Origin of the sequence: Pseudomonas cavernicola (assembly GCF_003596405.1) — a bacterium.
Classification (GTDB): domain Bacteria; phylum Pseudomonadota; class Gammaproteobacteria; order Pseudomonadales; family Pseudomonadaceae; genus Aquipseudomonas; species Aquipseudomonas cavernicola.
Genome location: NZ_QYUR01000008.1, coordinates 115,018 through 171,684, shown reverse-complemented (window position 1 = coordinate 171,684; position 56,667 = coordinate 115,018). Strand labels below are relative to the sequence as shown.

49 protein-coding genes, 1 tRNA gene and 5 pseudogenes (1 of these 55 only partly in view) are annotated in these 56,667 nt (G+C 62.0%); 12 read left to right on the top strand and 43 right to left on the bottom strand.

Annotated elements, in window-relative coordinates; genetic code table 11:
* The 21 genes and pseudogenes from D3879_RS22720 to D3879_RS22630 form a co-directional block, all read right to left on the bottom strand.
* A protein-coding gene (locus tag D3879_RS22720; RefSeq protein ID WP_119957064.1) for a YfjI family protein crosses the window boundary here: on the bottom strand, window positions 1-372 show its 5' end (the start). 1,389 nt of this gene lie to the left of the window's left edge; only the first 372 of its 1,761 coding nucleotides appear in the window; its start codon is at window positions 370-372; the stop codon falls past the left edge of the window.
* Window positions 373-573: 201 nt separating this feature from the next.
* Entirely contained in the window at window positions 574-744 is a 171-nt protein-coding gene (locus tag D3879_RS27245; RefSeq protein ID WP_238474305.1) for a helix-turn-helix domain-containing protein, read from the bottom strand.
* Between the two features lie 12 nt (window positions 745-756).
* Window positions 757-897 (bottom strand): hypothetical protein, encoded by a 141-nt coding sequence (locus D3879_RS27240; RefSeq protein WP_238474304.1) that lies wholly within the window; start codon window positions 895-897, stop codon window positions 757-759.
* A 1-nt stretch (window position 898) separates the two neighbouring features.
* On the bottom strand, window positions 899-1,132 hold the full coding sequence (locus D3879_RS22710) for a helix-turn-helix transcriptional regulator (RefSeq protein ID WP_119956503.1): 234 nt from the start codon (window positions 1,130-1,132) through the stop codon (window positions 899-901).
* Window positions 1,133-1,300: 168 nt separating this feature from the next.
* Window positions 1,301-2,263, bottom strand: coding sequence for a hypothetical protein (locus D3879_RS22705; RefSeq protein WP_119956502.1), 963 nt, complete (start codon window positions 2,261-2,263; stop codon window positions 1,301-1,303).
* A 37-nt stretch (window positions 2,264-2,300) separates the two neighbouring features.
* Window positions 2,301-3,587: a tyrosine-type recombinase/integrase gene (locus D3879_RS22700; protein WP_119956501.1), complete on the bottom strand. Its 1,287-nt coding sequence runs from the start codon at window positions 3,585-3,587 to the stop codon at window positions 2,301-2,303.
* Window positions 3,588-3,761: 174 nt separating this feature from the next.
* Window positions 3,762-3,865: transfer RNA gene (locus tag D3879_RS26605), tRNA-Leu, on the bottom strand.
* 283 nt (window positions 3,866-4,148) lie between these two features.
* A pseudogene (locus tag D3879_RS22695) lies at window positions 4,149-5,374 on the bottom strand (IS256 family transposase).
* 286 nt (window positions 5,375-5,660) lie between these two features.
* Window positions 5,661-7,361 (bottom strand): hybrid sensor histidine kinase/response regulator, encoded by a 1,701-nt coding sequence (locus D3879_RS22690; protein WP_119956500.1) that lies wholly within the window; start codon window positions 7,359-7,361, stop codon window positions 5,661-5,663.
* Window positions 7,345-8,508 carry an alcohol dehydrogenase-like regulatory protein ErcA gene (ercA, locus tag D3879_RS22685; protein ID WP_119956499.1) on the bottom strand — a complete coding sequence of 388 codons (1,164 nt, stop codon included), beginning with the start codon at window positions 8,506-8,508 and terminating at the stop codon, window positions 7,345-7,347. Before ercA ends, D3879_RS22690 begins: the two co-directional genes overlap by 17 nt.
* Before the next feature lie 92 nt (window positions 8,509-8,600).
* On the bottom strand, window positions 8,601-10,490 hold the full coding sequence (locus D3879_RS22680; RefSeq protein ID WP_119956498.1) for a S9 family peptidase: 1,890 nt from the start codon (window positions 10,488-10,490) through the stop codon (window positions 8,601-8,603).
* Window positions 10,456-11,631, bottom strand: coding sequence for a pyrroloquinoline quinone biosynthesis protein PqqE (gene pqqE / locus D3879_RS22675; RefSeq protein ID WP_119956497.1), 1,176 nt, complete (start codon window positions 11,629-11,631; stop codon window positions 10,456-10,458). The genes D3879_RS22680 and pqqE overlap by 35 nt, the downstream gene beginning before the upstream one ends.
* Complete coding sequence (pqqD, locus tag D3879_RS22670) at window positions 11,603-11,896, bottom strand: pyrroloquinoline quinone biosynthesis peptide chaperone PqqD (protein ID WP_119956496.1); 294 nt, start codon at window positions 11,894-11,896, stop codon at window positions 11,603-11,605. Before pqqD ends, pqqE begins: the two co-directional genes overlap by 29 nt.
* Window positions 11,893-12,645 carry a pyrroloquinoline-quinone synthase PqqC gene (gene pqqC / locus D3879_RS22665; protein WP_119956495.1) on the bottom strand — a complete coding sequence of 251 codons (753 nt, stop codon included), beginning with the start codon at window positions 12,643-12,645 and terminating at the stop codon, window positions 11,893-11,895. Before pqqC ends, pqqD begins: the two co-directional genes overlap by 4 nt.
* A gap of 10 nt (window positions 12,646-12,655) precedes the next feature.
* Window positions 12,656-13,570: a pyrroloquinoline quinone biosynthesis protein PqqB gene (pqqB, locus tag D3879_RS22660; RefSeq protein ID WP_119956494.1), complete on the bottom strand. Its 915-nt coding sequence runs from the start codon at window positions 13,568-13,570 to the stop codon at window positions 12,656-12,658.
* A 46-nt stretch (window positions 13,571-13,616) separates the two neighbouring features.
* The gene (pqqA, locus tag D3879_RS22655; RefSeq protein ID WP_003253598.1) at window positions 13,617-13,688 is read right to left on the bottom strand and encodes a pyrroloquinoline quinone precursor peptide PqqA; all 72 of its coding nucleotides are present in this window, start codon (window positions 13,686-13,688) and stop codon (window positions 13,617-13,619) included.
* Between the two features lie 432 nt (window positions 13,689-14,120).
* A complete protein-coding gene (exaC, locus tag D3879_RS22650) occupies window positions 14,121-15,641 on the bottom strand; it encodes an acetaldehyde dehydrogenase ExaC (protein ID WP_119956493.1) in 1,521 nt (506 codons plus the stop codon).
* Window positions 15,642-15,811: 170 nt separating this feature from the next.
* On the bottom strand, window positions 15,812-16,582 hold the full coding sequence (locus D3879_RS22645) for a thiosulfate oxidation carrier complex protein SoxZ (protein ID WP_119956492.1): 771 nt from the start codon (window positions 16,580-16,582) through the stop codon (window positions 15,812-15,814).
* Window positions 16,579-17,868: an NAD(P)/FAD-dependent oxidoreductase gene (locus tag D3879_RS22640; RefSeq protein ID WP_119956491.1), complete on the bottom strand. Its 1,290-nt coding sequence runs from the start codon at window positions 17,866-17,868 to the stop codon at window positions 16,579-16,581. Before D3879_RS22640 ends, D3879_RS22645 begins: the two co-directional genes overlap by 4 nt.
* Before the next feature lie 29 nt (window positions 17,869-17,897).
* A pseudogene (locus D3879_RS22635) lies at window positions 17,898-18,962 on the bottom strand (methyl-accepting chemotaxis protein); the annotation flags it as partial.
* A gap of 756 nt (window positions 18,963-19,718) precedes the next feature.
* Window positions 19,719-21,497, bottom strand: a complete 1,779-nt coding sequence (locus D3879_RS22630; protein ID WP_119956489.1) for a methanol/ethanol family PQQ-dependent dehydrogenase — start codon at window positions 21,495-21,497, stop codon at window positions 19,719-19,721.
* 291 nt (window positions 21,498-21,788) lie between these two features.
* On the opposite strand from D3879_RS22630, the gene D3879_RS22625 reads away from it, so the two are divergent.
* Window positions 21,789-23,030: an ABC transporter substrate-binding protein gene (locus tag D3879_RS22625; RefSeq protein WP_119956488.1), complete on the top strand. Its 1,242-nt coding sequence runs from the start codon at window positions 21,789-21,791 to the stop codon at window positions 23,028-23,030.
* Between the two features lie 45 nt (window positions 23,031-23,075).
* Here the strand turns inward: D3879_RS22625 and D3879_RS22620 are convergent, their stop codons facing one another.
* The 7 genes and pseudogenes from D3879_RS22620 to D3879_RS22590 form a co-directional block, all read right to left on the bottom strand.
* Window positions 23,076-24,008 carry a quinoprotein relay system zinc metallohydrolase 1 gene (locus D3879_RS22620; protein ID WP_119956487.1) on the bottom strand — a complete coding sequence of 311 codons (933 nt, stop codon included), beginning with the start codon at window positions 24,006-24,008 and terminating at the stop codon, window positions 23,076-23,078.
* A 95-nt stretch (window positions 24,009-24,103) separates the two neighbouring features.
* Entirely contained in the window at window positions 24,104-24,856 is a 753-nt protein-coding gene (locus D3879_RS22615) for a quinoprotein dehydrogenase-associated SoxYZ-like carrier (RefSeq protein WP_119956486.1), read from the bottom strand.
* A gap of 149 nt (window positions 24,857-25,005) precedes the next feature.
* Window positions 25,006-25,884, bottom strand: coding sequence for a substrate-binding periplasmic protein (locus tag D3879_RS22610; RefSeq protein ID WP_119957063.1), 879 nt, complete (start codon window positions 25,882-25,884; stop codon window positions 25,006-25,008).
* Between the two features lie 5 nt (window positions 25,885-25,889).
* A complete protein-coding gene (gene pedF / locus D3879_RS22605) occupies window positions 25,890-26,327 on the bottom strand; it encodes a cytochrome c-550 PedF (protein ID WP_119956485.1) in 438 nt (145 codons plus the stop codon).
* 328 nt (window positions 26,328-26,655) lie between these two features.
* A pseudogene (locus D3879_RS22600) lies at window positions 26,656-27,096 on the bottom strand (response regulator); the annotation flags it as partial.
* A complete protein-coding gene (locus D3879_RS22595) occupies window positions 27,096-28,355 on the bottom strand; it encodes a sensor histidine kinase (protein WP_119956484.1) in 1,260 nt (419 codons plus the stop codon). The gene D3879_RS22595 and the pseudogene D3879_RS22600, both read right to left, overlap by 1 nt.
* Window positions 28,356-28,369: 14 nt before the next feature.
* A complete protein-coding gene (locus D3879_RS22590; RefSeq protein WP_119956483.1) occupies window positions 28,370-28,810 on the bottom strand; it encodes a cupredoxin domain-containing protein in 441 nt (146 codons plus the stop codon).
* Window positions 28,811-28,968: 158 nt separating this feature from the next.
* Here D3879_RS22590 and D3879_RS22585 point away from each other — a divergent pair, with 158 nt between their 5' ends.
* The 7 genes from D3879_RS22585 (at window position 28,969) to D3879_RS22555 (ending at window position 35,052) form a co-directional block, all read left to right on the top strand.
* Window positions 28,969-30,180: an ABC transporter substrate-binding protein gene (locus D3879_RS22585; RefSeq protein WP_119956482.1), complete on the top strand. Its 1,212-nt coding sequence runs from the start codon at window positions 28,969-28,971 to the stop codon at window positions 30,178-30,180.
* Window positions 30,181-30,221: 41 nt separating this feature from the next.
* Window positions 30,222-31,190 (top strand): YVTN family beta-propeller repeat protein, encoded by a 969-nt coding sequence (locus D3879_RS22580; RefSeq protein ID WP_119956481.1) that lies wholly within the window; start codon window positions 30,222-30,224, stop codon window positions 31,188-31,190.
* Window positions 31,187-31,918: an ABC transporter ATP-binding protein gene (locus D3879_RS22575; protein WP_119956480.1), complete on the top strand. Its 732-nt coding sequence runs from the start codon at window positions 31,187-31,189 to the stop codon at window positions 31,916-31,918. Before D3879_RS22580 ends, D3879_RS22575 begins: the two co-directional genes overlap by 4 nt.
* Window positions 31,918-32,712 carry an ABC transporter permease gene (locus D3879_RS22570; protein ID WP_119956479.1) on the top strand — a complete coding sequence of 265 codons (795 nt, stop codon included), beginning with the start codon at window positions 31,918-31,920 and terminating at the stop codon, window positions 32,710-32,712. The genes D3879_RS22575 and D3879_RS22570 overlap by 1 nt, the downstream gene beginning before the upstream one ends.
* Window positions 32,713-32,839: 127 nt before the next feature.
* The gene (locus D3879_RS22565; RefSeq protein ID WP_119956478.1) at window positions 32,840-33,400 is read left to right on the top strand and encodes a PQQ-dependent catabolism-associated CXXCW motif protein; all 561 of its coding nucleotides are present in this window, start codon (window positions 32,840-32,842) and stop codon (window positions 33,398-33,400) included.
* Between the two features lie 57 nt (window positions 33,401-33,457).
* Window positions 33,458-34,123, top strand: coding sequence for a response regulator transcription factor (locus D3879_RS22560; RefSeq protein ID WP_119956477.1), 666 nt, complete (start codon window positions 33,458-33,460; stop codon window positions 34,121-34,123).
* Window positions 34,124-34,197: 74 nt separating this feature from the next.
* On the top strand, window positions 34,198-35,052 hold the full coding sequence (locus D3879_RS22555; RefSeq protein WP_177412480.1) for a DMT family transporter: 855 nt from the start codon (window positions 34,198-34,200) through the stop codon (window positions 35,050-35,052).
* Window positions 35,053-35,061: 9 nt separating this feature from the next.
* Here D3879_RS22555 and nahK read toward each other — a convergent pair whose 3' ends face one another.
* The 6 genes from nahK to D3879_RS26600 all read right to left on the bottom strand — a co-directional run bounded on the left by nahK (window position 35,062) and on the right by D3879_RS26600 (window position 44,307).
* The gene (gene nahK, locus D3879_RS22550; protein ID WP_119956476.1) at window positions 35,062-37,701 is read right to left on the bottom strand and encodes a hybrid sensor histidine kinase/response regulator NahK/ErcS'; all 2,640 of its coding nucleotides are present in this window, start codon (window positions 37,699-37,701) and stop codon (window positions 35,062-35,064) included.
* Window positions 37,598-38,806 carry a nitric oxide-sensing protein NosP gene (gene nosP / locus D3879_RS22545; RefSeq protein ID WP_119956475.1) on the bottom strand — a complete coding sequence of 403 codons (1,209 nt, stop codon included), beginning with the start codon at window positions 38,804-38,806 and terminating at the stop codon, window positions 37,598-37,600. The genes nahK and nosP overlap by 104 nt, the downstream gene beginning before the upstream one ends.
* 79 nt (window positions 38,807-38,885) lie before the next feature.
* The gene (locus D3879_RS22540; RefSeq protein WP_119956474.1) at window positions 38,886-39,314 is read right to left on the bottom strand and encodes a hypothetical protein; all 429 of its coding nucleotides are present in this window, start codon (window positions 39,312-39,314) and stop codon (window positions 38,886-38,888) included.
* A gap of 76 nt (window positions 39,315-39,390) precedes the next feature.
* Window positions 39,391-40,569: a porin gene (locus D3879_RS22535; RefSeq protein ID WP_119956473.1), complete on the bottom strand. Its 1,179-nt coding sequence runs from the start codon at window positions 40,567-40,569 to the stop codon at window positions 39,391-39,393.
* A 343-nt stretch (window positions 40,570-40,912) separates the two neighbouring features.
* A complete protein-coding gene (pqqF, locus tag D3879_RS22530) occupies window positions 40,913-43,480 on the bottom strand; it encodes a pyrroloquinoline quinone biosynthesis protein PqqF (protein WP_119956472.1) in 2,568 nt (855 codons plus the stop codon).
* 653 nt (window positions 43,481-44,133) lie between these two features.
* Window positions 44,134-44,307, bottom strand: coding sequence for a hypothetical protein (locus tag D3879_RS26600; protein WP_158592110.1), 174 nt, complete (start codon window positions 44,305-44,307; stop codon window positions 44,134-44,136).
* 21 nt (window positions 44,308-44,328) lie between these two features.
* On the opposite strand from D3879_RS26600, the gene D3879_RS26595 reads away from it, so the two are divergent.
* Window positions 44,329-44,562 carry a hypothetical protein gene (locus D3879_RS26595; protein WP_158592109.1) on the top strand — a complete coding sequence of 78 codons (234 nt, stop codon included), beginning with the start codon at window positions 44,329-44,331 and terminating at the stop codon, window positions 44,560-44,562.
* A gap of 186 nt (window positions 44,563-44,748) precedes the next feature.
* Window positions 44,749-44,961: pseudogene (locus tag D3879_RS27230) on the top strand (IS91 family transposase); the annotation flags it as partial.
* Between the two features lie 153 nt (window positions 44,962-45,114).
* On the opposite strand, the gene D3879_RS22510 reads toward D3879_RS27230, so the two are convergent.
* The 3 genes from D3879_RS22510 to D3879_RS22500 form a co-directional block, all read right to left on the bottom strand.
* Window positions 45,115-48,312, bottom strand: coding sequence for an EAL domain-containing protein (locus D3879_RS22510; protein WP_119956469.1), 3,198 nt, complete (start codon window positions 48,310-48,312; stop codon window positions 45,115-45,117).
* Window positions 48,313-48,365: 53 nt separating this feature from the next.
* Window positions 48,366-48,560 (bottom strand): hypothetical protein, encoded by a 195-nt coding sequence (locus D3879_RS22505; RefSeq protein ID WP_119956468.1) that lies wholly within the window; start codon window positions 48,558-48,560, stop codon window positions 48,366-48,368.
* 75 nt (window positions 48,561-48,635) lie between these two features.
* A complete protein-coding gene (locus tag D3879_RS22500) occupies window positions 48,636-48,815 on the bottom strand; it encodes a hypothetical protein (protein ID WP_119956467.1) in 180 nt (59 codons plus the stop codon).
* A 512-nt stretch (window positions 48,816-49,327) separates the two neighbouring features.
* Here D3879_RS22500 and D3879_RS22495 point away from each other — a divergent pair.
* A pseudogene (locus tag D3879_RS22495) lies at window positions 49,328-49,951 on the top strand (Vgb family protein); the annotation flags it as partial.
* Window positions 49,952-50,051: 100 nt separating this feature from the next.
* Here D3879_RS22495 and D3879_RS22490 read toward each other — a convergent pair.
* Together D3879_RS22490 and D3879_RS22485 are read right to left on the bottom strand one after the other, a co-directional pair.
* Window positions 50,052-50,783, bottom strand: a complete 732-nt coding sequence (locus D3879_RS22490; protein ID WP_147411214.1) for a hypothetical protein — start codon at window positions 50,781-50,783, stop codon at window positions 50,052-50,054.
* Between the two features lie 780 nt (window positions 50,784-51,563).
* On the bottom strand, window positions 51,564-52,175 hold the full coding sequence (locus tag D3879_RS22485) for a hypothetical protein (RefSeq protein ID WP_119956464.1): 612 nt from the start codon (window positions 52,173-52,175) through the stop codon (window positions 51,564-51,566).
* 185 nt (window positions 52,176-52,360) lie between these two features.
* Here D3879_RS22485 and D3879_RS22480 point away from each other — a divergent pair, with 185 nt between their 5' ends.
* Complete coding sequence (locus tag D3879_RS22480; RefSeq protein ID WP_119956463.1) at window positions 52,361-52,591, top strand: helix-turn-helix domain-containing protein; 231 nt, start codon at window positions 52,361-52,363, stop codon at window positions 52,589-52,591.
* 250 nt (window positions 52,592-52,841) lie between these two features.
* On the opposite strand, the gene D3879_RS22475 is transcribed toward D3879_RS22480, so the two are convergent.
* The 4 genes from D3879_RS22475 to D3879_RS22460 form a co-directional block, all read right to left on the bottom strand.
* Window positions 52,842-53,051, bottom strand: coding sequence for a hypothetical protein (locus tag D3879_RS22475; RefSeq protein ID WP_119956462.1), 210 nt, complete (start codon window positions 53,049-53,051; stop codon window positions 52,842-52,844).
* 13 nt (window positions 53,052-53,064) lie between these two features.
* Entirely contained in the window at window positions 53,065-53,280 is a 216-nt protein-coding gene (locus tag D3879_RS22470; RefSeq protein ID WP_119956461.1) for a hypothetical protein, read from the bottom strand.
* A 35-nt stretch (window positions 53,281-53,315) separates the two neighbouring features.
* Window positions 53,316-53,522, bottom strand: coding sequence for a hypothetical protein (locus D3879_RS22465; protein ID WP_119956460.1), 207 nt, complete (start codon window positions 53,520-53,522; stop codon window positions 53,316-53,318).
* A 591-nt stretch (window positions 53,523-54,113) separates the two neighbouring features.
* Entirely contained in the window at window positions 54,114-54,767 is a 654-nt protein-coding gene (locus D3879_RS22460; RefSeq protein ID WP_119956459.1) for a recombinase family protein, read from the bottom strand.
* Window positions 54,768-56,667 lie beyond the last annotated feature (1,900 nt).

The window sequence follows — 56,667 nt, the reverse complement described above, 5'->3', positions numbered from 1 at the left end:
GCCGAACAGCGCCAGCGGGATCAGTTGGCCGGCACGCTGGGTGTTGCCATGAGCTTGCGCCGCCATGGCCGCTGCCATAAGGACGGACTGTGCGGCCAGTGCGTCGGGCACCTGTACCGCTTCGACAATGGCGACAACCGCGCCACCCAACAACTTGCCCAGGGCTTGCAGCGGGTACGGGGTGGCAGTCTCCAGGTCGGGCAGCAACGGCAGTGGCAGTGGCAGTGGCAGTGGCAGTGGCAGTGGCAAGGGTGCGCGCAGGCTGGCGTCCAGCAACTGCCGGTGGGCTTCGCTCTCGGCAATCAACTCCTGTGCATGGCTGTCATCGCGGATCAGGTCGGCCAGGTCTGGATTGTGATCAAGAATACCCATCATGCGGCACTTTGTGGCAGCGTGCTCTTGAGGGAGGGACGGAGCGGATTGAATGGGATCTACGACCATATCAGCAGTACCTCGATGGCAATCAACAGCACCAGGTCGGCGCTCGCTGGTGCGAGGCTGAACAGGAGCTGCGGCCAAATTTTGGCAAGCCAATCTTGTCGGCACTTGTGCGCCGTTTTGAATTTGCATGGGTTAAACCTCGGCTTGGACGGAGGCGGTGCTGATGTTGGTGTTGGTGTTGGTGTTCAGGAAGTAGAACGCAATGCCGTGATGGCTGCGGCCGTGATCGTCAGTCAGGGTGATGAGGCAACGGCAGAAGTCGTGCCCACGGTCGCGCAACTCTTTTACACGGGCTGCGGGCATCATGATGTTCAGCTAACTGCGTGCAGTGATGGTGTCCACCGGCTGCAAGCGCAAGCGTTCAAGCAAGCGACAGCGTTGCGCGGTGCTACTGATATCATGGGTATGCGTTTTCTTGAGGCTGGCCGATTGGTCGGCCTTATTTTTGTCCGCCATTTTATTCTGCCCTCGCGTCCAGCTTGGCGCGCAGCCATGCCTCGACCTCGGCCCGCACAAAATAAACGCGGGCCTGCCGGCCAGTACCGTCCTTGAGAGGCTTGGGAAACGTTGGGTCTTTGGCGCGCAACTTGTCCACGCCAGAGCGTGACCGAAGCAAGATCGGGCCAAGCTCATTAATGGTGATTAGTTCTATTGGGCTAGCTGGTGTGACGATGGGTGCATCGGTATTCATGACTTCAGTCCTGGGTGAGTTCAGGAGCAAAGCTTATTGAACTGTAATGCTGTTTCCGCCGACAAAGCGCGGCTAATTCACTCTGGCTTTTGACGCAACAAGCTATGCGTTTTTGATCTAGTTAGTTGCGTCAGAAGACAGGGTTAAAATCGACATCTTCTGACGCAACTAAGGTTTCATGCTCGGCATGCGCTCGTATGCAGCTCTAAATCTTTCATTCTCTAGCCTTGCGAAGGCTTCGCGCTGAGTTCGCGCAGGCACCATAGCAGCAAGCCTTTCTTCTTCAATTCGGCCTTGCTCAAGATATATCTCTTCGCGCCGCTCAGCTTGCTTGTTTACTTGAGCGGCTAAACGTTGAAGCGTGCGCTTTTCTAATTGGTTTTCGTTTTCGAAAAATAGCCCCAACAGTTGGAATACTGCATCTATTAGCGGCTCTCCAAATTTCCTCTCATAATGCCAAATAAGCTCAGACGCCATAAGCCTTGCTGGAAGGTTCGCATCGTTCCTGCAGCTCACCGGAGTTATTAACGGGGCTTCACTATCTAAAATTCCTACTGCTCTCTCTATCTGCAGCGCATCAGAAATATGCGCACTCAAGCTCTTAGAGAGCATACAGGCGGCCAGTAGACTTTCAACCTCCAATAGTCGCGATTTTATCTCTTCAAGAGTGTTAGCGCCATTCAACGCCTCGCGAAGGCTTTGCCCTGACATATAGCCATATGCTGCACCACCAACCCCAGAAACAAAATCCAAATACTCGTGCGACACGGATAAATACGGACTGCGACTGGAATATTTACTGTCGTTCCAGTATCGAATAATACTCTCAAACTTAGTTGGCCAGCCCGGATCATCATCCTTGAAATTCGCTGCCTTTTTGGCCACACAAAAATGAGCCTGTTTCTCAAGCCACTTAAGCGCGCATACCCCCTCGACCCCAAGTGATGCTTCGTGCGCCATCTCATGAGCCTCTACCGACCGCTCAACAAGGTCAGTTATTTCAGCACCGGTAAGTTTCCCTTGCTGCACTTCGCGAAATACCACATTGAGACATTCACGAATCATGTAGTGATATCGGGAAGCAGCTTCCGAGAGTGAGAGAAACTCCTCGGCGGTTGGTTTCTGACTCATTAGCCACGTCCATGCCGGGATAGCCCAGCCAAAAAAATTAAGCGCGCTTGAGCGTTACCACGTTGGTGGCTATGGCATTCACTGCGCTGTCGAAGTCGGCACGCTTGGCAGGCGTCATGCCGGCCTCTAGCGCGTCCAAATAGTCGGCATACCACTGGAGCATCGAACGGCGCTGCTCCAAGTAGGCGGCTTGGTTGTACACGCCAGCCATGCCCTCCTCTTTGTGCGCTAACTGGGCTTCGACGTGATCCTTTGCCCATCCATGCTCGCGCAGCAAGGTGCTGGCCGTGTGGCGGCTACCGTGCCCCACTAGGCGGCCTTTGTAGCCGACCTTGTTTAAGGTCAGGTTTATAGTGTTCTCGCTGATAACCGGGTTCTTTGCCCCAATACCAGGAAACAGGTAACGCCCGCGCCCTGTCATGCGCTGCAGTTCGTGCAAAGCCTCAAGCGCCTGTCGGCTTAATGGTGTGACGTGATCCCGAGCGGCTTTCATCTTGGTGGCGGGAGTGCTCCAAGTGGCGCGCTCAAAGTCGATTTCAGACCATTCAGCCTTACGCACCATGCCTGGACGGCTGGCAGTCCAGATAACCAGCCAAGTGGCAGTAAGCGCGGGAATACGGCTGGTGCTACTGCGCATGGCCTGCAAAAAAGCCGGCAGTTCAGGCTCTAACAGGTGCGGGTAGGCCGTGGCCTCGGGTGTTGGAGTGGCAATCGACCCAAGCTCACTGGCTGGATTGTTCTCACACAGGCCGCGTGCAATGGATTGGCTGAATATCTGGCGCAGGGCTACGCGGATTTTGTCGCGCACGTTTGGCGCGCCCCGCCCCTCGATACGTTCTTGCAGTGCGGCGCAATCGCGGCGGGTGATTCCGTTTAGCGGCTTGTCGCCCAAGGTGGGCAATATATCGCTGTCCAGAAAACGGCGCATTTGCGCTAGCGTGCTTTCGGCACGCCCGTCTTGCAGCTTGCGCTGAAACCAATACTCGGCCGCAGCGGCAAAGGTATTCGTGCGGGCCACTTCCTTGGCGTCTCGCTGGGCGATCTTGTGTTGCACCGGGTCAGTACCACCAGCCATCAGCAACTTTGCAGCCCCGGCCTTTTCACGCGCCAGCGCACCGGACAGATCGGGATAACCGCCTAGACCGTGCCAACTCCACTTGCCGTCAGCTTTTTTATAGCGCAATTCCCAAGACTTGGTGCCGTTGGGCTTCACTCGAAAATACAGGCCGTTACCGTCAACCTCACGATAGGGAGCTGACTCAGGTTCAAGGGTGGCTAGAACGGTGTCAGCCAGTGGCCGACGCTTTATCTCTGCGCGCTTCATTCTTGTATGCCCAGCCTAAGACGAACTTAAGCATACACACAGGCATACACGGAGCCAAGGCATACACGGGAGCATTGAAAAGCATACAGGCATAAAAAAACCGGCTACGAAGGCCGGTTTCTCTAGGGTTACAGTTTTTTTAGGGGTATTCGGGAGCACCCAGAAAAACAGTAATGGTGCGGACGGAGAGACTCGAACTCTCACGCCTTGCGGCGCTGGAACCTAAATCATAAAGCGCAACAGATAAGCCACTAAAATCAACAGCTTGAGCCGCCCGCAATCGGTCACGCCGTACCAAGAAACGCCGCATAGTACACGCTGCAAACTGGCGTGACTCACGTTTAGTTCACGCTGGCTTTGACCACCGCTCTCCGCCCCTTCTGGGTATGCTTGCCGCCTTGGAGTCAATTACTCATCCAGACCTGGCGCACATGCTGGCGTTGCTCAAGCGGTTTGGAGCAGCGCTGTCACAAGTGGCGTTAATTGGCAAATATGTCGATGTCCTTGACTAGCCAGGACAGGGAGGAGGGTGTGCAGAATTTTGTGTAACCGGGGTTGGGGTTACTGCTGCGGCAGCCTGTCTTCGTAGCTGATCGTAAAGCGTGTCAGTGCCGCCATCCAGTCACGGATCGGCATCGTCCATTTCTTGCTGATGTTGCGCAGGGCCAAGTAGAAGAGTTTCAACAGCGCTTCGTCGCTCGGGAACGAGCCCCGGTTCTTGGTGATCTTGCGCAGGCTCATGTTCACCGACTCGATGGCATTAGTGGTGTAAATCACTTTCCGGATCTCCGACGGGAAGTCGAAGAACGGCGTGATCCGTGCCCAGTTGCGCCGCCAGGACTGGCCAATCGGCAGATACTCGTCATCCCATTTGGCCTCGAACTCACCAAGGCGCAGTTCGGCTTCGTCCGACGTGGTGGATTGGTAAATCCGTTTCAGATCAGCAGCCACCTCGGCGCGCCGCTTCCAGGATACGTAGTTCAGGCTGTGCCTGACCATGTGCACGATGCACAGCTGCACACTGGTGTGGGGGAATATTGCCTCGATGGCCTCGGGGAAGCCCTTCAGGCGATCTACGCAGGCGACGAAGATGTCCTGTACTCCCCGATTGCGCAGCTCGGTAACCACTTGCAACCAAAACTTGGCGCCCTCGTTCTGGGCGATCCACAGGCCGAGAATCTCCTTCTCTCCGGACAGGTTGATACCCAGTGCCAGGTATACCGCCTTTACCCGTACAGCCCCCTCGTGCACCTTGGTGTGGATGCAGTCGAGGTAGACGATGGGGTAGACCATATCCAGGGGGCGTGACTGTCAGGCCTTGACCTCGTCAGCCACGGCATCGGTCACCGACGAGATCAGACCGGGCGAGACCTCGGCACCGTACATCTCCTCCAGATGCGACTAGATTTCCCGCACCGCCATGCCCCGGGCATAAAGCGACAGGATCTTGACGTCGAAGCCAATCCAGCGGGTCTGGTGCTTGGCAATGATCTGCGGATCGAAGCTGCAATGCCAGTCACGCGGCACATCAATCGGCAAGGCGTCGAACTCGCCCGTGAGGGGCTTCTGGCTGTGGCCGTTGCAGGCATTGCCGACAGGATTGACCACAGGCTCTTTCTTACCATGACCAAGATGGAGGGCATCTCGGCATCGAGGGCACGCTCGACCAGCATCTTGGTCAGCTGCTTGAGGATGCCGCTCTCGCCGATCAGGTCATCGGGCTTCTGGTAGTTGGCCAGCAGTTGGTTCAACAACTCGTCAGGTATGGGGTGTTTCGGGGTACTCATGGTGTCTCCGGTCTGGTGCGACAGTGTCGCTCAAAGACCGGAGACACCATGAGTACACCCTCCACTTTGAGCTTCCAGCCCGGTTTCCACTCCTTCTCGGTCCAATATCAGCATCTGGGACTCCGACGTCGGATATTTCAGTCGATTCTTCCGCAAACACGCGCAAGCGGAACAGTAACCAGCGTCCTGGGCGGACGGTGAACCGGGCCGGGTGTTCGAGGCCTGGGCAGATTCAGCAGGCGCCCCTCCTGCGCAACCGCTCACAGTCCACCTCTAGCGGCCTCGCTCAGCCCGTCTCGACCCGCAGCAACTGGCTGAGCACCGCGCGCAGCTTGCCGGGTTTTACCGGTTTGTTTAGCAAGGGCGCACCCAAGGCCTGCATCTCGCGGCGGCACTGATCGCTGCGGTCGGCAGTGATCATCACCGCCGGTATCGGCTGAGCAAAATGCTCGCGCAGATGCTGCACAACCTGGCAACCAGTCACCCCGTGATCGAGATGGAAGTCGGCGAGGATCAGCTCCGGCGCTTGGCCCTGCAGCGCCGTCAAGGCCACCGCCTGGTCGGTGGCGGTGAGCACCTCGCAGCCCCATTGCCCGAGCAGCGAGGCCATGCTGTGGAGAATGCTCAGTTCGTTATCCAGCACCAGCAGGCGCCGCCCCGGCAGTGGATTGCCGGCTCCCGCCTGCAGAACCACCGCCGCGCTGCTGACCACGGGGGCTTGCCGGGACAGTGGTACGTCGATGCTGAACACCGAGCCGCGCCCGGGTTGCGAACGAACCCGCACCGCATAGCCGAGCATGGCGGCGATCCGCTCGACGATCGCCAGCCCCAGGCCGACGCCCTTGCGATCGGCGGCGCGACCGACATCCAGCTGATTGAATTCGAGGAAGATCGACTGCAACTGATCGGCGGCGATACCGCGACCGGTGTCCCAGACCTCCAGCGCCAGCACTTCGCCACGCCGGCGGGCGCCGAGCAGGATGCCGCCACGCTCGGTGTAGCGGCAGGCGTTGCTGAGGAAGTTACGCAAAATCCGCGTCAGCAGGCGGAAATCGGTGTTGACGCTGTAGGCCGGGATACGCACGCGCAGGTTCAGCCCAGCGGCAGCGGCCACCGGCTGGAACTCCGAGGCCAACGGCGCCAGCAGCTCGTCCAGGCGGTAGACATCGACATCCGGTTTGATCGCCGCTTGGTCCAGCTTGGAGATATCCAGCAGGTCGGTGAGCAGATCCTCCGCACCTTCCAGCGCCTGGTGCGTGCGTTCCACCAGCAGCTGCTCGGCCTCCGGCAGGCCACGCTCGCGCAGCGCCGAAATCAGCAGGCGCGCGGCATTCAACGGCTGCAGCAGGTCATGGCTGGCCGCCGCCAGGTACTTGTCCTTGCTCAGGTTGGCCGCCTGCGCCACATCGCGCGCCTCGCACAATTGCTGGTTGAGCGTCTGCAGTTCCTGGGTGCGAGTGGCGACGCGCTGCTCCAGCTCCTCATTCAGGGTCTGCAGCCGTTGCTGGGCCTGAATGCGCTCGGTGATGTCGGCGACAAAACCTTCTACCAAGCCATCTTCATCCGGTTTCAGCAGCAGGTTCATCAACACATCGACGTGGCTGCCGTCCTTGCGGCGCAGGCGGGTCACGTAACCGAACAGGCCGGGGCCCTCACGCAGCACTTCACGAATCCGCAGCAGCTCGGCTTCGCCGCCCACAAACAGGTGGCTGGCCATATCGGTCAGCGACCACAGCACGTCCTGCGGGTCGTCGTAGCCAAGCATGCGCGCCAGCGCCGGATTGGCGGCGCGCAGGCCCTCGTGCAGGCTGGCCTGGAAGATGCCGTGCACGGCATGTTCGAACAGCCACTTGTAGCGATTGCGCTCGGTTTCCAGTTCTTCCAGGCGGGTCAGCAGTTCCGGGTAATGGCTCTTGCGTGCCGAATGGCTACCGAGCCCAAGCAGCCCAGCCATGGCTTTTTGCTGTTCGTCAGAGGGCCTCGCCATAGACGACCTCGACATCGCGCTGACTCGACGCGCGGGGGTTGGTGAGGATGCAGGGGTCGTCCATGGCATGCTGCGACAGGAACGGAATGTCGGAATTACCGACACCGTGCAGGCCAAGGGTTTCATGGAAGCCGACGGCATGCTTGAGGGTGATCAGGTGCTCGACCAGCCGTTGGCGAATCTGGTTGTGATTGAGGCCGCGGCAGTCGATACCGAAGGTTTCGGCGATGATCTTGAAACGCTCCGGCGCGGCGCTGTAATTGAAGGCCACCACGTGCTCGATCAGCACCGCGTTGCACAAGCCGTGCGGCAGGTCGAGGAAACCGCCAAGGCTGTGGGACATGGCGTGCACCGCGCCGAGTATGGCGTTGGAGAACGCCAGCCCGGCCTGCATGCTGCCGAGCATGATCTTCTCGCGCAGGGCTATATCGTTGGGGCTGGCGATCATCTGCACCAGGTTGCCGTTGATCAGGCGCATCGCCTCAAGCGCATGGGGGTCGGTGAGTGGGCCGTGGCCGGTGGAAACGAAGGCCTCGATGGCATGCACCAGCGCATCGATACCGGTACAGGCGGACAGGAACGGGTCCATGCTGGCGGTGGTTTCCGGGTCGATCAGCGACACGTCGGGAACCACCGCCTTGCTGACGATGGAGAACTTCATCCGTTCCTGCTGGTTGGAGATGATCACGAACTGCGAGACGTCGGCCGAGGTGCCGGCGGTGGTGGGGATCATGATCAGCGGCGGGCTGGGCACGCGGAGGGTATCCACGCCCTCGAACTCGAGGATGCTGCGGCCGTGGGCGACCACGATGCCGATGCCCTTGGCGCAGTCCATCGGGCTGCCACCGCCGACCGCAACTATGACGTTGCAGTTATTGGCGCGGTAGATTTCCGCACCGAGCATCACCTCTTCCACCCGCGGGTTGGGAGACACCTGGGTATACAGGCAATAGTCGATGTCCTGCGACTGCAGGCTGGCCTCGATATCGCTGACCCAGCCGGCGGCGACGACCCCGGGGTCGGAGACCACCAGCACCTTGCGGGCGCCGAAGGTCTTAGCGTAGTTGGCAACGTTATGCCGGCAGCCGGCACCAAAGATGATTTCCGGGGAAACGAATTTGCGCAGCTGGCTTACATCGTGGCTCATGCAACGGCCTGATTTTCTTGTAATGAAGTAATACAGAGCAGCCTACTGCATTCGTCGGCTATTGCAATGCGACTAACGCAGTCAGCGGCCGGCTAGCCCAGCAGTCGTTGGTAGAAGCGCCATTCCAACTCAAGTGTTTCGGCCAGATGGGCGGACTGGCGAAAGCCGTGGCGCTCATCCGCATAGCAGTGATATTCGACCGGGACGCCACGCTGTTGCAGGGCGGCGACCATGGCTTCGGTCTGCTGCGGCAGCACCACGGCGTCCAGCCCGCCTTGGAAGAAGATCAACGGCGCACTGATGCGCTCGGCGTGGTACAGCGGTGTGCGGGCCCGGTAACGTTCGGCATCGCGCTCGGGGTCGCCGATCAGCCAGTCCAGGTAATCGGCCTCGAACTTGTGCGTCACCCGCCGCAGTGCCAGGGGATCGCTGACGCCGTACAGGCTGGCACCGCCACGAAAAACGTTATGGAACGCCAGGGCGCACATCGTGGTGTAACCACCGGCACTGGCGCCACGGATGAAGGCCCGAACAGGATCGATCAGCCCGCGCTCGGCCAGATGCGCGACCAGTGCCAGGGCATCCTCGACCTCGATCACCCCCCACTGGCCCTGGAGCCGCTGCCGGTAGGCGCGGCCAAACCCACTGCTGCCTCGATAGTTGAGATCCGCCACGGCGAAACCACGCTGGGTCCAGAACTGGATACGCGGGTCGAACGCCGGATAACAGGCCGAGGTCGGCCCACCATGGAGAAATATCAGCAAGGGCGGTTTGTCCCCTTCCGGTCCCCGATAGCCGGCATTCGTCGGCTTATAGAAGAAGGCGTGAGCCTGCTCGCCAGCGCTGGCGAAACTCAATGGCTGTGGCCGCGCCAGCTGTGCGTCGGGCAGCGCCTGTTCGCCGCCAGCTAGTACCTGCACCGAGCCGTCGAAGCGGTCGATGGCCAGAATTGCCGGCAAGCGCTCTGGCGCGGCGGTGATGCAGTAGAAGTTCTCGGCATCCGCCACCAAGGCACGGAAACGGCTAAAGGCCTCGGCCAACGGTCGTTCCGTACCATCCGCGCAGCGCTCCACTAGCTCACCCCAGCCCTGGACGAAACGGCTTAGCAACATCCCGTCGTCCACCAACGGTAGGTAGCTACAGGCGCCCAATTGCCAGGGCGCTGCAGCATGGTCGGCAGCAGCGACGCACCCTACCGGTAGCCATTGGCCCTGTTGTTCGGCCCAAGGCTGCCACCAGCCGTGGCGGTCGCTGAGGCAGAACAGGCGGCCATCGACGCCGAAACGCGGCTGTTGCAGAGACTCGGCGCCTGCGTTCCCGGCCACCACCTGTGCCGGCAACCAGCCGCCCTGCCCGTCCCGCTCCGCCAGGAACAAGCGGGTTGCGGTCCAGGGTTGTTCGGGGCGATTCCATTCGATCCAGGCCAGGCGCTCGCCATCTTCACTCAGGGTTGGCCCGGCATAGAAGTCGGCGCCCTCGACCATGACCCGACGGGACCCGTCATCCAGGCTGAAGCTGACCAAGCGATGCTCGACCCTGCCCTCTGCCTGACGCTCCTCCACCGCCAGCACGGCCTGCTGCCGGGCAGCGAAACACAGATCGCCGAACCGGCTATCGACGCGGTCTGTGAGGCGTTGCGGTTGTCCATCCAGGGCTTGCAGGTAGATCTGCTGGTCCGCCTCGTTGACGAAGGCTATGCCCTGATCGGTCAGGCAGAAGGCGCCGCCGCCGTATTCGTAGACCCGGCTGCGCAGGGAGAAATCCGCCGGGGTCAGGCACTGGGCCCGGCCGGCGCGCCAGTGCCAGAGCGTGCAGCGCGAGGTCTGCGGGCAGAACTCTATCCACAAAAGGCCCAAGGCGCCGACGCGCAACTCGGCGAAGTCGCGACTGGCAGCGGCAGCTTGCGCCGCACCGTATTCACTGTCCCAGAAGCCGAAAGATCGGACTTCAGGCTTTGCAGATGATTTTCGAGGCACGCTCATTACGCATGACCAGGTCGTCCAAACCATGCGGGGCCTGCTCCGCCTCGGCGCGGGCGGCGAGGATCAGCCCGTGGTGCGCCGACTTGCTGCACACCGGGTCGGCGTTGCTGGCATCGCCGGTGAGCATGAAGGCCTGGCAGCGACAGCCGCCGAAATCCTTGTGCTTCTCGTCGCAGGAGCGGCACGGTTCGGGCATCCAGGCATCGCCACGAAAACGATTGAAGCCGAAGGAGTCGTTCCAAATGTGCTGGATGCTGTGTTCGCGCACATTCGGGAACTGCACCGGTAACTGCCGGGCGCTGTGGCACGGCAGCGCGGTGCCGTCCGGGGTGATATCGAGGAACAGGTTGGCCCAACCGTTCATGCAAGCTTTTGGCCGTTCCTCGTAGTAGTCCGGAGTGACGAAGATCAGCTTGCACGGGTGCTTCTGCTCTTCCAGCCTGGCCCGGTATTCGTTGGTGATGCGCTCGGCGCGCTGCAACTGCGCCTTGGTCGGTAGCAGCCCGGCGCGGTTGAGTTCGGCCCAGCCGTAGAACTGGCAGGTGGCGAGCTCGACGAAGTCGGCTTCCAGCTCCAGGCACAGTTCGATGACGCGCTCGATGCGGTCGATGTTGTGCCGATGGATGACGAAGTTGAGCACCATCGGGTAACCATGGGCCTTGACCGCGCGGGCCATCGCCAGCTTGTGCGCGAAGGCCTTCTTCGAGCCGGCCAGCATATTGTTGACCTCCTCGTCGGCGGCCTGGAAGCTGATCTGGATATGGTCCAGCCCGGCCTCGCTGAACTCGGCGATGCGAGCTTCGTTGAGGCCGATGCCGGAGGTGATCAGGTTGGTGTAGTAGCCCATGTCCCGGGCGGCCTTGATCAGCTCGGCGAGGTCCTGGCGCACCAGCGGTTCGCCACCGGAGAAGCCCAGTTGCGCCGCACCCATCTCGCGCGACTGGCGAAACACCTCGATCCACTCGGCGGTCGTCAGCTCATCGCCCTGCTTGGCAAAGTCCAGCGGGTTGGAGCAGTACGGGCACTGCAAGGGGCAGCGGTAGGTCAGCTCGGCCAGCAGCCAGAGCGGCGGGCCGGGCTGCGCCTTGAGCGCTTCGGGCCCGGCTGCAGACTTAGTGCAACTCGATCCAGAACTGAGCATTGGCTACCTCCATGAAGGCAAGGATGTCTTCGTCGATGCCCGGCACATCCGGGAAACGCCCACTCAGTTCGTCGATGATGGCGGCGACGCTCTGCTGGCCGTTGACCAGCTTGAGGATTTCCCCGGCACTGTCGTTGAGCTTGATCATGCCTTCCGGGTAGAGCAGCACGTGGCAGTTCTGCACCGGCTCCCATTGCAAACGGAAACCGCGGCGCAGCTTCGGTACCTGCTGCTGGATAGCCGCGTGTTGGGCAAGGCTGCTCATAGCGCAATCCCCCGATGCCAGACCCGTTCGCGGGTGACGCTGTGATATGGCGGGCGTTCCAGTTCGTAGGCCATGCTCATGGCATCGAGCATGCTCCACAGCACGTCCAGCTTGAATTGCAGGATCTCCAGCATGCGCTGTTGCGCCTCGTAGCTGCGGTAATGCTCCAGGGTGATGCGCAGGCCGTGCTCGACATCGCGGCGCGCCTGCTTGAGGCGGTTGCGGAAGTAGTCGTAACCGGCCGGGTCGATCCAGCTGTAGTGCTGCGGCCAGCTGTCCAACCGCGACTGGTGGATCTGCGGGGCGAACAGTTCGGTCAACGAGCTGCTCGCCGCCTCCTGCCAACTGGCGCGGCGGGCGAAGTTGACGTAGGCGTCCACCGCGAAGCGCACGCCGGGCAGCACCAGCTCCTGCGACAGCACCTGTTCGCGATCCAGGCCCACGGCTTCGGCCAGGCGCAGCCAGGCTTCGATGCCGCCCTCCTCGCCCGGCGCGCCATCGTGATCGAGGATGCGCTGCACCCACTCGCGGCGGGTGTCGCGGTCCGGGCAGTTAGCCATGATCGCCGCGTCTTTCAGCGGGATGTTCAGCTGATAGTAGAAGCGATTGGCCACCCAGCCCTGAATCTGCGCGCGGCTGGCCTGGCCCTGGTACATGGCCGCGTGGAACGGGTGATGGATATGGTAATAGGCGCCCTTGGCGCGCAGTGCCTGCTCGAATTCGGCCGGGCTCATGGCGACGCTGCTCATATCTGGCCCCTCATAGCTGGATGCTCATGCCATCCCAGGCGACTTCGATGGCGTGCTCCGCCAGGATGGCGCGCTCCGCAGAATCGACGTCGAGAATCGGGTTGGTGTTGTTGATATGGATGAGGATCTTGCGCGGCCCCGACAAGCCATCGAGCACCTCGATCATGCCGCCCGGGCCGCTCTGGGCCAGATGGCCCATCTCGCTGCCGAGCTTGTCGCCGACTTCGCAGACGCGCATTTCGTCATCGCGCCACAGCGTGCCATCGACCAGCAGGCAGTCGGCGCGGCGCATCCAGGCCAGCAAGGCGTCGTCGACCTGACCGAGGCCGGGGGCGTAGAACAGTTTGCCGCCGCTCTGCAGATCCTCGACGAACAGGCCGATGTTGTCGCCCGGGTGCGGGTTGCCGCGGTGCGGCGAATACGGCGGCGCGCTGCTGCGCAAGACAATCGCGGTCAGGCGCAGGTTCGGGCAGGCCGGAATGCTGAACGGCGTGCCGTCCAGCTCGATCAGGTTATGCTGCAGGCCGCCATTCCAGTGGCCGAGCATGTTGAACAGCGGAAAGCCGCTGCTGAGGTCCTGGTGGACCATCTCGGTGCACCAGACCTGATGCGGGCAGCCCTCACGCAGGGTCAGCAACCCGGTGCAGTGGTCGATCTGGCTGTCGAGCAGGACGATGCCGGCGATCGCCGTGTCGCGCAATTTGCGCGCCGGTTGCAGCGCCGGAAAGGACTCGATCTGGGTACGAATATCGGGCGAGGCATTGCACAGAATCCAGTGCACGCCATCGTCACTCAGGGCGATTGACGATTGCGTGCGCGGTTGCGCACGCAGGCTGCCGTTACGCACGCCGCGGCAATTGCGGCAGTTGCAGTTCCACTGGGGAAAACCGCCGCCGGCGGCGGAGCCGAGAATCTGGATATGCATGCTGGTTCCCCGACGCAAATGCCCCGGCGAGCCGGGGCAAAGCGGATCAACGGTTGGCGAAGTACATGGTCACTTCGAAACCAATACGCAGATCGGTGAAGGCGGGTTTAGTCCACATGGCTCAATCCTCGTTTTTATGCGCCGGAAGATTCCGGCAAAGCCAGTTAACCACCGGGCCAGCAAGCACCGAATGGTACTTTCGGAGGAGTTTTCCTCGTGATTTGGTAGCGCATGCGCTGGACGGGTAAGAGGTTATCCAGCCTGCGCCCCAGCAGGCCTTGCTAGTGCGTTGACTCGGTGTCGCAGAGTGAACTTTAGCCCACCCAGATGCCTACGGTGCTGGGCTGAAGCCCAGCCTGCGGGGCTACGGGGCTAATGACCGCCCACCACCCAGGCCAAACAATAAAAAACGCGGCCGAGGCCGCGTTGCGATAGGGATTTGCCAACCCTTAGGAGTAGGCGTACAGCTTCGTTGGCAAACCGCACCTCGGGAGGTGCATCGGCAAAAAATACAGCCGGCACGCGGGAGCACGCGGCCGGCTGCGAGGGTTTAGAAGAAGCCCAGCGGGTTGATGTCGTAGCTGACCAGCAGGTTCTTGGTCTGCTGGTAATGGTCGAGCATCATCTTGTGGGTTTCGCGGCCGACGCCGGACTTCTTGTAACCACCGAAGGCGGCATGCGCCGGGTACAAGTGGTAGCAGTTGGTCCACACGCGCCCGGCCTTGATCGCCCGGCCCATGCGGTAGGCACGGTTGATGTCGCGGGTCCACAGGCCGGCGCCGAGGCCGAACTCGGTGTCGTTGGCAATCGCCAGGGCTTCGGCTTCGTCCTTGAAGGTGGTGATGCCGACCACCGGGCCGAAGATCTCTTCCTGGAACACGCGCATCTTGTTGTTGCCCTTGAGCAGGGTCGGCTGGATGTAGTAACCGCTGGCCAGGTCGCCTTCCAGACGCTCGGCGGCGCCGCCGGTGAGCAGTTCGGCACCTTCCTGCTGGGCGATTTCCAGGTAGCTGAGGATCTTGTCGTACTGCTGCTCGGACGCCTGAGCGCCGACCATGGTCTCGGTGTCCAGCGGGTTGCCACGCTTGATTACCTTGATCTTTTTCATCACCTCGACCATGAAGGCGTCGTAGATCGACTCCTGCACCAGGGCGCGGGATGGGCAGGTGCAGACTTCGCCCTGGTTGAAGAACGCCAGCACCAGGCCTTCGGCAGCTTTTTCGATGAAGGCCGGTTCGGCGCTCATGATGTCTTCGAAGAAGATGTTCGGCGACTTGCCGCCCAACTCGACGGTGCTCGGGATGATGTTCTCGGCGGCGCACTTGAGGATGTGCGAACCGACCGGAGTAGAGCCGGTGAAGGCGATCTTGGCGATACGCTTGCTGGTGGCCAGGGCCTCACCGGCTTCGCGGCCGAACCCCTGGACCACGTTGAGCACGCCCGGCGGCAACAGGTCGCCGATCAGCTCCATCAATACGCTGATCGACAGTGGGGTCTGCTCGGCCGGCTTGAGCACGATGCAGTTGCCCGCCGCCAGGGCCGGAGCCAGTTTCCAGGCGGCCATCAGCAGCGGGAAGTTCCACGGAATGATCTGCCCGACCACGCCCAAGGGCTCATGGAAGTGATAGGCGGCGGTGTGCTCGTCGATCTCGGCGGTGCCGCCTTCCTGGGCGCGGATGCAACCGGCGTAGTAGCGGAAGTGGTCGGCGGCCAGCGGCACGTCGGCATTCAGGGTTTCGCGCACGGCCTTGCCATTGTCCCAGGTTTCGGCCACGGCCAGCACTTCGAGGTTGGCTTCGATGCGCTCGGCGATTTTCAGCAGCACCAGCGAACGGTTCTGCACCGAGGTCTTGCCCCAGGCATCGGCGGCGGCATGGGCGGCATCCAGGGCGAGTTCGACGTCTTCAGCGCTGGAGCGCGGGAACTCGGCGATTACTTCGCCATTCACCGGCGAGGTATTGGTGAAATATTGACCGAGCACCGGCGGCACGAACTCACCGCCGATGAAATTGCCGTAACGGGGCTTGAAGGAAACGACGGCGCCAGCAGTGCCTGGTTGCGCGTAGATCATGGCGATGGCCTCTCTTGTCGGAGCCTGCCCTGGACATAGGACAGGTCATGTTTAAATTTTAATTATGTACCCTATGGCGTCGGTATGCGCCTATGGCACAGGAGAGCTACTCATTTGGTAGTAAAGCGCCTGGCAGGCTCTGCCATGGGCCTTACAGGCAAAGTGCCGTCTCAGTGAGCGGGACTGGCCGCTGCGGGCTGACTCAGCGAGGTCTGATACGACTGGCCGTCGGCATCGCGCCAACGCAGTTCGAGTGGCCCCGTGCCCAATGGCAGCATCAACCGCCAATACGGGTTGGCCGCCAGCCCCTCGAAGGGCTCGACTCGCAACAAGACGCCCTGCCCTGCGGCCACCTCGAAGCTTCGCAACAAGCGCCTGGGCAACCACTGCCCCTGAGCATTCTTGCGCCGGCCGGTTTCCATCGGGTGGCGCAGCATGCTACGCAGTTCCAGTGCCGCATCGCCGTCGGCCCAGGCCTTGATCTGCCCCAGCCCCGCCAGCGGGTCGCTCATCGGGGTGGACAGACAGCTGCTACCCAGCACCGCGACGCTATTCGCGGCCAGCCATACGCGACCGCGGCCATCACGGGCAACGGCGATCAGTTGCTGGCTCTGCGGTAGGCGCACGCGGGTGGAAAGCTCCAGCGGTTCGCGCCAGGCCATGAGTTGCAGGCGGGCGATGCGAGGCTCGTCCTCGCCGCTGCGCAGCAAGCTCAACTGCACGGGTGGCTGCGCGCCTTGCAGATGCAAGGTCAAGGGCACGAACGCGCCGTCCTCCTGCCAGTCCGGCAATTCCAGGGTCAAACCCTGGGTTTGCACGTTGGCACCGGCCAGCAGGCGGGTGACCTCGGCCTGCGCCGTGCCGTAATCGGCGTGGGCCAGACCGGAACAGACAGCGAGCGCCAGCAGCGCGGCCAGCGCCGGGCCCACAGCGATTTTCACGCCGGCAGTCCCCAGGCATCGGCGCAGATGGCGTTATACCAAGCCTCGGACTCAGCCGCTTCCTGGGCACGCAGGGCATCCGCTGCGGCCAGCGGGCTGAGCAGCAGGCTGCCCGGCTGCTCGATGATGACGCCATCGGCGACCTGGTAATTGGCCGCGATGGACACCGCAGCCCCCGGTGCCAACGCGCTGTAGCAGGTGTTGCGCCAGTGCGGCTCGGCCGGCGCGACACCGGCCAGGTCGGCGAGCAAGGCGGCCACCACGACCTTGGCCTGGGCGTGGGCGCAGTAGGCCGACTTGGGCATCGGTGCGGCGATGCTGGCGTCGCCGGCGACATAGATGTCCGGGTTGGCGCGAGCCTGGAAGGTTCGCGGATCGACCGGCACCCAGCCGCTGGCATCGGTGAGCCCGGCGCGTTCGGCGATCAGCCCGGCCTTCTGCGGCGGGATCAGGTTGATCACCGCGGCGCGATGACGGCTGCCGAACTCGGTTTCCACCTCGCGACGCCGCACATCGACACGCTGCACGCGGCCATCGCCGGCGCGCCCGACCCACTCGACCATCTCGCCATAGCGCTGTTTCCAGCCTTCCTGGAACAGCGCCTGCTTGGAGAAACTGTCCTTGCCGTCGAGGATCAGCAGCTTGGATTTCGGCTTGTGCGTTTGCAGGTAATGCGCCACCAGGCTGGCGCGTTCGTAGGGTCCTGGCGCGCAGCGATAGGGATTGTCCGGCACGCTGATGAGGAACAAGCCACCATCGTCCATGGCCGCCAGTTGGCGGCGCAGCAGTTCGGTCTGCGCGCCGGCCTGCCAGGCGTGGGCGATCTGTTGGCTGGCAACCTGGTCATAGCCCTCCACGGCATTCCAGCGCATGTCGATGCCCGGCGTCAGCACCAGGCGGTCGTAGTTCAGCTGGCGGCCATTGGCCAAGCGCACCTGGCGCGCTAGTGGGTCGATGTCCTCGACCCAGGCCTGCAGGTGGTTGATCTTCAGATCGCGCACCAGGGAGTGATAGGAGCGGCTAATCGAGGCCAGGCTGCGCAGGCCACCGATCACATAGTTGCTGAACGGACAGGTGTGAAACTGCTTGCGCGGCTCCAGCAGGATCACGTCCAAGCTCGGATCGGCCAGTTTCAAATGACGGGCGGCGGTCGCCCCGGCAAAACCGCCACCGACCACCAGCACCCGCGCCTGGCTGCCCCGCGCACGCGCCGGCAACCCGGCCAGCCAGGGCAGCATGGTCAGGGCACCCAGCAGGGTCCGGCGTTTGAGCCCGGCCTCAAACATCGCGCCATACTCCCCGCGTCGGTTCGCACTCAGGCCAGCGCGGCACGCTTGCTCGCCTGGCGACCGGCAGGCGCCGCGCCTTCCGGTTTGTAGCCCAGACGCAGGCCACCCCAATGCCGCCCCTTGATGAAGATCGGCACCGACAGATCGTGCATCAGTTCGCCGGTGTCACGGGTGTAGGTCTGCAACAGCAGCGGCTGCTGGTGGCTGCCGCAGCGGATGCCGGTGCGGTCGTTAAACAGGCGCTTGCTGCGACTGCGGGCGGTATCGAGCTTGCGGTTGCCGACCGGTTTCTGACTGAAGGACTGATTATGCGTGGGCACATAACCTTCCGGTGTGCAGGCGATGGCGAATACCAGGCCCTGGTGCTGCCTCAGCAGCGGTTCCTGAATCGCCGGCAGCACCTGATCGGTGTAGTGGTCGAAGCGCGAGCTGTACTTGGTCGGGAAGGTGTTGGCTTGGGCGCGGAACTGACGGTCGAACAGCTCGTCGAGGCCGATCCGGCCCTGGGCGATGTCCGCCTCGAACTGCGCGGCGATCTGCCCGGCACCCTCGCGGGCCAGATCGTAGATGCGCTGGTGGTAGTCGTCCAGGCCGACTTCGGCGAGCCGCTCGCTGATGCTCTCGGCCTGGCCTTCCAGCTCGGTGGCGGCCTTGGCCAGGCGCTGGGTCTGCTCCTCACTGACGACCAGATCACTGCGCATCTGCCCGACGGCGGCGAACAGGCTGGCCAGTTGATCGCGATTGATCTGCGCGCCGACGGCGATTTCACTGATCTGTCCTTCCACTGCCACTGCCAGGTTGGCGATGCTCTGCAGGTGCTCGCCGGTGCGCTCGACCTGGCCAACGCCAACGTCCAGGTCACTGGCCAACTGCTGGATCTGCTCGACCACGGCGGCGGTCTGGCGCTGGATATCGGCGACCATCTGGCCGACTTCCTCGGTGGCGGTAGCGGTGCGACCGGCCAGGCCGCGTACCTCGTCGGCCACCACGGCAAAACCGCGACCGTGCTCGCCAGCGCGCGCCGCCTCGATGGTGGCATTCAGCGCCAACAGATTGGTCTGGCTGGCGATCGACTGAATCACCTGGGTGACGCGCTGGATTTCCTCGCTGCGCTGGCTGAGCGCCTCGATGGTTTGCCGACTGGCACTCGCGCGGGCGCTGAGCTGATGCATGCAGGCAATCGCCTCACGCAGCAGGGCATGCCCGGCCGCACTGCTCTGCCGCGCCTCGATGGCCGCGCCCGCGGCCTGTTGACTGCGGCTTGAGGTGACTTCTTCGGTCTGAATCATCACGTCGGCACTGGCGACGATGCGCGCGGCGGCATCCAGTTGCGACTGTAGCCTCTCGCCCAGGCGCTGGACAGCGAAGGCCACGCCGGCGGCGGAGAGCGCATTATGGCTGGTGCGCCGGGACAGATCACGGGTCAGTTGGCCGATATCTGGCTCGGCGCCCTGAGCCGCAAGCTCAGATTTTGGCTGCGGCCACCATCGCGGCAGCCAGACCAGCAGGAGCAAGGCCGCCAGACACAGGCCCAGTGGCAACCAGGCGAGCAGCAGGCCACCGATCAACAGCAGCACAGCCACGCTGTGCAGCAGATAAGGCAGGAACGAACGAGAAGCGGCAGGCTGCATGAGATCCCTCCTAGCACCGACCCTTGCCTTGTCCCTGGGCGGGCATGGCACGGAGCCGTCTTATGATGGTTATGAGCATTAAGCGTCGACTGGCCCGGATCCTCTATGGTTCCTTAGTTGTAGAAGCCCTCATCCTGCCGATGGAGAGCCGTTGGCGGCTGGCTGACGCAAACGACAAGGCCGGCAATGCCGGCCTTGTCGTTGCTGCTTTGCGGGTTAACGCTTGGCGACCAGGTCCTTCGGCAGTTTGAAGGTCCAGATCATCCCACCCTGGTCGAGATCCTTGATGCGCTTGGCCACCTCGCCACCCCACAGTGGCACCGCACCGCCCCAGCCGGAGAGCACGGTGACGTATTGCTCGCCATCCATTTCCCAGGTGATAGGCGAGGCGATCACGCCTGAGCCGGTGTTGAACTCATAGAGTTTCTCGCCGGTCTTGGCGTCGAAGGCCATCAGGAAACCTTCCGGGTTGCCGGTGAATACCAGGTTGCCCTTGGTCGCCAGCACGCCGCCCCAGAGTGGCGCGTAGTTCTTGTAGCGCCAGGCTTCCTTACCGGTTTTCGGGTCGATGGCACGCAGCACGCCGATGTAATCCTCGTTCAGCGGCTTGATGGTGAAACCGGCGCCGAGGTAGGCCGCGCCTTTCTTGTAGGCGACGCCCTCGTTCCACATGTCCATGCCCCACTCGTTGGACGGCACGTAGAACAGCCCGGTGTCCTGGCTGTAGGCCATGGGCATCCAGTTCTTGCCACCGAGGAAGGACGGCACGACGAACACCGACGAGCCCTTCTTCACATCGCCCGGCGCTCCGGGGCGGTGGGCGTCGTCGTAGATCGGTCGGCCATTCTTGTCCAGGCCCTTGGCCCAGGTGATCTTGTCGACGAAGGGGAAGCCACGGATGAACTTGCCGTTGGTACGATCCAGCACGTAGAAGAAGCCGTTACGGTCGGCGGTGGCTGCGGCCTTGATGGTCTTGCCGCCGTCCTGGTAGTCGAAGGACACCAGCTCGTTGACGCCGTCGTAGTCCCAGCCGTCGTGCGGGGTGGTCTGGAAGTGCCACTTGATCGAGCCGTCTTTCGGGTCCAGGGCCAGACGCGAAGAGGAGTACAGGTTGTCGCCCGGACGCAGGTGCGAGTTCCACGGCGCCGGGTTACCGGTGCCGAAGAACAGCGAGTCGGTGGTCGGGTCGTAGAAGCCGCCCAGCCAAGGCGCCGCGCCGCCGGTCTTCCACAGGTCACCCGGCCAGGTCTTGCCCGGTGCGCCACCGGAGATGCCGTTCTCGACCGCCTTGCCGTCCTTGTAGACATAGCCCATGTGCCCTTCTACGGTCGGTCGGGTCCACACGAGCTCGCCATTGCTCGGATCGTAGGCTTCGATCTTGCCGACCACGCCGAACTCGCCACCGGCGACCCCGGTGATCAGCAAGCCCTTGGCGATCAGCGGCGCCGCGGAGATCGAGTAACCGGCCTTGTAGTCGGCCACGGTCTTCTTCCACACCACCTTGCCGGTGTCCTTGTTCAACGCCACCAGCTTGGCATCCAGGGTGCCGAAGATCACCAGGTCGCCATGCAGCGCCACCCCACGGTTGATCACGTCGCAACAGGGCATGATGCCGTCTGGCAGACGAGCGTCGTACTGCCAGAGTTTCTTGCCGGTGCGCGCGTCGGCGGCGAATACCCGCGAGTAGGACGCGGTGACGTACATCACGCCGTCCTTGATCAGCGGCTGCGCCTGCTGGCCACGCTGCTTCTCACCGCCGAAGGACAACGCCCAGACCGGCCGCAACTCTTTGACGTTGTCGGTGTTGAGGGTATCCAGGGTGCTGTAGCGCTGGCCTTGCTGGTTCAAACCGTTGACCACGATCTGGTCGTTGCGCTTGCCACTGGCGCTGATGTCCTCGTCGGTGACGCCGGCCAAGGCCGACAGGCTGGCGAGGGCCACGGCGGCGAACAGCGCCGTGCGGACGAAGGGCTGGGTGAGACCGTTGTGCTTCATTGCGGCTACCTCTGCGGGCTTGTTGTTGTACCCGGGGAAATTTCCCGGTCTGCTGCAAATTCTTGGTGTGCCCAGCCTTTGCAACAATTGCCCGCAGTGCGGAGTTTCATCCTCCCTTGGTAGCAATACTCGCTCGCTTCGCCGCCCGGCAGCCGTTCACGGCCAGGCCCATGTTCGCCCACTGCCGCGGCAGGTGTTCTTTAGTCTGAACCGCCTGCCCTGAAAAGAGCATATCCGCACGCCGCGCAGGCTTTTACAAAGTGCATCCCCTCACGCTAATGGAGAAAGCTTATGGGACGCCCGTTACTGCTCAGCTGCCTGCTCGTCATCCTGCCTCTCGGTACCGCCCAGGCGGTCGAACCGATCCCAATCGGTCTCACCTATCCACGCACCGGCAACTACAAGGCCGAAGGCCTAGAACTCAATCGCGGCGCGTTGCTGGCCGTCGACGTGATCAACAGTGGCGGCGGCGTGTTGGGCCGGCCGCTGGAACTGCTCGGGGAAAACTCTGCCTCGCGCAAGCAAGCAGCCGAACGCAACATCGAAAAGTTTGCCCAGCTTGGGGTGACGATGGCCTTCGGCGGCGCCACCAGCGATGAAGCCATCGCCGCCGGCAAGCGGGCCCGCGAGTTGGGCATGCTGTACTTCGCCACCCTCAGCTACGCCAACGACGTCACCGGCAGCCAGGGCCAGCGCTATCTGTTCCGTGAGTCGAACAGCGCCTGGATGAGCGCCAAGGTGCTCGGTGAATACCTGACTTGGCACATGCCGCGCCGGCGCTATCACTACATCGTGCTCGACGACACCTGGGGCCGCAGCACCGAAAGCGCGCTGCGCACCGCCACCAGCAGCCAGGATCGTGCCCGCAACGGTTACAGCGTAATTCCCGCCAAAGGCGCACACCGCGCCGACTACCTCAAAGCCCTGCAGAAAGCCGCGGCCAGCGAGGCCGATATGCTGGTTATCGTCTTGCTCGGCGACGACCTGATGCGCACCATGCGCCTCGCCAGCAACCTCGGCCTGAGCAAGAAGATGCAGATCATCGTGCCGAACCTGAGCAAGAGCATCGTCCAGGAAGCCGGCCCGTCTGTGATGGCAGGCGTGATCGGCACCGAGGCCTGGACCTGGAGGGTTCCCGAACAAGAGAAAAGCCCAGAAGGCCAGACCTTCGTCGACGCTTATATCGCCCAGCACCGCGAATACCCGGGCAGCTCGGCAGCCTCAGCCTACAGCATCGTGCGCCAGTGGGCCGACGCCGTGCAGCGTAGCGGCAGCCTGGACAGCGGGGCGGTGATCGCCAGCCTGGAGAACCATAGCTACCGGCTGCTCAAGGATGAACAGCAGTGGCGCGCCTTCGACCACCAGAACGTGCAGAGCATCTATGCGGTGAAGGTCAAATCGCGCAACGAGATCATGCGCAGCCCGCTCAAGCAGGACTACTTCGACATCATCCACCGCATGGACGGTGAAGCCGCGGCACCGAGCCTGGACGACTGGCAGCAAGAACGTGGCGACAACCTGACCTTGCAGTGAAGGAGTGCCCGCGCGCACCGCAATCATGCGGGGGCGCGCGGCGGATCAGGGTTGATCGACGCGTTTGAGTTGCTGTGCCTCGTAACGCGGATACAGATGGCTAACCGTGCGGATCAGCTCATAACGACTGAGGTTAACCTTGGCGAAACGCTCGGGAACCGGCGCACGGATCACCTCGTTCATCTCGGCGCCACGTGTGGCACTGTCGCTCAGCAGGCCGTCGAGCCAGCCCAGGTAGTCACGCATCTGCACAAACGGCGCAGGGTCACTGGCGACCGGGCCGTGGCCGGGCACGATGAGTTTCCAGGGCAACTGTTGCAGGGTGTCCAGATCGCCCAGCCAGACCTCCAGCCCCGGGCTGTTGGGGGTGGTCAGCGCGCGCTGGTAAAACAGCAGATCGCCACCGAACAGCACGCCGCTGGTTTCGTCGAGAATCGCCAGGTCGGCACCGGTATGCCCGCGCAAGGCCAACAACCGCAGACGATGGTTGCCGACCTGGCGCTCGCCCGCTTCGATGGTTTGCGTCGGCAGCAGCACTTCGGTGCCGCGCATCCAGTCGCCAACCAAGCGATACATATTCTCCGCCATGGCATCGCCCTGCTCGGCCAGCAGTTTTTTCGTCCCCGCCAGCGCGGCAATCGGCACATCGCCGAAGGCCTGATTGCCGAGGACATGGTCGGGGTGGTGATGGCTCAGCAGCACCAGCACCACCGGCTGGTCCGTCACCGTGGCGATGGCCTGGCGCAACGCCTCACCATAGCGCTTGGAGGGGCCGGTATCGATCACCACGACCCCGGCATCGGTGACGATGAACGCCGTATTGACGATATTGCCGCCATTGTTCTGGTCGAAGTTCTCCGTGCTGCCTTCAAGCAGCCAGGTGTCGGCGGCGATCTGTCGAGGTTGCAGGCGATAATCCGGCGCAGCCTGAACGTGCAGAGCCAAACCGGCGAGAAGGCAAAGGGCGAACAGGCGCATGGAGGTCTCCTTGGCGCACAGCGGATGTCGTGGATCGAGTCCGTGCGCAGCCGGCGCACGCCAGGATGGCTGCGCCGGGCGGCGGATGGGGCTGGCTAGAAGTCCGCCTCGAACTCGTTGCCGTTATTGTCGCGCAGCCACAGGCGCGCCTCGTCATGACCCTCGACCTCGAGGCTGATGGTCGGGTTCTCGCTGACCGCCGGGAACAACTCGAGGGTCGCCAGCGGCTTGCCCGCCGCATCGCGCAACTCGGCTTGGTTGAGGAAGAACTCGGGAATGCCACCGACCAGGCCGTTGTCCATCGGGTGATCGACGCGCAGGCGCAGGCGACTGGCGCCAGCGTGACGGAAGCGCCCAGCGTGGATCTGCCCGAGGCGATCTTCCCAGCCGACCTGGGCGCGCACCACGCTCGGCGCAGTGCAGCCGCCACCGGCGGCATCGACCCAGGCCGAGCCGACATGCCAGACACCATCCTTGGTCAGCACCGCGGCACGAATCGGCGTGGCCTGCTCGACGCGAATACGGATCGCCACCAGCGGTTGCACCCGCTCGCCAGGAACGAAGGTGAAGATCCGCGGGATAGGGTTGAGCTCGGCCCAGGCGACGATCTTCTGCACCTGCCCGGCATAGGCGCGGGCATCCACCTGGATCGGCACCTGGCGGGCATCTTCGGCGAACGGCGGCACCTCCAGCAGCACCTTGTCGTCGAACACGAAAGGGGCATCGCCAAGCATGCGTTGCTGGTAGAACTGCCACATCACCGAGGGCATAGGATCCTTCCCCGGCGGCACTGGCGCGGCCATGGCCGCCACGGACAAACCGAGCAACAGGGTAATTCGCCACAACATCGCACACCTCCTTGGTATCACTTGGCGTCGGGGCGGTCCAAGCGCTGAGTAGGGTGGGCTTCAGCCCACACGTCTCACCGAATATCCGTGGCTCACTGCCCCAGCCCACAGAGCTGTTACCCAACACCTAACGGCTACATCGCCATTCGCTACTGCACGTCCTGATACAGCCCTGGCAACTCGAAGCGCAGGCCATAATCGGCGTAAATTTTCTGCAGACGGCCGTCGCGCACCATCTCCTCGATTTGCAACTCGATGGCATTGGCCAACTGACGGTTGGCTTCATGCACCGCCATGCCTATATCCCAGGTCGGTTGACCGAGGTTCGGATAGGTGTTGTCGGCGGCTTTCAGCGCCGGGTCCTGGGCCTCGAACAGCAGCCAATCCAGCTCGCCGCGCAGGGCCATGACGGCATCGACCCGAGCGCCCTGCATGGCCTCGAAGGCGGCTTTCGAAGTGGGGAAATGCTGGGTATTGCCGCTCAGTTGGCCGCCAAACACCGAAGACAGGTAGAACGACGGCACGCTTTCCAGCTCGACCCCGATGGGATGGATGCGGAACACCCCGACGCTATCCACAGTCGGCAAGCGACGGGTGTCATGCACCACCTGCCAGCGTTCGCGCTGGTAGGGGCCGAACATCACCACCTGCTCGTTGACCAGTTCGCCCAGCTCATTGCGCTTATTGGCGTAGTCGCGGTCATAGGGCACCCGCAGCATCACATCGGCGAGCAGCGTGGGCCGCAGGTAATGGCCTTTCCAGATGTAGTTGCGCAGGTCGTCATCGAGTTTCTCACCCGGTGTGACCCACAGCAGCTCGAGCTTGAAGCCCAGGCCCTCGGCCAGGGCACCGGCCAGCTCGACATCGACGCCGCGCGGCTGGCCGTCCTGTTGGAAACTGTAAGGCGGGAAGTCTTCATACACGGCAGCTTTGAGCACGCCCGAATCGACGATGTCGTCAAACGGACGCACCTGTGCCTGCGCGAACGGCAGGCACAGCAGCCAGCACAGCAGTGTGAACAGGCGCATGCCCATCACTCCTCGACGGCCACGCTTTCCAGGTAGGCACGGATCGCCCACAGCCCTTCCTGACTGATGGACTCGGCCATCTTCGGCATGTAAACGGCGCCGTCGCGCACCGCACCGTTGATCACCCGCTCCTTGTACCACTCATCGCCTTCGATGCCCGCCTCCAGGTGACGCAGGTCCGGCGCGATACCCCCCGAAATGGCTTCCAGGCCATGGCAGCGGGCGCAGTTCTGGGTGTAGGCCGAGGCGCCGATTTCCACGGCCTTGGCGTTGTTCGCGTAGGGTTTGCGGTAGGGGTTCTCGTCGCGCCATTCCTTGCCCAACGGCTCCAGCCCATCGACATTCACCGCCTGCGGAGTGACATCGCCGTGGGCCAGAGCAAAGCCGGTCAGGCTCAGCCCGGCCAGAAACATCAGACCGCGCAATGCGTTGTGCTTTTTCATGACTTCCATCCTCTTCGAGATGCTGTGCAAGGCAAAACGCTCGGCAAGAGCGCAGTGGAGAGAATGGTAAGAACGGTCAGCCCAGGGCGGTATGCTGCTTTGTGGCCTTCCCCCTACTTCCTTGGTAGTAGAGCGCGCGGAGGTGTTGCCAGGCGTTTTCGCAGCAAGTCCAAGTGATAGCCCGAGGCTGGGGACTGAAAGTTGCAGCAAGTGCCGCTTTGATTGGGAAAGCTGAGCTTGTCGGCACAGCTCCCGCCTTGCCTGCCTTTTCGAGCAAGCAAGTTGTTTACGAATGTCCAAGGGCTCGTGCTTAGGTTCTGTGCGAACTGCGCAGGCGCGGGTCCTGCGTCCCGCCATGCTGCGGGTGGCAGGCTAACTGGGTGGCCAGCGGCTGCTCGATGTAGGCATGCCCGGCGAGGATGCGCCGTACCGCCTCCACCAGCACCTCGGGCGGCGAGTTCTTGGTGATGTAGCCCGCCGCGCCGGCATCCAGCGCCTGACGTACCAATGGCAGTTCGTCGTGCATGCTGAAGAACAGCACGCGCAACTGCGGTAAGCGCTGACGCAGGCGCCGGATGGTTTCCAGGCCGCTGATGCCCGGCAGGGAAACATCCATGATCACCAGGTTGGGGATCAGGTTCTGCACCTGTTGCAGGGCCTCTTCGCCACTGGCCGCCTCGCTCACCGCGACTTCGGGCAATAAGGCGCACAACAGGCTGGCATAACCCTGGCGCACGACGGAATGGTCATCGACCAGCAGAATCCTAATCAAGACTCCTCCAGTGGAATGCTCAGGCACAGCAGCCAGCCGCAACCAGGGCGCGTGCGCAGGCGCAGTTCGCCCCCCAGGCAGCGGGCACGTTCGAGCATCGAGCGCAGGCCGATGCCCGGCCTTGGCAAGCGCGCGGCCCCCTGGCCATTGTCATGCACCAGCAGGCTCAGGCGGCTCCCCTGAACCCGCAGGCGCACGCGCACCTCGCTGGCCTGGGCATGCCGCGCCACGTTGGTCAGCGCTTCCTGCAAGAGGCGGTAGAGATGGACCTGGTGGCTGACTGAAAGTACCGGGAGCCGCTCGCTCATGCGCAGGTGGCAGCGGATGCCCTGCGCCCCTTGCCATTGCTCGGTGAGGAGTTGAATCGCATCGCCCAACTGCAGACGTTCCAGCACCACCGGATAAAGATCGCGGATCAGCGCGCGGAAGCTCTCTTGCAGGTGCTGGCAGTTGTCCTCGAGCCCTCGTACGGTCAGGGCGACGGCCTGCGACTGCGCCGTCATGGAGCGCAGCAGCAGCAGTTGCGCGCGGATGCCACAGAGGTACTGGCCGAGGTCGTCGTGCAGCGCCAGGGCCAGATGCTTGCGCTCATGCTCCTGCAGGGCCAGCAGCGCCTGGGTCAGCTCGGCGTTGTCGGCCTGCACCTGTTCCAGCGTCGCCACCATGCCGTTGAAATGGCCGGCCAGCAGCTGCGACTCCTGTAGCGAATAGGCCGGAAGGCGAACCTGCAGCTGCCCCTGGGAAACCTGGTACAAGCCGCCGAGCAGTTCATCCAACACCCGCAACCCGCGCCGCACAGCCCAGCGGATCACCAGCAGACTGAGCAGCAAGGCCAGGCCGAACAACCCCAGCAGTTGCACCAGAGAGTCCCAGACCTCATCGACTTCATCGCGCGGGTCGACGCTGATCAGCACCTGCCTGTCGTCGGCCAGGCGCAAAGGCTCGGCGAGTTGTTCGGCAGGCGGATAGAGCCAAGCGCCCAACCAGGCATCCAGCGGGTCGGCTTGTGGGGCAGGCAGCGCAGTGCCATCCAGCCAGTGCACGCGTACGTGACGCAAGCCACGCGTTAGCTCGGATTCCAGGGTGCCGGGATCACGCAGAGCGGCTTCACGCAGGTAGTCGACCACCACCTGCGCGGCGCTCAGTTCGCGCCGTACGTCATAACTGGCCTGACGCATCAGCATCGCCATGCAGACCACCGCCAGCAGACTGAAGAACAGTATGACCAGCAGGTTGATACGCCAGAGAGCAGACATACCGGTCCTCATGCTTACTTGACGATAAACACGCCCTGCATGCCCTTGCCCTCGAGGCCCTTGGCGTAGAAGCGGTACTGGCCGGGTTTGATCGGCACGAAGAAGATTTCCGCCTCACCGGCGTCCTCGAATTCCAGTTCGGTGAGGGTCACCGCCTTGATCTCGACACCACCGGCCTCGACCTTGCGCAGGAAGATCGAAGTGGCGAACTCCGGCGCCTGGAAGGCGTATTCCTTCTGGCCGCTGGCGATGATCTTGAGTTGGTAGGCCTTGCCGGTCTCCAGCTGATATTCCTGCTGCGACATGCTGTAGTAGTCGCTCGCTTCGGAGCCCAACAGCAGATCCGGCAGCGCGGTAGTAAGGCGAGTCAGGTCACCGGCGGCATAAATGTTGTCGAAGCCGATCATGCTCATGATCAACAGGACGGGCAGAAACAGGGGCTTGAAGGTACGCATGCGGGGTTCCTCAGTGTTATTGCTTTTGTGCCTCCATGCTAGGGGCGCGTCGCCCAGTGCGACTTACTACCTTGGTACAGCCTGACTGATACTTTCTGCATATTTCCTCCGCCCCTGGCGCTTCCTATGCTGGCGACACCAGAAGAGGAGTCGCCCCCATGCGCCAGTTTGCGATTTACGGTCTGGCTTACCTGCTCGCCATTACCAGCTCGGCGCTGCTGGCGACCCACAGCGTCGCCGCTGAGGCCGGCGCGGACAAGGACGGCCTGCGAGTACGCATCGGCTACCTGGGTTACACCCCGGCGCTCGGCCCGCTGCTCTCCAACGTCATCCCCGAACCCGAAGACGCCGGCCTGCGCGGCGCCGAACTGGCGATCAACGACAGCAACAGCACCGGGCGCTTCCTCAAGCAGCGCTATGAACTGCAGGTCGTCAACGCCGCTAGCCCGGAACAATTGCTGAGCGCCGCGCAGAAACTGCATGCCGAGGGCTTGCGCCTATTCGTGGTCAACGCCCCCGCCGCCAGCTTGCGTCAGCTCAGCACCAGCCTGCCGGACAGCCTCCTGTTCAACGCCGGTAGCAGCGACGACGGACTGCGCCGTGACAATTGCCCGGTCAACGTCCTGCACAGCCTGCCCAGCCGCGCCATGCTTGCCGATGCTCTGGTGCAGTTTCTCGCCGTGCGCCAGTGGCGGCGCGGGCTGTTGATCGTCGGCCAGCAGCCCGAGGATCAGGCCTACGCCGACGCCCTGCGCCGCGCCGCCAAACGTTTCGGCCTGAAGATCGTCGCCGAGAAACCCTGGAGCTTCGACAACGACCAGCGCCGCAGCGCCCAGGCCGACATGCCGCTGTTCACCCAGACCGCGGAATACGATGTGGTGCTGGTGGCCGACGAGCGCGGCGACTTCGGCGAATACCTGCCCTACAACACTTGGTATCCGCGCCCGGTCGCCGGCACCCAGGGCCTGACCCCCACTGGTTGGCACAAGACCGTGGAAACCTACGGCGCCGCCCAGTTGCAGAAGCGCTTCGAGGCCTATGCCAAACGCTGGATGAACGACCGCGATTTCGCCGCCTGGATCGCCGTGCGCAGCATCGCCAGCGCAGTGACCCGCCTCAAGCAAGCGGACGCGATGGCCATCCGCGAGCTGGCATTGTCCGCCGGACTGCCCATCGACGGCTTCAAGGGCCGCAAGCTGAGCTACCGCGACTGGGACGGCCAGCTGCGCCAGCCGATTCCCCTGGTGCAACCCAAATCCCTGATCAGCACGTCGCCGCAGGAGGGCTTCCTGCATCCGTTCAGCGAGCTCGACAGCCTCGGCCTGGATGCCCCGGAAAGCCGCTGCCGGCTGGCCGAGGTAGCGCCATGACTGCGCACGCCAGATTGCTACTCAGAAGAAGGAAAGCCCCGATGCCCAAGCTACTCGCCCCCACCCTCGGCTGCGTCCTGCTGCTGGCCAGCGCCGGCTGCCTGGCCGCCACCGCCTATGTCTCCAACGAGAAGGACGACAACCTCAGCGTGATCGACCTGGATACTTTGGAGGTCACCGCCACCCTGGAGGTCGGCAAGCGCCCGCGCGGGCTGGCGCTGTCGCGCGACAACAAGCTGCTGTACATCTGCGCCAGCGACTCCGACACCGTGCAGGTGATGGACCTGGCCACCCGCAAGATTGTCAAGGAGCTGCCGTCCGGCGCCGACCCCGAGCAGTTCGCCCTGCACCCCAACGACCGCTGGCTGTACATCTCCAACGAGGACGATGCGCTGGTTACCGTGGTCGATACCGAGAACAGCCAGGTGCTGGGTCAGATCGACGTCGGCGTCGAGCCCGAGGGCATGGCCGTCAGCCCGGATGGCAAATGGGCGGTGAATACCAGCGAAACCACCAACATGCTGCACTGGATCGACACCAGTACCCAGACCCTGACCGACAACACCCTGGTCGACCAGCGCCCGCGACACGTCGGGTTCAACAAGGACGGCACACAGCTCTGGGCCTCGGCGGAAATCGGCGGCACCGTCAGCGTCATCGATGTGGCCAGCAAACAGATCGTCAAGGTACTCAAGTTCGCGATCAAAGGCGTGCACCCGGACAAGGTGCAGCCGGTCGGCGTCAAACTCAGCGGCGACGGCAAGTACGCCTTCGTCGCCCTCGGCCCAGCCAACCATGTGGCGGTGGTGGACGCTAAAACCTTCGAGATTCTCGACTACCTGCTGGTCGGTCGCCGCGTCTGGCACATGGCCTTTAATCCCGACGAAAGCCTACTGCTGACCACCAACGGCATCAGCGGCGACGTTTCGGTGATCGATGTGAACAGCCTGAAAGTCACCAAGTCAATCAAGGTCGGACGCTATCCCTGGGGCGTGGTGATCACGCCATGAATGCCCTGGAAGTGGCAGACGTCAGTTTCAGCTACGGCGCCCGCCGCGCCCTTGAGCAGGTCAGTTTCAGTCTGGCACCGGGGCGCTTCAGCGCCCTGCTCGGCCCCAACGGCGCCGGCAAGTCGACGCTGATCGCCCTGCTCACCCGCCTGTATGACCTGCAGCAGGGCGAGCTGCAGGTTTGCGGCCATTCCCTGCGCCAGCAACCACGCCAAGCCCTGCGCCAACTTGGTGTGGTGTTTCAGCAGAGCACCCTGGATCTCGACCTCAGCGTCGAGCAGAACCTGCGCTACCACGCTGCCCTGCATGGCATGCCTCGCAAACTGGCGGCGGAGCGAATCGATCAGGAACTGGCGCGCCAGCACCTCGGTGAGCGCCGCCGCGACAAGGTTCGCGAGCTCAATGGTGGCCACCGCCGACGGGTGGAGATCGCCCGAGCGTTGCTGCACCATCCGCGCCTGCTGCTGCTCGACGAGCCCAGCGTCGGCCTAGACCCGGCCAGCCGCCAGGCATTGATCCAACACGTTCGCCAACTGTGTCGTGATGAAGGCTTGAGCGTGCTGTGGGCCACCCACCTGCTCGACGAAGCGCAGGCCGAAGATGTCTTGCTGGTGCTCAACCACGGTCGCCTGATCGCCCAGGGCGACGCCGCAGCCATCAGCCAGCAGGACGACGGCGATCTGAACGCCGCCTTTCAGCGCCTGACCCAACTCAAGGATTGCGCCTGATGAGTGCCTATTGGCAATGCTTGCGCGGCATCGTCCTGCGTGAATGGCTGCGTTTCGTCCTGCAGCGCACGCGGTTTCTCAGCGCCTTGGTGCGGCCGCTGCTGTGGCTGCTGGTGTTCGCCGCCGGTTTCCGCGCCGCCCTGGGCATCGCCATCATCGCCCCGTACGACACCTACATCACCTACGAAACCTACATAGTTCCGGGCCTGGCCTGCATGATCCTGCTGTTCAACGGTATGCAAGGCTCGCTGTCGATGGTCTACGACCGCGAGATGGGCAGCATGCGCGTGCTGCTGACTAGCCCGCTACCCCGCGCCTTCCTGCTCGCCAGCAAGTTGCTGGCCACCGCGCTGATCTCGCTGTTGCAGGTCTATGCCTTTCTCGCCATCGCCTGGTTGTATGGCGTGCAGCCACCGGCCTGGGGCCTGCTCAGCGTGCTGCCGGCGCTGCTGCTGGCGGCGCTGCTGCTCAGCGCCCTGGGGCTGCTGTTGTCCAACGGCATCCGCCAGTTGGAGAACTTCGCCGGGGTGATGAATTTCGTCATCTTCCCGCTGTTCTTCCTCTCCTCGGCGCTCTACCCGCTGTGGAAGATGCGCGAGGCCAGCGAGTGGCTGTACTGGCTGTGCGCGCTCAACCCCTTCAGCCACGCCGTGGAGCTGGTGCGCTTCGCCCTGTACGAGCGCTTCAACCCGCTGGCGCTGGGCGTCTGCCTGGGCCTGACGCTATTGTTGAGCGTGCTCGCGGTGCTGACCTTCAACCCGCAGCATGCTGCGCTGCGACGGGCCGGTTCGTAGGAGCGCCAGGCTGGCAAAAAGGGGAAAACTACTACTTTGGTACTGGTTTTCCCCTCTCAACGTAGAATTTCCAAAGCACTGCGCCTGGCCTGTAATGCCTGCATAAAAAGAATCGAGACTGACTGCGATGCCGCGCCTGCTGCCCATGCTGCTCCGCTCCTCACTGCTCGGCCTGTTGGCTGGTTTGGCTCCGCCGCTATGGGCCGCCGACGATGCCGCCCTGTTCTCCGCCGAGGGCTACCGCCTCAGCCAGTACCGCAGCCCCACCCCGACCAGCGCCGAACACGCCACCACGCTCGATACCGCGGCGCTGCAGCAACTGCTGCAACGCCAGCCGCACGCTCGCCTGATCGACGTCTACCGCCGCCAGTGGCTGCATGGCCAGTTCATCGAGGATGAAGTGCACGCCAACTTGCCCGCTAGCCTGTGGCTGGCCAACACCGGCGATGGTCGCCTCGAGCCGATGTGGCAGGTCTATTTCGCCAGCAACTTGCAGCGCGTCAGCCAGGGCGACCCGCACTGGCCGCTGGTGTTCTACTGCCGCTCCGACTGCTGGCTGGGCTGGAATGCGGTCAAGCGCGCTCATGCGCTAGGCTACGACAACCTCTATTGGTACCGTGATGGCATCGACGCCTGGGAGCAGGCCGGCCTGCCCTTGCAGCGGGCGCAACCGCAGGAGTTTCCGTAAAAAACCACCTGCCGGACGTATTGCCGCACCATAATCAAAACAATGAGGTGAAAGGCCATGTACAAAATTCTAATTGCCGACGACCACCCGCTGTTTCGCGAGGCCATCCATAACGTCATCAGCGATGGCTTCCCAGGCAGCGAAGTGATGGAAACCGCCGACCTGGACAGCGCACTGCAACTGACTCAGGAAAACGATGACCTCGACCTGATCCTGCTCGACCTGAACATGCCGGGCATGCATGGCCTCAATGGTCTTATCAACCTGCGTAACGAAGCACCGACCATCCCGGTGGTGATCGTCTCCGCCGAGCAGGACAAGCAAATCGTCCTGCAGGCCATCACCTACGGCGCCGTCGGTTTCATCACCAAGTCCTCGCCACGGGCGCAGATGACCGAGGCCATCGAGCAGATCCTCAACGGCCACGTCTATCTGCCCTCGGACATCATCCGCACCCAGAAAAGCACCACCCGCCGCAGCCAGCATGAGGCGCCGAGCTTCCCGCCTGAGCTGCTGCAATCCCTGACCCGCAAACAATTGCTGGTATTGGAGCGGATGACCAAGGGCGAGTCGAACAAGCAGATCGCCTATCACTTGGAAATCGCCGAAACCACGGTGAAGGCTCATGTCTCGGCGATCCTGCACAAGCTCAACGTGCACAACCGCGTGCAGGCAATCCTGTCGGCCGGGGATATCGACTTCGCCGCCTACCTGCGGCGCTGACACCAGGCCTTGAGCGGGCGGCAGCCGGCGCCTGGCACTAACGTGCGGTTCCTTGCAATCACGATCAGAGCCCGATGTCCCACGTCCTGACAGTCCGTACCCTGTTTCTCACCGCCCTGGCCATGCTCGCCTTCGCCGGTAACTCGCTGCTCTGCCGGTTGGCCCTGAAGGCGACCCGCATCGATGCCGCCAGCTTCACCAGCCTGCGCCTATTGGCCGGGGCGTTGATGCTCTGGCTGCTCTTGCACCTGCGCCAGGGTGGCGGCCGGGTCAGCGGCAACTGGCGTTCGGCGGCGGCGCTGTTTGTCTACGCAGCGGCCTTCTCCTATGCCTATCTGCATCTGGATGCCGGCACCGGCGCCCTGCTGCTGTTCGGCGCGGTGCAGATCAGCATGCTGGTCTACGGTTTTATCCAGAGCGAACGCCCCAGCCAACAACAGAGCCTGGGCTTTGTCCTCGCGCTCGGCGGACTGATTGCCCTGTTGCTACCCGGTGCCAGCGCGCCGTCACTGACCGGTGGTTTGCTGATGCTGCTGTCCGGGCTGGCCTGGGGCATGTACTCGCTGCTCGGTCGCGGGGTCAGCGACCCACTGGCGGCGAGCGCTGGCAATTTTCTGCGGACCATTCCCTTCGCTCTGCTGCTGACCCTGGTGTACCTGCACCGGCAGAGCTGGGATGCGCCTGGGCTGACCTATGCCGTGCTGTCCGGAGCGCTGACCTCGGGCATCGGCTACGTCATCTGGTACAGCGCCCTCGGCGGACTGAGTGCCTTCCAGGCAGCATCGGTGCAGCTCAGCGTGCCGATTCTCGCCGCGCTGGCCGGCAGCCTGCTGTTGGGTGAAGCCATCAGCCTGCGCCTGGTGTTGGCGTCCATCGCCGTGCTCGGCGGCATCGCCCTACTGCTGCGCGCCAAGGCCATACGTCGCTGAGCGATGACGCTACAGGCCGCGCTCGAGCAGGTGGCTCATGGCGGTTTTCAGCTTCATCGGCCGCACCGGCTTGTGCATCAGGGTGTGGCCAAGCTCGCGCATCTGCTGCTTGAGTTCGTTGCTGTAGTTGGCGGTGATCATCAACGCTGGCAACGGCGTACCGCGACGAGCGTTGATCGCCGCCACCGCATCGACACCGTTGTGGCCATTGTCCAGGTGATAGTCGGCGATCAGCAGATCGACGTCGGCGTGGAAGTTGTCGACCTGGCGCGCCAAGTCCTCCTCGGACAGCGCGGTGACGACCTGGCAGCCCCAGCCCTCGAGCAAGGTGCGCATACCGGCACAGATAGCCGCATCGTTGTCCAACACCCATACCCGCGAGCCGTGCAGGCGTTCGAGCAGCCGCTCGGAGCGGTCCTGCGACTCCGCGCAGGCCTTGGGTGCACGCTTGGCCCGTGGCACTTCGATGGCGAACCGCGAGCCCTTGCCTAGGGTTGAGGTCACATGGATGCGATGACCGAGAATCTGCGCGATTTTGTCGACGATGGCCAGGCCCAGGCCCAGGCCGCGATCCTGGTTGGGACGCTGCAAGTCGCCACGTTTGAACTCCTGGAAGATTTCACCGAGTTTGTCCTCGGCGATGCCGATGCCGGTGTCCCAAACCTCGATCGACAGGCTCTGCCGATGGCGCCGGCAGCCGAGCAATATGTGCCCGGATGGTGTGTAGCGAATGGCATTACTGAGCAGGTTGCGCAATATCCGCGCGAGCAGTTGCACATCGCTGCGCACCAGTGCTGAACAAGGCACGAAATGCAGGCTCAGGCCCTCACTACCAGCAGCCTGGCGGAACTCGGTGGCCAGGTTGTCGAGCAGCTCGCTGACTGCGAAAGGCGCGATGTCTGGCCTGATCACCCCGGCGTCGAGCTTGGAAATATCCACCAGGGTGCCGAGCAGGTTCTCCACATCCTCCAGCGAGTTGCTGATATTGCGCACCAGGCCCTGGCTGCTGCTCGGCTCGCACCGTTCCAGCAGCGCGCTGGTGAACAGCCGTGCGGCATTCAGCGGTTGCAGCAGGTCATGGCTGACCGCGGCGAGAAACTTGGTCTTCGACAGGTTGGCCTGCTCCGCCTCGCGCTTGGCCTCGCGCAGACGCAGCTCGACCTGGCTACGCTCGTCGATCTCGCGGTGCAACTGGTTGTTCAAGCTGGTCAGTTCGGAGGTGCGTTCACGCACCCGCTGTTCGAGGTTCTGATAGGCCTGGTGCAAGGCCTCGGCGGTGCGCCGGCGCTCGCTGATGTCACGGATCAGCACGAAGATCCCCACCACCTCACCGTTGGCCTGGCGGTTCGGCACGTAGGAGCGCAGCATGTAGCGCTCCTGGCCGTTCATGTTGGTTTCCGCCACCTCGAAGGTCACGCTCTCGCCGGACAAGGCGCGTTCGGCATAGGGCGCCAGGCGCCGGCAATGCTCCTCGCTGTGCACCTCGCGCAGGTTCTGCCCGAGCATGCCGCTGCGCGGCCAGTGGTACCACTCCTCGTAGACCTTGTTGGTGAACTCGTAGACCAGATCGGCATTCAGATAGGCGATCAGCGCCGGCACATGGTCGGTGATCAGGCGAATCCAGCGCTCGCTCTCGCCGATCGCCTCAGCATGCCGATAGCGCTCGGTGATATCGGTGAAGGTGTTGACGAAGCCGCCCGCCGGCAGTGGGTGGGTGCGCACTTCGAGCATGCGACCATCGAACAGGCGCTGCTCCAGCTCTTGAATCTGCCGCCCGCGGGCGTCGCGGCTATCCGGGGTCAGCAGTTGCAGCTCGCTGTCCTCCATCACCTCGGCGAACGGCCGGTGCGCCTCGATCGGCGCCAGGCCACTGAGTTCGAGGAAGCGGTGGTTCCACAGCTCCAGCGCGCCCTCGGCATTGACCATCGCCACGCCCTGGGAGAGGTTGTCCACCGCTCGCTGCAGCAGGCGCGACTTCTGTGCCAGGGCCTGCTCGCGGCGCATGGTTTCGCTGATCTTCACCTCGGTGATGTCGGTGTACAGGATCACCAGCCCACCCTCACGGGTCGGCCGTTCGCTGACCTGCACCCAGCGGCCATTGTGCAGACGATACAGGGTGTGCTCATCACCGCGGCTGCGGTGCTCTTCGACGATCAGCCCGGTACTTTCCGCCAGGCGCTTGATCTCCGCCAAACGCGTGCCGCTGCCGATGCGCGCGCGGCTCTTGGCCCAGAAGGATTTGAAGCGGCTGTTGAACAAGACGATGCGCTGGTCCTTATCGAACAACACGAAGGCATCGGAGATACTTTCGATCGCATCGATCAGATGCTGGTGGGCGGTCTCGGCCCGCAGCCTGGCATCGCTGAGCAGCTGGTTGCTGGCCTTCAGCTCGGCCATCGCCTGGTTCAGCGCATCGGTACGCTCGCGCACCTGTTCGGCAAGCACCACCGAGTGCTGGAACGCCGCATAGGAATCGTCGCCTCGCGAGGCGCTGGACTCGACCCGTTCGATCAGTGCCGCGTTGATCCGTTGCAGCTTGTGGTTGTCACTCTGTAGCGCCGCCAACTGCACCTGCAGCTGCGCGATTTGCAGCGCCTGCGGAGCGTCCAATGGCGACTCCAGTGAAGGTCTGGTTGATGTGCATGCCATTGAACTGTTCTCCGTAGGAGTTGAAACCGATCACCCGCTGGCGCTGCAGAAAGGCCGAGGTCTCGGCCACCACGTCGGTACGTTCGACTTCCAGGCGGCGCAGAAAACAGTCGCAACCGATGGTCAACAAGGGTGGACCGAGACGCTCCTCTAACCGCTGGAACAGCGCCTCCAGGTTAGGTATCAGCGGGCCAGGGGTCATCGCCGTCAGCACGATGCCGTTCTCCACCGCGCAGTAGAAGGTCAGGCTGAGGTCCGGGTTGACCCGCTGGATCGAGCGCAGGTAGTAATTCTCGTTGATCCGCACCGCCAGCGGGTGGGCGGCGAACAGCCCGGTATTCAGGGCCGCCAACGGCACGCCGATCAACCGCGCATATTCCTCCGCCGCCGGCTCGGCATTCAGCTCCAGCACCCGTCGGCTGGCGCTGTCGGCCTGGGTCACGACCAGTTTCTCGTTGCTCGGCAACACGTGGTGGGTGCTGAACACCTCGAAGTCCAGCCAGGTGTTGACCAGTACCACCACCGCCGCACCGGCATGAAACGCGCCACCGTAATAGACGTGGGTCCGGTTCAGGTGGTTGTCATCGCCGGCCGAGCCGCCGAAGTGCGGGATGCTGCCGAACGCCGCACCGAGAGCCGCCAACACCACCTCCTCGCGGCTGGACAGGCCATCGAGCAGGGTCAGGGCGAAGCAATGATCCTTGATCGGCGCCAAGGCGTTGTTGCGGCAGTCGCTGACTAGCCGTTCGACCAGTTGCTGGGCGTCGATCAGGCTGAAACGCTCAAGCTCATCGATCAACACGCTGGCGATGGAAAAGCTGCGGTGGTCGAAGCCCACGGCAGTGACGCAATTGCGGCCATAGCCCAGCGGCGTGATTTCCCCGGCGCTGGTGCAGCCGACCAGGCCGACCCCGCCGAAATACTGCTCCAGGGTTGGGCCCAGCACTTCCAGGTCGTACTCGGCCGAACAAAAGAACAGCACGAACCCCAAGTGCGGATGAATTAGCTGCCGCGCCAAATCCTGGGCTACCGCCTCTGGCTCTCGAGCCGTCGACATGGCGGTCACCACGCCTTCGCTGTCTTCGCGCTGTAATTTGGACTTCATTTATACACCCAGTGGTTTCAGGGGCATTCTAGAAGTGCCGGCGCAGCCTCCCCATGCTACTTGGGTAGCGCCGACCTCGTTACAAGGTCGTAGACAGCTTTCCATTCAGGGTATTGCAGCATGCGGCCAGAACAGCAGGAGCAAGCACCAGCATGCCGGCGTAGAAGCCGGTTTCCAGGGTTTCGCTCAGGGGCTGGATACGGCGGATGGCGCCATACAGGTGGATGCCGATCATCAGCAGCGCGAACGCCGCGAGCTGTTCGAACACCAGTTGCAGATCCTCGCCGGTGAGTGCCGCACGCAACATTAGCGCCTCCAGGATGAGGATGAAGGCCCCCAGGCAACGTCCGAAGTACAGGGCAAGGTGGGTGTGCTGGGGAATCTCCCAACCGAACAGACGTGCCCAGTGCAGCGGCACGAGGAAGATCGGCAAGGCGAACATCAGGCTGGTGGCGGGCATCAGGACAAGTAGAAAGGTTTGGCTGTAGTGTGCCCAGAGACCGAACATGACCAACTCCTCACATGCACGACATGAGCGCGGCTGCCTGTACGGCAACCACGCTCATGTCGTGCATGTCGCCTGTTTACCAGGTCATCGATACGCCCAGCGCCAGGGTGTCGGTGTCTTCCAGGTTGCCGATACCCTGCTGGCCATCGATCTCGAACTGGTTGTACTCGGCGATCAGCCGCAGGTTGTCGTTGATGTCGCGAGTGTAGGCGATCGCCCGGGTCTCGAAATCGGCTTCGATCCCCAGGCCGTTGCCCTCGTCCTTGGTCTTGCCGTAGGACAGCGCCACGCGGTTCTTGCCGAAGCGGTAGGCGCCCTGCAGCAGATAGCCATCGCTGTCCATGTTGCGCAGCGTCGGCTCACCAGCGTTGTTGGTGAAGAACGGGTTGATGCCCTTGGCGCTGAAACCGGAGCCGACCAGGGTGAAGTCGCTGATCTTCGCCTGCACGCCATAGCCGACGCCCTTGGAGGTCACGGTATCCACGGTGTTGTCGGTGTTGTCCGAGGATTGATAGGCGCCGTTGAGCCAGGAGTAGATCTTCGCCCCGCCGAGTTCAAACTCGTAGGTGATCTCGCTCTCGAAGCGCGGACTATCCTGATAGGCCTTGCCGGTTGGGCTGCTGTCGTTGGTGTCCACCGGGTCCATGATGCCGGCGGCGATGCGCAGGCCCTCGGCCACTGGCGTGCGGTAGGTGATCTGCGAAGTCGGGAACGGATAAGGATAACCGCTGCCGATGTTGCCGAAGGACACACCACCACCATCGACCAGGCCTAAGGTGTCGCTGACCTGGCCATAACCGCCAAGCAGTTCGTCGAGGAGGATATTGGAGCGGGCGAACAGGCCGAAGTCCTTGCCCACCAGCACCTCACCCCACTCGCCGGCGATGGTGCCGTAGAACTGGCGCACGTCGATGGCGGTGTCGGTGCCGTTGGTTTCGCTGTCGTTGATGGTGACCCAGAAGGACGAGCGCGCCCCGAGCTTGAGGTCATCGACCTGCTTGCTCATGTTGAAGCCGATCCAGTTCGGCAGAAAGCCCATCTTCACCCGCGCCTGGTTACGGTCGAACTGCTCGCCTGGGCGGTCGATGTCGCTATTGACGTAGAAGGCGTTGATGTAACCGTCGGCAGCAAAGGTGGTGTCATCCTTGTCATACAGCACGATTTCCGCGACCGCCGGCTGGGCCATGGCCATGGCGATAGCCGAAGCCAGGGCTAGAGGCAGAATTCGGGTGCTGGCGATCTTGTTCTTGTTCATGGCGCGCTCCGCTGGTGAGGACGACTGACGTTTCAGTCGTAACGGAGACGATTATCGAAACCGCAGCACAGCCGCCCTACGCTGCCATGGCGCTATTTTGCTCGTGCTTTTGCGGTGGCTCGCAGGCCCGGCAAACAAGTCCTAAGCCCCTCAGCGGTTGGGAGGCCAGGCTTAGGTCTTATGTCTAAAAGAGGGGCATGGCAGACCTAGGTAGGAGCTACCTTCAGGCTAAGCATTGGAGCTTCGACCGGTTTACGGCAGACAGCAGGCGACCAGGCACAAATAAGCAGCCTGGCCCGGGCAGCAGAGTGCAGGGGAAAAGCGAACCGAGCGCCGGGCGCGCTCAGTCGAGAATGTGCCAACGCCCGTCGGGGCAGGCGGCATTGGCCAGCACGAACCAGCCACCAGCGGCTTCGAGCAAGATCTGGTAGTGGTTCAGCAAATCTTCACGCTGCATCGTCTGCAGCTTCTCCTGCAAGCGCCGCGGCCGATCCCCCGCCTGCCCAGCCAACAGGGCTGACCAGGCGTGCTCAGCCATGCCCCGCACACTTGCCGACTGGCTGCGCAGATGCTCCTGAAGACTCGCCCGCAGTTCACTCAAGCACGCCGCATCGAGCGCCGCGATGTGCTCGCGTTGCGCGGCCAGAAACTCCTCGATATGCCCGAGAATCTCGGCCGCATCGACCGTCGGTGACTGCACGGCAAACAACAGGCCCTGCCGCGTACCGACCTGACGAAATCCGCAAAACACCGCATAGCCGAGCTGCAACTCGCTGCGCAAGCGTTGGAAGAAGGCGCTCTCCAGCAGCAGCGCCAATAGGCGCCAAGCCACTTCGGTGGCGGCACGCTGGTCGGGCAATGGACAGAACAGCAGCAACGCCGACTCGCTCGCGGCAAGCCCTGCATCCCGCCAGTGATAACACCCAGCAGGCCGTAGTTGAGGTTCCGTACTAGCTCGGGCCTGTCCGGGCATACGCCAGAGCGCCGAGTCGAGCGCCGCGCGCGCCTCAATCGGTAGACCTACGGCAAGCCCCTGCAGAGAGGATTGCCGCCAGCACTCCACTAAGGCTTGCAGCGTCGGCATCTCCTCCTCCGCCGCCTCGTCAGCAGCCCCGAACAACTCCGGCAACCGCTGCCAGAGTTGACGAATCAACGCCTCACTCGCGCCTCTGCGCGCCTGCTCGCGATACTGCCGCAGGCCTTGGCTCCAGGCCCATTCGGGTGGCGATCGCAACAGCTCCGCCACCCCCGCCAGTACGCTTGGCAACGCTAGCGCCGCACCGCTCGCCTGCAGTTGCCAGGCCTTGCCTTGTCGTTCGAACCGTACCTCTAGCCCCGCTTGCAGCGCCAGTTGCACGGCGGGGCGCAGCGCGACCTGCAACACTTCGAACAGGGCGCTTGGCGGCGCGTAAGCCGCGAAACTCCAGCGCAGGTAGATGGTCCCCTGCCCCCTCTCTGCGCCCGTGCCGCTTTCACCCGGTGCATTGAGCCAGTGCAGCGTCTCGAATCGCGGTGGCGCCACCGCACTTGACGCTTGCGGCTGCAAGAATGGATTGGCCGCGGGCAATCGCCATGCCCAACGGGCTGACCCAGCAGCCTCCTGGCGATCCTCGGCCATCCGCAGGGTAAATCCCAACAGGCGCTGAGCGGCAATTTCCTGGGTGTCGCTAGTCAGTTCGATCAACCGCTGCGGCTGCAACTGCGCCAGTAGCGACCGCAGTGCTCGCACACCTTCCTCGCCAAGCCCACAGTCACCCTGTTGCCGTTCACTCCAGTAACGAGCCAAGGCCAAGGGTGACAAGCTGCCCAGCTGATGCCGAACAATGGCGGCATACTCCTCACGCAATACCAACCAATCGTCCTGACCGGCAAAGAACGCCAACCAGTCCAGCAACGCCGCACGGATCGCACCTCGCGCACAGACAGCGCTTTCCGTCAGGCTGAAGTCGATGGTTAGCAGTGCCTGTCCAGCGTGCCGATAAGGCAGGCGCACCTGCAGGGCATCGCACCAGCCACATTTTCGCAGCGTGTCCAGCAAGCCACCGCCAGCCTCATGGCAGAGCCAGGTGCCGAGGAAATCGACTGCGCTGGTGAACGCCGCCGGCAAGTCCTCCAGGGCAAAACACACACTGAGCTGCGGCAACCCTGCCGGCACCTGTACACGCAAAGCCTGCGCGCGCAGCGGCAACAACGTTGGGGCAGCGCCCTGCGCCACGGCCAGGGCCGGATGCAGCAACGCCCCCTGGATTTGCGCCAGGCGACGCAACTCGGCCAGCGACTGCGGCCCGACCAGCACCAGTGAAATCTGCCCGGCGTGGTAGAAACGCCGATGAAAATCCTGCAACGCCTGCTGAAACAGCGGCTGCTCGACCGCCAGGGTGTCGCGGTTGCCAGCATGAAACGCCGTGAAGGGATGCCCGCTGGCAACGGCCTGCCCCAGCGCCGCATCGCAGAGCGTGTCGCGGTCTCGACCGCGCGCAACAAACTCCGCCTGCAACACCTCCCGCTCCCGTAGCTGCGCCGCGGGCTCCACCACAGGCCGCACCAGCATGTCGCACAAACGCGCCAGCCCGCCCTCTAATCTGGACGCTGGGACCTCGAAGAAATAATCAGTACTGCGCTCGCGGGTACTGGCATTGACCTGCCCGGAACAGGCCCGTACATAGGCCAGCAGGCCATTCTCAGCAGCGAACTGTGCGCTGCCGAGAAACAGCAAATGCTCGAGAAAATGTGCCAACCCAGGATAAGCAAGCGGCGCATCGTGACTGCCTGCCGAGACCCTGACCAAGGCCGCCGCCTGGGCAGCCCCCGGAACCTGCAGGAGTTTGACCTTGAGTCCATTGGCCAATACCAACTGCTCGGGCTCCGCCTGATGGCTATCCGCGCAGCTTGAACGGCTCTTAGTCGGCATGAGTGGGCAAGACCTGCAATTTTTCCCCTAGCATCTGGCGCATGGACCCACTCCGCAATGCTTCTTTGGAAGTAGCGCTCTATTCACTTCCGGCATAGTAGGGACAGTCGGAATCGCTCTGGGGATTTACGCCGCAAGCAACGCAGTCCATGGCCTAGGACTGCACACCAGGCTCTGTTGACGTATCAGCATAACCACAGCAGAACAGCAGCGAAGGCCAGCATTGACTTGAAATGACAGGCTTTCTTCCCAAAACGTCTCAAAACGTATAGCGATCCGTCGGTAGTACTTCAGTTTGCTGAACAGGCACTCAACGGCGTGGCGCTCTTTATAGAGATACCAGTCACAAGAACGTTGCTCGACACGGTTGGTCTTGGGAGGAATCACCGCTTGAATCTTGCGTGCCTCTATCCGCCCTTCTGCACTCACTGGATCGCTACAACACCCTCTCTAATCAGGGATTCAAGACGAAGGAGTCTGTCCCATAACGCTTTTTTACAGCACAAGCCGTCGATCTATAGCGAGCCAGAATCATCATGCCCATTGCACTCGAATCGCCTGATCAGTCCGAAGTCATAGATCTCATTGCCGAATTGGATGTTTACCAAGATGCTCTTTATCCACCGGAAAGCAGGTATGCCCTTGATCTTGCATCACTGAAACAGCCCAACGTTTTGTTGCCAAAGTTCGTTCACCAGTAGTTGCTGAACTACGCAAAACATCGTGAGGAACTTGAGCATCGACTGCGTGACCTTGTTGAGCTCCCGAAGGAGCCGCTGTTCTTTTTGACGTTGGCTGGCAAGAAACTGCGGGCTGAGGAAGCTCATCCCTCCAGCCTAGAAGAGCACATGAGCGCCCTGTCGAAGTACCAGTCGTATCCTGCCAACATCCATCGAAAATTCTATCGAGCCGAGCTTCTGGAGGATGGCTACCCTCCAGAGGTGGTCAGTGCATTCCTGGGGGATTGGCTACACGGCGAAGAGCCTTATGACGACTACTCGTCATTCAGTCCGTTGGACTATGCCAGTACGTTAAATCGCTATCTGTCGGATCTACTGCGTAAGTTGGGGTGGAAGCCTTGACCGACTACAAGCAGATACTGGACATCGCCCGAAAGCATCGCGAAACCATCAATGCCTCCAGTCGAAATGACTGGGGGGCACAGTATCAATTGATTCACTGGAGCGGTTATCCGTGCTGCGCCACTCCGAGTCCGAACGCTCCCGGATATGGGCTGAACACTCCGGGACCCATATCCACATCCTCCCCGTTACCACGGTGTGCTGGCCCCAATCATCGCTGGCGGGCACGGGTAACGCCTGCCAAGCGGGGCAGAGGTGCAATCCACAAACGCAGCACTGTGGAGAAATCACCGGCCGAGCGCCACGCGGCCATGACCTGGGCGCAACGGCTCAAGCGGGTGTTCCAGATCGATTTCGCGACCTGTGGCAGGAGCTGTCAGGATCATCGCCTGCATCGAGGGCGCGGGGGAAAACCGTGAGACTGCCCCCGGTCCTCGGGGCCGCGGCTGGGTTTCACAGGATCGAGGCGTCGATTTTCAGGAATTGCCGGGTGAAAACGGGCCTAGCTTGCGGCTGGCTTCCGGCCAACAGGCGCTTTATTTCTATACTCCGTCACCAGCACCGCCCGGAGGCGATCAGCTGCTCGGCGGCGGCGGCATCGAGCGGTCGGGAAAAGTAGTAGCCCTGGCCGTACTCGACCCCCAGCCCGCGCAGTTGGGCCAGCTGCCCTTCGCTCTCCACCCCCTCGGCGATAAGGTCCATGCCCAGGGTATGCCCCAAGGTGGCGATGGTCTGGATGATGTCCGCATTCTTGCGATCCACGTCCATGCGGCGCACGAAGGACGCGTCGATCTTCAGCGTGTTGACCGGGAAGCGGTGCAGGTAGGACAGTGAGGAATAGCCGGTGCCGAAATCGTCCATCAGCAACTTCACCCCCATGGCGCGCAGTTGCTCCAGCACCGCCGCCGCCGCCTCGGCGTGCTCCATGATCACGGTCTCGGTGACTTCCAGCTTGAGACTATGGGTATCGAGGCCGGTTTCCTGCAGCACCGTCTCGATCTGCTGCATCAGGTCGGGCTGGATGAACTGCCGCCCGGCCAGGTTCACGCTCATCTGCAGCGGCGAGTGCCGCGGGTATTTCAGCTGCCAGTCGCGCATCTGGCGGCAGGCCTCGCCCAGCACCCAGCGGCCGATATGCACGATGAGACCGGTTTCCTCGGTCAGCGGGATGAAGTCCCCCGGCTGCACCAGGCTGCCGTCGGGACGGCGCATGCGCACCAGCGCCTCGAAGCCGGCGAGTGTGCCCGTGCGCAGTTCAACTATGGGCTGGTAGAAAACCTGGAACTGCTGCCCCTTCAGCACCGCCTGGCGCAATTCGGTTTCCATGTCGAGCAGCGCGACGACGCGTTGCCGCATATCGGCCGCGAACACCTCGCAATAGGCTCCGCCCCGCTCCAATGCACTGTGGCTGGCCGTATCGGCGTCGCGCAGGATGTCGCCCGGATCGACGTAGCTAGCCCGCCCGATGGCAATGCCGATACTGGCGGAGGTAAACAGCTCGTGCCCCTCGATGTTGAAACCGGCCGCCAGCGTGGCCTGCAACTTGTCGGCGAAGCGTACCGCCTCGCCTTCCTCCCGCGCCTCGTCGAGGAGGATGGCGAAATTCTCGCCGCCCACGCGGGCGACGGTATCGCCAGGGCGCAGGCTGGCGTCTAGGCGTTGCGCCACGGCGATCAGCAGTTGGTCACCGGCGGCAGCGCCGAGGCTGTCGGTGATGACCCGGAAGCGATCCAGGTTGAGGAACAGGAGGGCAAAGCCGCGGCCGGCTTCGAGCCTGATCCGATCCAGTGCATCGCCCAGCCGACTCAGCAGCAGCGCCCGGTTGGGCAAGCCGGTCAGGCTGTCGCGCAACAGCTCTTCCTCGACCACCGTGGCGAGCATGACCCGCGCCGACGCGGCGCCGATGACCCCGGCCAGCTGCGCCTCGCAGTAGCGCGCCAACTCGGCGTCGATCTCCTGCGGCCAGTCCCTCCCGCGCGGTCGGGCATAAGCGGTAAACGCCACTTTGGCGTTGCCCGCGCCGAGAAAGCGTGCCAGCAGTGCGTAGAGATCGGGCAGCGAGCCACTGACTCGCCAGACGCGCTCGGCGCCACGATCATGCTTGAAGACATCGACGAAGAGCGTCGCCTGCGTCTGCTCAACCTCGCTCTGATCGGAGAGGATCGACACGGTAAGGTAGGCTCCGACGTTGGCCAGCATGCTCCACAATATGGCGTGACTGATCTCGTCCAGCCCCTCCAGGCCGAACAGGCTCAGCGGCCGCAGCAGCGCGATGGCGAACGGGCCCTGTTCGAGCAAGTCCATCGGCAGCCAGCCGGAACGAGCGAAGGCCGGCAGCATCAGGGTATAGGCCCACACCAGGAAACCGGCGCCAAGTCCGGCCAGGGCCCCGGCGCGTGTGCCGCCTTTCCAGTAGATGCCGCCGAGCAGTGCCGGCGCGAACTGGGCCACGGCGGCGAAGGAAATCAGGCCGATGGAAACCAGGGCATAGGCCTCGCCCGCCAGCCGGTAGTAGGCGTAGCCGAGCAGCAGGCCGACGACTATGGTGCCACGGCGGATCGCCAGCAACAGGCCGGACAGATCCTCGCGCTCAGCCAGGTGCAAGGCCTTGATGCGCAGCAGCGCGGGCATCACCAGATCGTTGCAGACCATGGTCGAGAGCGCGATGGACTCGACTATCACCATCCCGGTGGCCGCCGAGACCCCCCCGATGAAGACCAGCAGGGCCAGCGCCTCCTGCTGCCCGGACATGGGCAGGGTGAGGACGAAGGTATCGGGGTTGACTGCGCCGTCGCCGAAATGCAGCAGGCCGCCGATGGCGATAGGCAGGACGAAGAGGTTGAACAAGAGCAGGTAGAGGGGAAACAGCCAGATCGCCTTGTTCAGGTGCGCCTCGTCGACGTTCTCGACCACCGCCACCTGGAACTGCCGCGGCAGGAACATGATCGCCAGCATGGAGAGAAAGGCCAGTGAAAACAGCGAGGCCCAGTTGTGGTACACGTCGCTCGAGCCGCCGCCAATGATGAACACCTCGGCGATGCGCGGCACCTCCGACGCCCTGGCGAAGAGGTCGGCCAGGCCGTCGTACATCCCCCAGGTGACGAAGATCCCGACCGCCAGGAAGGCCAGCAGCTTGACCAGCGACTCGAAGGCGATGGCCGCCACCATACCCTCGTGGCGCTCGGCGGCGTCCAGATGGCGGGTGCCGAAAACGATGGTGAAGGCGGCGAGGATCAGGGCCACATAAAACGCAGTGTCGCCCAGAACCGCTTCCGGCGCCTTCTGCGCCAGCGGCAGGATGTCGGGATAGCCGCGCAAAACATTGAAGCTGGTGGAGATAGCTTTGAGCTGCAGGGAAACGTAGGGGATGACGCCGACCACCGCGATCACCGTCACCAGCCCGGCCAGCGCCGCGCTCTTGCCGTAGCGCGAGGAGATGAAGTCGGCCAGCGAGGTGATGCGGTTGTCCTTGGCGATGCGGATGATCTTGCGCAACACCACCCACCACAGCGCGGCCATCACCGTCGGGCCGAGGTAGATGGGCAGGAAGCCGATACCGCTGTCGGCGGCACGCCCGACACTGCCGTAAAAGGTCCAGGCAGTGGCATAGACCGCCAGCGAGAGCGAATAGACATAGGGGTTGGCGATCAGGCTGTGGCCGACCGCGGCGGCCTTATCGCCGCGATAGGCGATGGCGAAGAGCAGGCCGAGATAGGCGGCGGCGACGGCCGCGATGATCCAGGCAGGCACGCTTCAGTCCTCCGGCCTGGCCGGCCGCAACCAACGCTCGCCCCGGATGACCGCTACTTCTTCTCGATCACCAGCGCCAGCAGCATGATCAGCAGCAGCCAGGCGGCAAACACATAGGCATACAAAACCGGTACCCCCCACACCAGGCCGGTGCGGTTGAACAGAGCCAGCAGCGGATAGTTGAACAGCGCCGCGCCCAGCAGGAAGAGCGCCACCAGGCGCTGGGCCTTGATATTGGGTTTGTTCATGCCTCCTCCGTGGATGCAGCAGGCCTAGATGCTGCAGGACAGTTCGCCTGCGGCCTCGCGCTGCCCGCCTGCGGATCACACGGCAGCCCGTTGGCCGCTCGATCCCAGCTGCTGGGCCGTTATCGCCACCCGCATGGTCTCGGAGGCGCCGAAGACCTGGCAGTAGCGGTCGCTGGCGGCGGCCGCATCGCGCAACCTCAGGTAAGGAATCACGCCGGGGTAGCCGGCGGGAATGGGGTTGACCTGGCTTGTCATAATCGCCCTCCTGTTCGCTGCATGGAGAGCTTTAAGAGTAGGCGATGGCGGGGAAGAGGGTTGGCGCCCGCTCTTTCCCGTATTCGCCATCAAGGCTCGCGGCAGCCCCCGGTCATCGGGCCCGCCCGTTTCCGTCCGTAGATTTGCTGGAATTGCCGGGTGAAAACGGGCCTGGCTTGCGGTTGGCTTCCGGCCAACAGGCGCTTTATCGGCGGCCCGGGCGCCAGGCATGCCACATTCCTCAGCCTATTTACTAAACCAACTGATCCGTAAAGAAGAACCCCGGCACTAAGGCCGGGGTTGATCGTTTTCGTAATGACATTTCTTGGACACACTAAATATCACACCATCCCGTAGGTAAATCAACGACTTACGCTAGAACTTGGCGCCATTACTGTCACGCCTGAACCGGAATAAATGCCCGTGCAGGGATTCGCGACGACCTTGTTACTCCCCGCTCCACTACCGAGGGACTAGGATGCACTCCACTACCCAGTGACGAGGATGGAAACATGAAGCGATCAGCGGCCGAAATCACCCGTGAGTACGGACCCTTTCCGGATGTCGACAGCGTGCATGGGGTCACCTATGACGGTCAGCGCGTCTGGTTTGCTTCCGGAGACAAGCTGAACGCCTTCGATCCGGCGAGCGGGAAGAAGCTGCGCTCGATCGATGTCGCCGCGCATGCAGGGACGGCCTTCGACGGCGAGCACCTGTTTCAGATCGCCGAGGATCGCATCCAGAAGATCGATCCGGAGACCGGCCGTGTGCTCGCCACGATCCCGGTGCCCGGTGGCGGCGGTGACTCGGGGCTCGCGTGGGCCGAGGGGACGCTCTGGGTGGGGCAGTATCGGGAGCGGAAGATCCATCAGGTCGATCCCCGGACAGGGGCGATTCCTCGCACTATCGAGTCCAACCGCTTCGTCACCGGGGTCACCTGGATCGACGGAGAACTCTGGCACGTTACCTGGGAAGGTGACGAGAGCGAGTTGAGGCGAGTCGATCCTCGAACGGGAGAGGTCCTGGATAGGCTCGAGATGCCGCCTGGAGTAGGCGTGTCGGGGCTCGAGTCCGATGGCGGCGATCTGTTCTGCTGCGGAGGCGGAAGCAGCGCGAATCCCAGGCCTGATGAACGAGAGCACTTGCTGAATGACCGAACGTCCGCTTCTCGGCCACAGCGGACGGTCGAAAAAGCCGCCAATGAAATTCAGTAGAATGGGTTACACCCGTATATGGCTATGGATTCAGGAGTTTCTTTAACAGTGGCCACGGGTCCTCCAAGGTGCATTCAGTATAACCGTTAAATTTAAGCAGCGGCCTGTATCCTGGCAGTGCTCGCTTTAACTCGCCTTCTAATCTGACAGCCTCACAAAGCGACATATTTACAGCACGCTCCATGGTCCAGCTATACATATCAAAGAAGGAAAAACGATTTTCCGGATATTTATTTGTCGTGTGCCCAATCTTAAAGAACCTCTCCTCACAACTTTCCATGTACGCAATATACACCCAGGCATCAACTCTGCCGAGCTCCGGCTCATTTTTTAACCGGGCTTCAGTAATCCCCCCGATTCCTTTTCGCTTAAGAAATCCGCATTCCGGGCATCCATCACCTCTACTCAAATGTTTTGTTGGCGTTATTTCAAACGAACCATGCGCAGCACAGATAACTTTAATCTTGGTGTAAGCATTAATGTAGTCGACTTCCGAATAGTCATACTTCGCACCATGTTTCTTTTTGGCGTCAAGAATGAACACCTCATTTTTCTTGCGTCTCATATTCCTTCTTTCATTCCAACATTTCGGACAGCCCATCCCACGAGAGTGTTGGTAAAAATCTTGCGAGAAAAGCCCGTGCTTGGGACATCTGATTTGTACCTTGTCGCAGGAATTCCCTTCTGTTGGCACTAGCGCATAATCATAAAAATCCTTATGTTTTTTTCTTGCTCGCTCAATATGGGCGCGCATTCCTAATTCTCGACACTTCCCTCTCTGTTCAGCTGCGCACCTTTTACATCCACGACCTGCGAGATGAGAATCTGGAGTTTGTTGGAATGGGCCATGCTTTGCGCACTCAATTATTACCCTTGCCCTTGCATTAAGGTAATTAACCTGAGCATAGCCATATCTATTCCCATGGATACGATATGCTCGAGCAACGAACTCGTCTCCACTGGATCTGCACTTGTTAGCGCGCCTGCTCACTCCGCAGTCTTTGCAGCCTTGACCGGTTAGATGATTCGAAGGCTCCATCATAAAAAGACCATGATCGGGACATACAATTGGCACTTTAGAACTGGCCGAACAATTTTTTTATTTGATCGTAGCAAGTACTTACCTCCATGCTTATGTTGAGCTTTGGCGATAAAGTCATTCAGTGATTGCCTGCGCTTTATGTATACCACAGCCTTTACAGCCGCAGCCCACCAGGTGGCTTGAGGGTGTTTGCGAAAATTCCCCATGTATATTGCAGAGCATGATGACCTTTGTCGTACTATTTTTATATACAACACTGTCGTAACTATATTTATCCCCGTGCACCTTCCTTGCCTTCTCAATGAAGCACTGCCTCAGATCCTGCTTAGCTAATTTATTCTGCATAATTTCACTATCGCTATGTTTGATGGGAAGTGGATGGGCGGGAGATATCTGAATTAGCTCAGACTTTCTCTGCTCCTCCTCTCGATTGTTCAACTAGGCACTATTCAGCCATGTAGGGCGGATTGGGATTATTTCCAGTGAATCCGTTCAGGCAATAAATAGAGCATTAAGGCGCGCGCACCAGGTTTTAGCCGCACGCTCGCTGATCGGTAACTTCAGAATCGGGTTGTGCTCGTCCGCAACTTCCAGCACCAAGGTGAAGTGTTTAGCCTCTTTAACGCGCTCAAACGTTGGGGCTCTGATGCCGATATTGGAAACCTGTGAACCTGCGCCAGAAATCTCCACGCGCTCGACCTCTCGCCACTCGCAGCGCCAAGCCAATACATAAGCGAAGTCATAAACCCGACAATCTCCGGTCACGTGATTGCAGATCGCCAACTTGCGGTTCTGTTTATCGAATATGAGAAAGATCGGGGCTGGATAACCCAGCAGATTCGCCGAGTCTAGCCGGAGATCACTCTCCCGATTGATGCTCTCCACCAATGCTTTGGCTTGCTTTTGAAACTTGACAAGAAACCAGAAAGCGAGCCCAAACAGCCCCGCCGAGCAAAGGAAGAACATCACGACGCCACTGGTTCGGTTATTCGCCGACAGCATCGGCAGCAGGGAACCCACCGCCTCCAACCCAGAGAGTCCGCCTGCCGGAATCGCCAGACCTGCCAGTACTGAAACGCCAAGGGCTTTTACGATGCCAGCCATTCATGGTTTTCCTGATCAACTATCTGCCCAATGTCACTGCTAGCCGCAAGCTTTCAGCTCAACAGGTACTCATAGAGGCCATCCTAAGCCTGCAATTAAAATTTGTCACTCATAAAGAGTGAACTTATAGAGCGTGGCCCGATAGAGGCGGTACTCATAGCATCTACGCTCTTTGAGGGGTGAAGATGCCAACCGATCCAAGAGTTCTTTTCGGCCAACGATTGATAGAGGCCAGAAAAGCAAAAAGCTGGTCTCAAGAGCGCCTTGCTCTGGAAAGCGGGCTGGCTCGTAGCTATCTCGGCGGAGTGGAACGAGGGCAGCGCAACATTGCATTGCTAAATATCTATCGTTTGGCTGAAGCGCTCGACGTCACTCCATCATTCCTGCTTGAACTGCCAAGCCAAGATCAAGCCTGAGCGCTTGCCCCGACTGGAACTTCGCGGCGAAATTGCGTCGACTTGCACAGCTGTATGTACTAACCATTCCTACAGTTCAGCAAGCACGCCTGGGCGAACTGCAAGCTCAGGAGCAACGCCTGATACAAGACAATGGGCACCTACAGGACACCCTGCTCACGACCCAGGATGCGCTCACGCAGACCGCCCCTGCCCCGTGGGATCAATGCGGATCATCTCTAGGCGACCTGCATGTGTGTTGCCGTGCTGTTCAGCACGAGCTGACGTCAGAGGGGCTGACCGGCTCCTCGTACAGGGTCACCACGCCGACGATTTGGCGGTCCACGTCGGCGAAGGCCACCTGGATCATCCGGCCAAACTCGTCTTCGCGCCGGCCCAGTTCGGCGTAGGCGATGCGCTGGCCGTGGGCGGTGTATTGGCGGCCGGTGTTGAAGGTGTGGATGACAGGTTGGGTGGTCATGGCGGGCTCCTTCTCAGGCGAGCAGGGCGAACCGGCGCAGGGCGGCGCTGCGGCCGAGCACTTCCTCGCCAGGGCGGTGGCGGTTGGCCAGCGCCTTCAAGGCGTCCTGGCGGTGGGCAAAAGCGGCCAGCAGGCGGGCGAACGGCTTGCCTCTGCTGTCGTGGCCTTGTTCGGGGGCGAGCAGGACGAACTGGCCTTGGCCTTGGCCTTGGTCGGTGGGCTTGGGCATGGCGGGCTCCTTGTTTGGGGGTGGCGGGAGGTGGACTAGCCCGCGCCGGCCAGCAGGTCGCGGTCGCGGGGGTCTTCGAGGCCTTCCAGCACACGGCCCAGGCGCTCGGTGAGGGCGCGGCGCTGGTCGAGGGTCAGCGGCAGGGCCTCGGCGCCGAGGGCGCGGCGGATCGCCATCAGCTCGGCGCACAGGCGGAAGCTGAGCAGCAGGGTGCCGTCGGGCACGGTGGTGGTGGTGGCCATGGTCGTCTCCTTCTTGGTTGGGTGGGGCAGGCAGGGGGTGGTTGGCCTACCCCCTGGGCGGGGGCGTTGGCGCGTTCATAGCTGGGTTGGATTTGGGCCTGTTTGGGGGCCTCGGCGCGGGGGTCACTACTGGCCGGGTAGTGAATGGGGTCGATACATGGCGGTTTCGACTCCATGTGACTGGGTATTAGTGCAGGCGGCCCTTTGGGGGTTAGGCGTAGAACCGGAAACTCAGTGGAATTTCGGAAAGCAGTAACCCGCGAATTTTAGGTGTTATTGTTATAAATCAAGGGCTTGGGTATTTTCGTTGGTTTTGGGTCCGCAAAATAATGCTTGACAAACTAGTTACTTAGTGGGTCTAGGCAACTAGTTCACTAGATTTTTGAGCTTTTGCTGCCCGTTAATTGTCTGAGAGATTCTCCTTTTTAGCCTGTTTCTCTCTCTCTAATATAAATAAATAATTATTAAATATTTATATATAGAAAGAGGGGTAATAAGAGGCTGCCGCAGGCCCGCCCTTTCCTGCGCGCAGCCAAAGGCCTCGGCCAGGCGTGCGCCGGGCCGTTCTCGCCTTCAAGGGTGGGGGTTGGCCTAGCCTGCGGCCTTCAGCTCGTCGCGTTCGAGGCTCGCCTTGACCCGCTGCACCGTGGACTTCGCGCAGTCGCAGACGGTCGCCGCCTTCCTGATGGGCATCCCCGAGTTGAGGCAGGCCTTGATCCGGGCGTGCAGCGCGGCGTCGATCAGGCGACCCTTGTACTTGCCGGCGTCCTTGGCCTTGGCGATCCCCTGCAGGGTGCGCCGCCGCCTGTCCTCGTAGTCCTTGCGGGCCACAGCGGCGAGCATGTCCAGCAGCATGCTGTTGATCGCCGACAACATGCGCCCGGTGAAGCTGTCGCCCTGCGCCCCGGTCATAAACTGGTGCGAGGTCGGCAGGTCGAGGGCGACGATGTGCAGCTCCTTGGCGGCGATGATGCTGCGCAGCTTGAGCCAGTCGGCTTCGACCAACCTGCTCAGGCGATCCACCTGCTCGCACAAGAGGATGTCGCCGGGCTGGGCATCCTTCAGCAGGCGGAACAGCTCCGGGCGGTTGAGTTTGGTGCCGCTCTCGTTCTCCAGGTAGAAGGCCGCGACGTGCTGGCCATGCTCCTGGGCGAAATCCACGAGCATTTGCCGCGCTCGATCCGCGTCCTGCTCCACAGTGGACGCGCGCAGGTACGCCCGTACAAAGCGGGGTTTTGGGTTCATGTTGCCTCCTGTGCTGATTAGAAGTGCCGATTGAGGTTGTACCGCTATAAGCGGTCAAACACAACCAATCGGCACGCTTTCCGGGGGTGGGCAGGTGGGCTGCCTGAAGGGTGGTCTAAAAAACACCTGCTGGGACTGATACTTAGCGCTTTTTGTCGCGCTGGTGGGCTTTGGCCAGTGCCTGGGCAACCCGGATCGCGGCCCACAGGCTCTTAAAAGAGCGATCCCCCAGTCCGCCCCCCCCTACTAATTCAGGAAACGGCGTCGCGCACTTTCCCGAGGGCATACCCTCCTCCATGAGAGGACCAGCACATCACACAAACAGCCATCCATATAGATAGGTAGGCGGGTGCATAACGGCACAAAATATTGATCGCAACACACCCTGATGGTTTTGAGACGTCAAAATGCCAGCGCTATGCGTGCTTGCCGCGGCGGTGAGCGCGCCAACCAAGCACCCCGCCCACGACTTTTACCCGATCATCTGTCCGAAAGCGGTACACAGACCCTATCACCACCCTCACCCGCACTTAATTCCCATCGGTACATTGTACAAATCCCCAAAAATGCCCCAGTCATAAAAAAAAATATCGACGACCAATACAACCAGGAACCAAGGCACATCTATATCGGTGCGCCCAACCTAGTTCTAAAAGGCACACCATCACATTGCGTGATTGCACTTATTTGACCACCCGTTTGCACACCAACTGACCAGCCATTTGCATTCACGCTGACCAGCTGTTTGCAGTAGATGGGTGTCAGCGGGCGCTACTCTGGGGGGCATCAGACAAGCACCGAAAGACAAAAACCGACCCAAAGCTGCCACTCTCGGCTGGTTGAATCCACAGCTGAAAGCAGCCATTCACGACTGGCAGCTATCGGCCAAAAGCAGTCGGTGGGTGGAGGACCGCCGATTGACTACCTACGCTCAGTCTATTGCCGGGACTGAGCGAACAGATTGGGTTCTCCGGCGATGGTGCATAACGCCCTTATCCGGTCATCCGACCGCCGCAATGCCCAGCCTAGACACGGATAGACGAGAGGATAAGGAATTTTATCCACCACGCCCGTAAAAGCGTTATCACACCACTTGGGGCCTATTCGTTAGGCGTCATAACACCAGTTTCGAGGTCCGAAACATATGCTTAGTCCTGAGTCAATATTTCGCCAGCCCCCACAGGCTCTCAGCATCTCATTGCGTAGATTGCTCGGCGCCCTTGGCTATGCGTTTGACGCGGTTGAACTTCATCACGCAAGACTGGTTGCTGCAGCCCGTGACTTCTACCAACCGGAATCACAACCGGGATTCACTGACCTCAGTCCTGAACAGCGCGCCGGAATGATATGTGATGCTTGGAGTTGTCTTGATTGGATGCACCGATTCCGGCAACTCGTTAAGCGACTACCGTTTGGTGAACCCCGCCCAGCATTTGTTGATCCATTTCTAGACGAACTCGACACAGCCCGACTTCTCCGCAATCGATTACATCACTTTGATGAGGATTTTGCGAGTGGGGAGCACTGCGAGAGTGGGCACCCCATACTTGGCAGTTTGTCCTGGATTGACAGTAGGTATGCGAGAGGTTTCCTGTATGCGTTCATTGCATCAGGCCCATCGGTGGAAAGCGGGCAAGTCTCTAACTTTTCTATTCCGGCTCGGGAAGATCTCCCGAGCGAAATTGGCAACTTCTCTTTGCTCGCATTTGATCGAACGCTCTCATTGTCGGCCATGCTTTCGACGACTAGGGAGTTCATGCACGCGTTCGAGCCGCTTGTCCAAACCACTATCGCGGAAACACTCAGAGAAGCAGCCGTCGAGAACAATGTACCCTTAGATGTGGCGGGTCGGTATGCGCCATGTGACATGATCACCGCTATCGCATTTGATGTTGGCGGC

What these genes read in the sequence shown, in the direction of transcription:
- D3879_RS22470 (WP_119956461.1), bottom strand. Translation starts at nt 53,280, where the DNA reads ATGCCCAAGCCCACCGACCAAGGCCAAGGCCAAGGCCAGTTCGTCCTG.
- D3879_RS22620 (WP_119956487.1), bottom strand. Translation starts at nt 24,008, where the DNA reads ATGCGCCTGTTCGCCCTTTGCCTTCTCGCCGGTTTGGCTCTGCACGTT.
- exaC (WP_119956493.1), bottom strand. Translation starts at nt 15,641, where the DNA reads ATGATCTACGCGCAACCAGGCACTGCTGGCGCCGTCGTTTCCTTCAAG.
- D3879_RS22580 (WP_119956481.1), top strand. Translation starts at nt 30,222, where the DNA reads ATGCCCAAGCTACTCGCCCCCACCCTCGGCTGCGTCCTGCTGCTGGCC.
- pqqB (WP_119956494.1), bottom strand. Translation starts at nt 13,570, where the DNA reads ATGCATATCCAGATTCTCGGCTCCGCCGCCGGCGGCGGTTTTCCCCAG.
- D3879_RS22485 (WP_119956464.1), bottom strand. Translation starts at nt 52,175, where the DNA reads ATGGCTGGCATCGTAAAAGCCCTTGGCGTTTCAGTACTGGCAGGTCTG.
- D3879_RS22640 (WP_119956491.1), bottom strand. Translation starts at nt 17,868, where the DNA reads ATGTTTGAGGCCGGGCTCAAACGCCGGACCCTGCTGGGTGCCCTGACC.
- D3879_RS22630 (WP_119956489.1), bottom strand. Translation starts at nt 21,497, where the DNA reads ATGAAGCACAACGGTCTCACCCAGCCCTTCGTCCGCACGGCGCTGTTC.
- pqqF (WP_119956472.1), bottom strand. Translation starts at nt 43,480, where the DNA reads ATGCCGACTAAGAGCCGTTCAAGCTGCGCGGATAGCCATCAGGCGGAG.
- nosP (WP_119956475.1), bottom strand. Translation starts at nt 38,806, where the DNA reads ATGAAGTCCAAATTACAGCGCGAAGACAGCGAAGGCGTGGTGACCGCC.
- D3879_RS22700 (WP_119956501.1), bottom strand. Translation starts at nt 3,587, where the DNA reads ATGAAGCGCGCAGAGATAAAGCGTCGGCCACTGGCTGACACCGTTCTA.
- ercA (WP_119956499.1), bottom strand. Translation starts at nt 8,508, where the DNA reads ATGAGCCACGATGTAAGCCAGCTGCGCAAATTCGTTTCCCCGGAAATC.
- D3879_RS22705 (WP_119956502.1), bottom strand. Translation starts at nt 2,263, where the DNA reads ATGAGTCAGAAACCAACCGCCGAGGAGTTTCTCTCACTCTCGGAAGCT.
- D3879_RS27245 (WP_238474305.1), bottom strand. Translation starts at nt 744, where the DNA reads ATGCCCGCAGCCCGTGTAAAAGAGTTGCGCGACCGTGGGCACGACTTC.
- D3879_RS22505 (WP_119956468.1), bottom strand. Translation starts at nt 48,560, where the DNA reads ATGAACAAACCCAATATCAAGGCCCAGCGCCTGGTGGCGCTCTTCCTG.
- D3879_RS22535 (WP_119956473.1), bottom strand. Translation starts at nt 40,569, where the DNA reads ATGAACAAGAACAAGATCGCCAGCACCCGAATTCTGCCTCTAGCCCTG.
- D3879_RS22560 (WP_119956477.1), top strand. Translation starts at nt 33,458, where the DNA reads ATGTACAAAATTCTAATTGCCGACGACCACCCGCTGTTTCGCGAGGCC.
- D3879_RS27240 (WP_238474304.1), bottom strand. Translation starts at nt 897, where the DNA reads ATGGCGGACAAAAATAAGGCCGACCAATCGGCCAGCCTCAAGAAAACG.
- D3879_RS22595 (WP_119956484.1), bottom strand. Translation starts at nt 28,355, where the DNA reads ATGTCTGCTCTCTGGCGTATCAACCTGCTGGTCATACTGTTCTTCAGT.
- D3879_RS22710 (WP_119956503.1), bottom strand. Translation starts at nt 1,132, where the DNA reads ATGAATACCGATGCACCCATCGTCACACCAGCTAGCCCAATAGAACTA.
- D3879_RS22565 (WP_119956478.1), top strand. Translation starts at nt 32,840, where the DNA reads ATGCCGCGCCTGCTGCCCATGCTGCTCCGCTCCTCACTGCTCGGCCTG.
- D3879_RS22590 (WP_119956483.1), bottom strand. Translation starts at nt 28,810, where the DNA reads ATGCGTACCTTCAAGCCCCTGTTTCTGCCCGTCCTGTTGATCATGAGC.
- D3879_RS22555 (WP_177412480.1), top strand. Translation starts at nt 34,198, where the DNA reads ATGTCCCACGTCCTGACAGTCCGTACCCTGTTTCTCACCGCCCTGGCC.
- D3879_RS22540 (WP_119956474.1), bottom strand. Translation starts at nt 39,314, where the DNA reads ATGTTCGGTCTCTGGGCACACTACAGCCAAACCTTTCTACTTGTCCTG.
- pqqC (WP_119956495.1), bottom strand. Translation starts at nt 12,645, where the DNA reads ATGAGCAGCGTCGCCATGAGCCCGGCCGAATTCGAGCAGGCACTGCGC.
- D3879_RS22615 (WP_119956486.1), bottom strand. Translation starts at nt 24,856, where the DNA reads ATGTTGTGGCGAATTACCCTGTTGCTCGGTTTGTCCGTGGCGGCCATG.
- D3879_RS22465 (WP_119956460.1), bottom strand. Translation starts at nt 53,522, where the DNA reads ATGGCCACCACCACCACCGTGCCCGACGGCACCCTGCTGCTCAGCTTC.
- D3879_RS22460 (WP_119956459.1), bottom strand. Translation starts at nt 54,767, where the DNA reads ATGAACCCAAAACCCCGCTTTGTACGGGCGTACCTGCGCGCGTCCACT.
- D3879_RS22625 (WP_119956488.1), top strand. Translation starts at nt 21,789, where the DNA reads ATGGGACGCCCGTTACTGCTCAGCTGCCTGCTCGTCATCCTGCCTCTC.
- D3879_RS26600 (WP_158592110.1), bottom strand. Translation starts at nt 44,307, where the DNA reads ATGAGCTTCCTCAGCCCGCAGTTTCTTGCCAGCCAACGTCAAAAAGAA.
- D3879_RS22585 (WP_119956482.1), top strand. Translation starts at nt 28,969, where the DNA reads ATGCGCCAGTTTGCGATTTACGGTCTGGCTTACCTGCTCGCCATTACC.
- D3879_RS22475 (WP_119956462.1), bottom strand. Translation starts at nt 53,051, where the DNA reads ATGACCACCCAACCTGTCATCCACACCTTCAACACCGGCCGCCAATAC.
- D3879_RS22575 (WP_119956480.1), top strand. Translation starts at nt 31,187, where the DNA reads ATGAATGCCCTGGAAGTGGCAGACGTCAGTTTCAGCTACGGCGCCCGC.
- D3879_RS26595 (WP_158592109.1), top strand. Translation starts at nt 44,329, where the DNA reads ATGAGCGCCCTGTCGAAGTACCAGTCGTATCCTGCCAACATCCATCGA.
- pqqD (WP_119956496.1), bottom strand. Translation starts at nt 11,896, where the DNA reads ATGAGCAGCCTTGCCCAACACGCGGCTATCCAGCAGCAGGTACCGAAG.
- D3879_RS22490 (WP_147411214.1), bottom strand. Translation starts at nt 50,783, where the DNA reads ATGCGCGCCCATATTGAGCGAGCAAGAAAAAAACATAAGGATTTTTAT.
- D3879_RS22690 (WP_119956500.1), bottom strand. Translation starts at nt 7,361, where the DNA reads ATGGCGAGGCCCTCTGACGAACAGCAAAAAGCCATGGCTGGGCTGCTT.
- D3879_RS22610 (WP_119957063.1), bottom strand. Translation starts at nt 25,884, where the DNA reads ATGCGCCTGTTCACACTGCTGTGCTGGCTGCTGTGCCTGCCGTTCGCG.
- D3879_RS22480 (WP_119956463.1), top strand. Translation starts at nt 52,361, where the DNA reads ATGCCAACCGATCCAAGAGTTCTTTTCGGCCAACGATTGATAGAGGCC.
- D3879_RS22680 (WP_119956498.1), bottom strand. Translation starts at nt 10,490, where the DNA reads ATGAGCGTGCCTCGAAAATCATCTGCAAAGCCTGAAGTCCGATCTTTC.
- pedF (WP_119956485.1), bottom strand. Translation starts at nt 26,327, where the DNA reads ATGAAAAAGCACAACGCATTGCGCGGTCTGATGTTTCTGGCCGGGCTG.
- pqqE (WP_119956497.1), bottom strand. Translation starts at nt 11,631, where the DNA reads ATGCTCAGTTCTGGATCGAGTTGCACTAAGTCTGCAGCCGGGCCCGAA.
- D3879_RS22570 (WP_119956479.1), top strand. Translation starts at nt 31,918, where the DNA reads ATGAGTGCCTATTGGCAATGCTTGCGCGGCATCGTCCTGCGTGAATGG.
- nahK (WP_119956476.1), bottom strand. Translation starts at nt 37,701, where the DNA reads ATGGCATGCACATCAACCAGACCTTCACTGGAGTCGCCATTGGACGCT.
- D3879_RS22500 (WP_119956467.1), bottom strand. Translation starts at nt 48,815, where the DNA reads ATGACAAGCCAGGTCAACCCCATTCCCGCCGGCTACCCCGGCGTGATT.